The organism is Psychrobacillus syltrankelensis (assembly GCF_055454035.1).
Window position 1 is genome coordinate 2,807,616 of sequence record NZ_CM144227.1, and the last position, 57,671, is coordinate 2,865,286.

54 protein-coding genes and 4 pseudogenes (2 of these 58 cut by a window edge) are annotated in these 57,671 nt (G+C 34.3%); 45 read left to right on the forward strand and 13 right to left on the reverse strand.

Features of this window, described 5'->3' with window-relative positions:
• From ACTSKG_RS13665 to ACTSKG_RS13690, 6 genes are all read left to right on the forward strand, one after another.
• Positions 1-844, forward strand: partial view of an ABC transporter ATP-binding protein gene (locus ACTSKG_RS13665; protein ID WP_464755109.1) — the 3' portion only. 170 nt of this gene lie to the left of the window's left edge; the window shows 844 of its 1,014 coding nt (coding positions 171-1,014); its start codon lies beyond the left edge, outside the window; the stop codon is at positions 842-844.
• Between the two features lie 22 nt (positions 845-866).
• Positions 867-2,471: a gamma-glutamyltransferase family protein gene (locus ACTSKG_RS13670; protein WP_464755110.1), complete on the forward strand. Its 1,605-nt coding sequence runs from the start codon at positions 867-869 to the stop codon at positions 2,469-2,471.
• Positions 2,465-3,061 carry a chromate transporter gene (locus tag ACTSKG_RS13675; protein ID WP_464755111.1) on the forward strand — a complete coding sequence of 199 codons (597 nt, stop codon included), beginning with the start codon at positions 2,465-2,467 and terminating at the stop codon, positions 3,059-3,061. Before ACTSKG_RS13670 ends, ACTSKG_RS13675 begins: the two co-directional genes overlap by 7 nt.
• Positions 3,058-3,585, forward strand: coding sequence for a chromate transporter (locus ACTSKG_RS13680; protein WP_464755112.1), 528 nt, complete (start codon positions 3,058-3,060; stop codon positions 3,583-3,585). The genes ACTSKG_RS13675 and ACTSKG_RS13680 overlap by 4 nt, the downstream gene beginning before the upstream one ends.
• A gap of 955 nt (positions 3,586-4,540) precedes the next feature.
• A complete protein-coding gene (gene glmS / locus ACTSKG_RS13685) occupies positions 4,541-6,343 on the forward strand; it encodes a glutamine--fructose-6-phosphate transaminase (isomerizing) (RefSeq protein ID WP_464755113.1) in 1,803 nt (600 codons plus the stop codon).
• A gap of 537 nt (positions 6,344-6,880) precedes the next feature.
• Positions 6,881-7,669 (forward strand): hypothetical protein, encoded by a 789-nt coding sequence (locus ACTSKG_RS13690; protein WP_464755114.1) that lies wholly within the window; start codon positions 6,881-6,883, stop codon positions 7,667-7,669.
• Between the two features lie 382 nt (positions 7,670-8,051).
• Here the strand turns inward: ACTSKG_RS13690 and ACTSKG_RS13695 are convergent, their stop codons facing one another.
• Entirely contained in the window at positions 8,052-8,252 is a 201-nt protein-coding gene (locus ACTSKG_RS13695) for a hypothetical protein (RefSeq protein ID WP_464755115.1), read from the reverse strand.
• Positions 8,253-8,582: 330 nt separating this feature from the next.
• Here ACTSKG_RS13695 and ACTSKG_RS13700 point away from each other — a divergent pair, with 330 nt between their 5' ends.
• From ACTSKG_RS13700 to ACTSKG_RS13745, 10 genes are all read left to right on the forward strand, one after another.
• The gene (locus ACTSKG_RS13700) at positions 8,583-9,944 is read left to right on the forward strand and encodes an ATP-binding protein (RefSeq protein WP_464755116.1); all 1,362 of its coding nucleotides are present in this window, start codon (positions 8,583-8,585) and stop codon (positions 9,942-9,944) included.
• Positions 9,945-9,963: 19 nt separating this feature from the next.
• Positions 9,964-10,641: a response regulator transcription factor gene (locus ACTSKG_RS13705; RefSeq protein WP_464755117.1), complete on the forward strand. Its 678-nt coding sequence runs from the start codon at positions 9,964-9,966 to the stop codon at positions 10,639-10,641.
• 15 nt (positions 10,642-10,656) lie between these two features.
• Positions 10,657-11,580, forward strand: coding sequence for a F510_1955 family glycosylhydrolase (locus ACTSKG_RS13710; RefSeq protein ID WP_464755118.1), 924 nt, complete (start codon positions 10,657-10,659; stop codon positions 11,578-11,580).
• 21 nt (positions 11,581-11,601) lie between these two features.
• On the forward strand, positions 11,602-12,333 hold the full coding sequence (locus ACTSKG_RS13715; protein WP_464755119.1) for an urease accessory protein UreH domain-containing protein: 732 nt from the start codon (positions 11,602-11,604) through the stop codon (positions 12,331-12,333).
• Positions 12,334-12,601: 268 nt separating this feature from the next.
• On the forward strand, positions 12,602-13,060 hold the full coding sequence (locus tag ACTSKG_RS13720; RefSeq protein ID WP_464755120.1) for a hypothetical protein: 459 nt from the start codon (positions 12,602-12,604) through the stop codon (positions 13,058-13,060).
• A gap of 641 nt (positions 13,061-13,701) precedes the next feature.
• Positions 13,702-14,625: a plastocyanin/azurin family copper-binding protein gene (locus ACTSKG_RS13725; protein ID WP_464755121.1), complete on the forward strand. Its 924-nt coding sequence runs from the start codon at positions 13,702-13,704 to the stop codon at positions 14,623-14,625.
• A gap of 121 nt (positions 14,626-14,746) precedes the next feature.
• Positions 14,747-15,061 (forward strand): metal-sensing transcriptional repressor, encoded by a 315-nt coding sequence (locus tag ACTSKG_RS13730; protein WP_464758034.1) that lies wholly within the window; start codon positions 14,747-14,749, stop codon positions 15,059-15,061.
• Positions 15,062-15,076: 15 nt separating this feature from the next.
• Positions 15,077-15,286, forward strand: a complete 210-nt coding sequence (copZ, locus tag ACTSKG_RS13735; protein WP_464755122.1) for a copper chaperone CopZ — start codon at positions 15,077-15,079, stop codon at positions 15,284-15,286.
• A 96-nt stretch (positions 15,287-15,382) separates the two neighbouring features.
• Complete coding sequence (locus tag ACTSKG_RS13740; protein ID WP_464755123.1) at positions 15,383-17,800, forward strand: heavy metal translocating P-type ATPase; 2,418 nt, start codon at positions 15,383-15,385, stop codon at positions 17,798-17,800.
• A gap of 281 nt (positions 17,801-18,081) precedes the next feature.
• Positions 18,082-19,143 (forward strand): stage II sporulation protein P, encoded by a 1,062-nt coding sequence (locus tag ACTSKG_RS13745; RefSeq protein WP_464755124.1) that lies wholly within the window; start codon positions 18,082-18,084, stop codon positions 19,141-19,143.
• Positions 19,144-19,373: 230 nt separating this feature from the next.
• Here the strand turns inward: ACTSKG_RS13745 and spoIIP are convergent, their stop codons facing one another.
• Complete coding sequence (spoIIP, locus tag ACTSKG_RS13750; RefSeq protein ID WP_464755125.1) at positions 19,374-20,216, reverse strand: stage II sporulation protein P; 843 nt, start codon at positions 20,214-20,216, stop codon at positions 19,374-19,376.
• Between the two features lie 125 nt (positions 20,217-20,341).
• Here spoIIP and ACTSKG_RS13755 point away from each other — a divergent pair, with 125 nt between their 5' ends.
• Positions 20,342-21,847 carry a multicopper oxidase family protein gene (locus ACTSKG_RS13755; RefSeq protein WP_464755126.1) on the forward strand — a complete coding sequence of 502 codons (1,506 nt, stop codon included), beginning with the start codon at positions 20,342-20,344 and terminating at the stop codon, positions 21,845-21,847.
• A gap of 135 nt (positions 21,848-21,982) precedes the next feature.
• The gene (locus ACTSKG_RS13760) at positions 21,983-22,210 is read left to right on the forward strand and encodes a four-helix bundle copper-binding protein (RefSeq protein ID WP_464755127.1); all 228 of its coding nucleotides are present in this window, start codon (positions 21,983-21,985) and stop codon (positions 22,208-22,210) included.
• Positions 22,211-22,330: 120 nt separating this feature from the next.
• On the opposite strand, the gene ACTSKG_RS13765 is transcribed toward ACTSKG_RS13760, so the two are convergent.
• On the reverse strand, positions 22,331-22,891 hold the full coding sequence (locus ACTSKG_RS13765; protein WP_464755128.1) for a TVP38/TMEM64 family protein: 561 nt from the start codon (positions 22,889-22,891) through the stop codon (positions 22,331-22,333).
• 177 nt (positions 22,892-23,068) lie between these two features.
• On the reverse strand, positions 23,069-23,302 hold the full coding sequence (locus tag ACTSKG_RS13770) for a hypothetical protein (RefSeq protein ID WP_464755129.1): 234 nt from the start codon (positions 23,300-23,302) through the stop codon (positions 23,069-23,071).
• A gap of 741 nt (positions 23,303-24,043) precedes the next feature.
• Here ACTSKG_RS13770 and ACTSKG_RS13775 point away from each other — a divergent pair.
• From ACTSKG_RS13775 to ACTSKG_RS13795, 5 genes are read left to right on the forward strand one after another with little or no spacing between them, the layout of a single operon-like run.
• Positions 24,044-25,891 carry a TnsD family Tn7-like transposition protein gene (locus ACTSKG_RS13775; RefSeq protein ID WP_464755130.1) on the forward strand — a complete coding sequence of 616 codons (1,848 nt, stop codon included), beginning with the start codon at positions 24,044-24,046 and terminating at the stop codon, positions 25,889-25,891.
• Between the two features lie 55 nt (positions 25,892-25,946).
• A complete protein-coding gene (locus tag ACTSKG_RS13780) occupies positions 25,947-26,762 on the forward strand; it encodes a TnsA endonuclease N-terminal domain-containing protein (RefSeq protein WP_464755131.1) in 816 nt (271 codons plus the stop codon).
• Entirely contained in the window at positions 26,759-28,876 is a 2,118-nt protein-coding gene (locus tag ACTSKG_RS13785; protein ID WP_464755132.1) for a transposase, read from the forward strand. The genes ACTSKG_RS13780 and ACTSKG_RS13785 overlap by 4 nt, the downstream gene beginning before the upstream one ends.
• A gap of 11 nt (positions 28,877-28,887) precedes the next feature.
• On the forward strand, positions 28,888-30,480 hold the full coding sequence (locus tag ACTSKG_RS13790) for an ATP-binding protein (protein ID WP_464755133.1): 1,593 nt from the start codon (positions 28,888-28,890) through the stop codon (positions 30,478-30,480).
• 9 nt (positions 30,481-30,489) lie between these two features.
• A complete protein-coding gene (locus ACTSKG_RS13795; RefSeq protein ID WP_464758035.1) occupies positions 30,490-32,346 on the forward strand; it encodes a TnsD family transposase in 1,857 nt (618 codons plus the stop codon).
• 115 nt (positions 32,347-32,461) lie between these two features.
• Here ACTSKG_RS13795 and ACTSKG_RS13800 read toward each other — a convergent pair whose 3' ends face one another.
• Positions 32,462-33,244, reverse strand: a complete 783-nt coding sequence (locus ACTSKG_RS13800) for a hypothetical protein (protein ID WP_464755134.1) — start codon at positions 33,242-33,244, stop codon at positions 32,462-32,464.
• Positions 33,245-33,986: 742 nt separating this feature from the next.
• On the opposite strand from ACTSKG_RS13800, the gene ACTSKG_RS13805 reads away from it, so the two are divergent.
• The 15 genes and pseudogenes from ACTSKG_RS13805 (at position 33,987) to csaA (ending at position 44,851) form a co-directional block, all read left to right on the forward strand.
• Positions 33,987-34,304, forward strand: coding sequence for a hypothetical protein (locus ACTSKG_RS13805; protein ID WP_464755135.1), 318 nt, complete (start codon positions 33,987-33,989; stop codon positions 34,302-34,304).
• Positions 34,305-34,308: 4 nt separating this feature from the next.
• Complete coding sequence (locus ACTSKG_RS13810) at positions 34,309-34,827, forward strand: TnsA endonuclease C-terminal domain-containing protein (RefSeq protein WP_464758036.1); 519 nt, start codon at positions 34,309-34,311, stop codon at positions 34,825-34,827.
• Between the two features lie 194 nt (positions 34,828-35,021).
• The gene (locus ACTSKG_RS13815; RefSeq protein ID WP_464755136.1) at positions 35,022-35,300 is read left to right on the forward strand and encodes an N-6 DNA methylase; all 279 of its coding nucleotides are present in this window, start codon (positions 35,022-35,024) and stop codon (positions 35,298-35,300) included.
• Entirely contained in the window at positions 35,251-35,802 is a 552-nt protein-coding gene (locus tag ACTSKG_RS13820) for a TnsA endonuclease C-terminal domain-containing protein (protein ID WP_464755137.1), read from the forward strand. The genes ACTSKG_RS13815 and ACTSKG_RS13820 overlap by 50 nt, the downstream gene beginning before the upstream one ends.
• Positions 35,803-35,840: 38 nt before the next feature.
• Entirely contained in the window at positions 35,841-36,245 is a 405-nt protein-coding gene (locus ACTSKG_RS13825) for a hypothetical protein (RefSeq protein WP_464755138.1), read from the forward strand.
• A 26-nt stretch (positions 36,246-36,271) separates the two neighbouring features.
• The gene (locus ACTSKG_RS13830; protein WP_464755139.1) at positions 36,272-36,457 is read left to right on the forward strand and encodes a hypothetical protein; all 186 of its coding nucleotides are present in this window, start codon (positions 36,272-36,274) and stop codon (positions 36,455-36,457) included.
• Positions 36,458-36,730: 273 nt separating this feature from the next.
• Positions 36,731-37,438, forward strand: a complete 708-nt coding sequence (locus ACTSKG_RS13835) for a Crp/Fnr family transcriptional regulator (RefSeq protein ID WP_464755141.1) — start codon at positions 36,731-36,733, stop codon at positions 37,436-37,438.
• Positions 37,439-37,576: 138 nt separating this feature from the next.
• A complete protein-coding gene (locus tag ACTSKG_RS13840; protein WP_464755142.1) occupies positions 37,577-37,906 on the forward strand; it encodes a putative quinol monooxygenase in 330 nt (109 codons plus the stop codon).
• A 67-nt stretch (positions 37,907-37,973) separates the two neighbouring features.
• Positions 37,974-38,681, forward strand: a pseudogene (locus ACTSKG_RS13845) (alpha/beta fold hydrolase); the annotation flags it as partial.
• Between the two features lie 114 nt (positions 38,682-38,795).
• A pseudogene (locus ACTSKG_RS13850) lies at positions 38,796-39,018 on the forward strand (DDE-type integrase/transposase/recombinase); the annotation flags it as partial.
• A gap of 367 nt (positions 39,019-39,385) precedes the next feature.
• On the forward strand, positions 39,386-39,766 hold the full coding sequence (locus tag ACTSKG_RS13855) for a BlaI/MecI/CopY family transcriptional regulator (RefSeq protein ID WP_464755144.1): 381 nt from the start codon (positions 39,386-39,388) through the stop codon (positions 39,764-39,766).
• A gap of 17 nt (positions 39,767-39,783) precedes the next feature.
• Positions 39,784-41,571: a M56 family metallopeptidase gene (locus ACTSKG_RS13860; protein WP_464755145.1), complete on the forward strand. Its 1,788-nt coding sequence runs from the start codon at positions 39,784-39,786 to the stop codon at positions 41,569-41,571.
• A gap of 227 nt (positions 41,572-41,798) precedes the next feature.
• A complete protein-coding gene (gene nagZ / locus ACTSKG_RS13865; protein ID WP_464755146.1) occupies positions 41,799-43,607 on the forward strand; it encodes a beta-N-acetylhexosaminidase in 1,809 nt (602 codons plus the stop codon).
• Between the two features lie 443 nt (positions 43,608-44,050).
• Complete coding sequence (locus ACTSKG_RS13870) at positions 44,051-44,254, forward strand: hypothetical protein (RefSeq protein WP_464758037.1); 204 nt, start codon at positions 44,051-44,053, stop codon at positions 44,252-44,254.
• A 267-nt stretch (positions 44,255-44,521) separates the two neighbouring features.
• A complete protein-coding gene (gene csaA, locus ACTSKG_RS13875) occupies positions 44,522-44,851 on the forward strand; it encodes a chaperone CsaA (protein ID WP_464755147.1) in 330 nt (109 codons plus the stop codon).
• A 675-nt stretch (positions 44,852-45,526) separates the two neighbouring features.
• Here the strand turns inward: csaA and ACTSKG_RS13880 are convergent.
• The 3 genes from ACTSKG_RS13880 to ACTSKG_RS13890 are packed head-to-tail and all read right to left on the reverse strand — an operon-like array spanning position 45,527 to position 48,494.
• Positions 45,527-46,456: a TIGR03943 family putative permease subunit gene (locus ACTSKG_RS13880; protein ID WP_464755148.1), complete on the reverse strand. Its 930-nt coding sequence runs from the start codon at positions 46,454-46,456 to the stop codon at positions 45,527-45,529.
• 9 nt (positions 46,457-46,465) lie between these two features.
• Positions 46,466-47,470 carry a permease gene (locus ACTSKG_RS13885; protein ID WP_464755149.1) on the reverse strand — a complete coding sequence of 335 codons (1,005 nt, stop codon included), beginning with the start codon at positions 47,468-47,470 and terminating at the stop codon, positions 46,466-46,468.
• A gap of 55 nt (positions 47,471-47,525) precedes the next feature.
• On the reverse strand, positions 47,526-48,494 hold the full coding sequence (locus tag ACTSKG_RS13890) for a CobW family GTP-binding protein (RefSeq protein ID WP_464755150.1): 969 nt from the start codon (positions 48,492-48,494) through the stop codon (positions 47,526-47,528).
• Between the two features lie 353 nt (positions 48,495-48,847).
• Here ACTSKG_RS13890 and rpmG point away from each other — a divergent pair, with 353 nt between their 5' ends.
• Positions 48,848-49,012 carry a 50S ribosomal protein L33 gene (gene rpmG / locus ACTSKG_RS13895; RefSeq protein ID WP_464755151.1) on the forward strand — a complete coding sequence of 55 codons (165 nt, stop codon included), beginning with the start codon at positions 48,848-48,850 and terminating at the stop codon, positions 49,010-49,012.
• Between the two features lie 22 nt (positions 49,013-49,034).
• On the forward strand, positions 49,035-50,216 hold the full coding sequence (locus ACTSKG_RS13900) for a GTP-binding protein (protein WP_464755152.1): 1,182 nt from the start codon (positions 49,035-49,037) through the stop codon (positions 50,214-50,216).
• A 157-nt stretch (positions 50,217-50,373) separates the two neighbouring features.
• Here ACTSKG_RS13900 and ACTSKG_RS13905 read toward each other — a convergent pair whose 3' ends face one another.
• A complete protein-coding gene (locus ACTSKG_RS13905) occupies positions 50,374-50,712 on the reverse strand; it encodes a winged helix-turn-helix transcriptional regulator (RefSeq protein WP_464755153.1) in 339 nt (112 codons plus the stop codon).
• 278 nt (positions 50,713-50,990) lie between these two features.
• On the opposite strand from ACTSKG_RS13905, the gene ACTSKG_RS13910 reads away from it, so the two are divergent.
• From ACTSKG_RS13910 to ACTSKG_RS13920, 3 genes and pseudogenes are all read left to right on the forward strand, one after another.
• On the forward strand, positions 50,991-52,190 hold the full coding sequence (locus ACTSKG_RS13910) for an MFS transporter (protein WP_464755154.1): 1,200 nt from the start codon (positions 50,991-50,993) through the stop codon (positions 52,188-52,190).
• Between the two features lie 52 nt (positions 52,191-52,242).
• Positions 52,243-52,382: pseudogene (locus ACTSKG_RS13915) on the forward strand (LLM class flavin-dependent oxidoreductase); the annotation flags it as partial.
• A gap of 256 nt (positions 52,383-52,638) precedes the next feature.
• Complete coding sequence (locus ACTSKG_RS13920) at positions 52,639-53,184, forward strand: NADPH-dependent FMN reductase (protein WP_464755155.1); 546 nt, start codon at positions 52,639-52,641, stop codon at positions 53,182-53,184.
• Between the two features lie 148 nt (positions 53,185-53,332).
• Here ACTSKG_RS13920 and ACTSKG_RS13925 read toward each other — a convergent pair whose 3' ends face one another.
• The gene (locus tag ACTSKG_RS13925) at positions 53,333-54,175 is read right to left on the reverse strand and encodes a pirin family protein (protein WP_464755156.1); all 843 of its coding nucleotides are present in this window, start codon (positions 54,173-54,175) and stop codon (positions 53,333-53,335) included.
• Between the two features lie 112 nt (positions 54,176-54,287).
• Here ACTSKG_RS13925 and ACTSKG_RS13930 point away from each other — a divergent pair, with 112 nt between their 5' ends.
• Positions 54,288-54,608 carry a winged helix-turn-helix transcriptional regulator gene (locus ACTSKG_RS13930; RefSeq protein ID WP_464755157.1) on the forward strand — a complete coding sequence of 107 codons (321 nt, stop codon included), beginning with the start codon at positions 54,288-54,290 and terminating at the stop codon, positions 54,606-54,608.
• A gap of 256 nt (positions 54,609-54,864) precedes the next feature.
• Here the strand turns inward: ACTSKG_RS13930 and ACTSKG_RS13935 are convergent.
• Both ACTSKG_RS13935 and ACTSKG_RS13940 read right to left on the reverse strand, forming a co-directional pair.
• Positions 54,865-55,284 (reverse strand): annotated as a pseudogene (locus ACTSKG_RS13935) (universal stress protein).
• 15 nt (positions 55,285-55,299) lie between these two features.
• Entirely contained in the window at positions 55,300-56,736 is a 1,437-nt protein-coding gene (locus tag ACTSKG_RS13940) for a SulP family inorganic anion transporter (protein WP_464758038.1), read from the reverse strand.
• A 90-nt stretch (positions 56,737-56,826) separates the two neighbouring features.
• On the opposite strand from ACTSKG_RS13940, the gene ACTSKG_RS13945 reads away from it, so the two are divergent.
• Complete coding sequence (locus tag ACTSKG_RS13945) at positions 56,827-57,378, forward strand: recombinase family protein (RefSeq protein WP_464755158.1); 552 nt, start codon at positions 56,827-56,829, stop codon at positions 57,376-57,378.
• Between the two features lie 277 nt (positions 57,379-57,655).
• Here the strand turns inward: ACTSKG_RS13945 and arsC are convergent, their stop codons facing one another.
• On the reverse strand, positions 57,656-57,671 hold the final stretch of the coding sequence (arsC, locus tag ACTSKG_RS13950; RefSeq protein WP_464755160.1) for an arsenate reductase (thioredoxin). The gene runs 404 nt beyond the window's last position; 16 of the gene's 420 nt are visible here — the last part of the coding sequence; the start codon falls outside the window, past its right edge; the stop codon is at positions 57,656-57,658.

The window sequence follows — 57,671 nt, forward strand, 5'->3', positions numbered from 1 at the left end:
GGAATCAGGTTGTGGAAAATCAACTTTAGGTCGTGCAATTTTAGGTCTGGAAGAGTTAACAGAAGGTAAAGTTATTTTTCGAGATGAAGAAATACAAGGATTAAAAAGAAAAGAAAAGCTAAAATTCGTAAAAGAAATGCAAATGATTTTTCAAGATCCATTTGCATCACTGAATCCTAGACAACGAATTGGTCATGCATTAGAAGAAGTGTTTACAATGCATACTAATATGACGCAAAAAGAGAAACGATCTGCTGTAATTGATTTGTTAAACGAAGTTGGTTTGAAGGAAGAACATTATGAACGATATCCACATGAATTTAGTGGTGGACAAAGACAACGTATCGGTATTGCAAGAGCTATTGCTTTAAATCCTTCATTTGTCATTTGTGATGAGGCAGTATCTGCATTAGACGTCTCAGTCCAAGCGCAAGTTTTGAAGTTGTTAAAATCTTTACAAGAGAAGTATCAATTATCATATTTATTTATATCACATGATTTAGGTGTTGTACGATATTTTTGTGATCGTGTTTTGGTTATGTATTTGGGTAATACGGTCGAGCTTGCTACTGTGGAGAATTTATTTACCAATCCAATTCATCCATATACTCAAGCCTTATTATCCGCAATTCCTCGTCCATCTGTAAATGCGAATAAAAATCGAATTAGATTACAGGGAGATCTACCAAATCCAGCAAATCCACCTTCTGGGTGTCCATTTCATACAAGATGTCCTATTGCTCAAGAGATATGTAATAGTAAAAAACCTACCTGGGAACAAGTGGAAGAAGGCCATTTTGCCGCGTGTCATTTTGCTGGAACAAAAATATTAAACGGTATATGAAAAGATTTAGAGGAGGAACAACATGGATTACTTACATCACCCATTTGCAGCAAAACGACATACCGTTTTCGCTAAAAAAGGAATGGTTGCAACATCGCAGCCATTAGCAGCTCAAGCAGGAATTGAAATCCTCCAAAAAGGCGGAAATGCCATTGATGCAGCAATCGCGACTGCAGCAGCTCTTACAGTAGTAGAACCAACTTCAAACGGAATTGGTGGAGATGCATTTGCGTTAGTTTGGACTAAAGATAAGCTTCATGGGTTAAATGCATCAGGTCCATCACCTTTGTCGATTACTGCTCAAAAAATCAGAGAAAAAGGCCATGAAAAAATGCCGGTATATGGAGTTATTCCAGTAACGGTACCTGGTGTTCCATCTGCGTGGGCAGAGTTATCAGAAAAATTTGGGAAACTTCCACTTAAAGAAGTCTTAATCCCTGCGATTAGATATGCAGAAGAGGGATATCCTTTAACTCCGATTCTAGGGAAGTACTGGAAAAACGCATATGAAAAATTTAAAGACACCTTCTCTTCAGAAGAATTTTCATCGTGGTTTAAGACGTTTGCACCAAACGGAAGGGCTCCGGAAATAGGAGAAATTTGGTCTTCACCAGATCATGCGAAAACGTTACGTGCGATCGGTGAAACGAATGGTCGTGATTTTTACGAAGGTGAAATTGCAACTAAAATTGATGCTTTCATGAAGAAGCATGATGGTTACTTGTCAAAGGAGGATTTGGCTTCGTATAAACCTGAATGGGTTGAACCAATCTCTGCTAATTATCGTGGATATGATGTTTGGGAGATACCGCCAAATGGACAAGGAATGGTTGCGCTTATGGCTTTAAATGTATTTAAGCAATTGGCGAAACCAGAATGGCAAAGTGCGAATGTAGTTCATCAACAAATTGAAGCGATGAAATTAGCGTTTACGGATGGAAAAGCATTTATTACCGAATTAGAAGCAATGCCGATAAGTGTGGATCATTTACTATCAGAAGAATACGCAAAAGAACGAGCAAACACTATTCATGAAGAGGCGATTGATCCAGCACCATATGAATTGCCTAAAGCTGGAACCGTTTATTTAGCTACAGCTGATGAAGAAGGGAATATGGTTTCTTACATTCAAAGTAATTATATGGGGTTTGGCTCAGGAATCGTAGTACCTGGCACAGGGGTAGCTTTACAAAATCGAGGACATGATTTTTCTTTAGATGAGTCTCATCCAAACCTACTGAAGCCAGGGAAACGGTCGTACAACACAATTATTCCAGGATTTCTAACAAAGGATGGAAAAGCAGTTGGACCCTTTGGAGTAATGGGGGGTTATATGCAGCCACAAGGTCATTTTCAAATTGTCACAAATACAGTCGATTATTTATTGAACCCACAAGCAACTCTTGATATGCCAAGATGGCAATGGATAAAAGGGAAAACAGTACATGTGGAACCTGAGTTTCCGAACTATCTTGTCCAAAGCTTAGCGAGAAAAGGTCATGATATTCATGTTGCAGCGGATACTGGAAGTTTTGGGCGTGGACAAATTATTTGGAGAAATGCAGAGACAGGTGTTCTTCAAGGTGGAACTGAGTCCCGAACGGATGGAGCTATAGCGGTTTGGTAAAACGTAATGCAACGAAGAACAAATCCGAGCGTCCAGATCGCGTTCTTCAGAGGGATATTAGTATTGCCTTTTTCCGTTCAGGAATTCTTGGATTCGGAGGGGGTCCATCTTCTATACCACTCGTTCATCAAGAGGTTGTGAAGAAATATGGCTGGATGGATGAAGATGAATTTGGAGACACCCTTGCGCTTGCGAATACGTTGCCTGGTCCAATTAACACAAAAATGGCAGGGTATATCGGCTATCGAATAGCGGGTATATGGGGTTGTTTAAATGCAATTATTGTAACCGTAATTCCGACTGTTTTGATGATGATTTTATTATTGGGATTAATACAAAAATATAAGGATATTCCGAAGGTGCAAAATATGTCTACAGCGGTAATACCGATAGTAGCTGTATTGCTTGGTCAATTAACATGGGACTTTATAAAGAAATCAGGAGAATCTCTTGGTTGGTTAAAGGCGCTTTTGTTAATAGCTTTTTCATCTGTATTAATAGAAGTGTTACATATTCATCCTGCCATTGTCATTTTAGCGTGCATAGTCCTTGTGTTCGCTCCCTTGCTTAAAAGGAGGAAGAAAATATGATTTATTGGCGTATATTTTTAGCGTTTTTTATTCCAGGTATATTAGGCTATGGAGGAGGCCCAGCCTCTATACCATTAGTGGAACATGAAGTAGTAGGGAAATATGGCTGGATGACAACACAGGAATTCAGTGAAGTAGTCGCTATTGGAAACTCTTTGCCTGGTCCAATTGCCACGAAAATGGCAGGTTATATTGGTTATACAGAAGGTGGAATATTAGGTTCCTTCATCGCGATGTTTGCCACTATAGCACCAACTTTAATATTAATGATTGGTATGATGGCCATTTTATTAAAGTATAAAGATGCTCCGGAAGTAAAAAACTTAACGAAATTTATTCGACCAATTATCGCCGTTTTACTTGGATTTATGACTATACAATTTGCTCAAGAGTCTGTAGTAGGACTGGGGATGTGGAGTTCAATCATACTATTAGCTGCAAGCGGGTTATTATTAGTAAAATTCAAAGTTCATCCCGCATTTGTTATTCTATTAGCTTTAATATATGGTGCGATTACCGGTTAACCAAAAAACTACATAAATGTGGCTCTTTCAGACAGACTAAATAAAACTCAGTCCGGAAAAAGATACTCGCTTTCCGCGGACGAACCATCGTTCCTCCTGGGCCAACACGATGTTGGTCATGAAGGAGCAGGATGGCCATTAGCCTTACTTCCTTATTTCACGCTTCGTGCGTGGTCTAGTTGGTCCGTTCTTCCGCAGAAGTCCCGCATCTTTTTCCTTTATCGGTTTATCAAGGTCTGTTCTGTGATGAAGTCAATAAATCTATAGAATAGCAAGACAAATAAATGTTATTTTAAAAGGTTTCGGATTTTAGCATTCACGAATCTATTGGTCTTCAACCTGAAAGAGCCGCGAATACGTGGCTCTTTTTGTGTAGCAAAAAGTATATTGTTATAGCATTTATAGAAAGAGTACTTAATTGACTATCGTATTTAATTTAAGTATGATAGAGATGCTGATTTTAAGTTGTCATACCTCTTGTATGAACATACATTACAGTAACCGCGTAGAAATGGAGGGACAAGAAACGCGTAAAAAATAGGAAAACAATTATAGCGCCAGAGCTGAAGAAATTGGACGGAAATGTATCTTCAGCAGACGAGGTGGAGGTTATCGAACTTTCGGCGGATGCCTCCCGACCGTATTTGCCCGGTTGTTATTCTTTTTCATAAACCATACGAGTGATTGTATGACAGAGGGGAAAAGAAGGCATTCTTAGCTTAATGAGCATTGTGTAGGTACTTAGGAAAAACAAACTCTTTATTCGGAGATAGAGCTTCAGACTGATTGAAAACGCTTGTCAGTCGAGGTAACCTAAATTCGCGACATCCATGTCGCAACGGTTGCATGTCCCACATCGTGTGGGCCTGCGCTATTTTAACGTAGAATGTGAGCGTTTTTCAACAGTCTGAAGCATGCTTATTTAGACATGAATGTATATGGAGGAAATATGATTATGTGTGGAATTGTAGGATATATTGGAGAAGCAGATGTAAAGGAAATTTTGTTAAATGGTTTAGAAAAATTAGAGTACCGTGGATATGATTCTGCGGGGATTGCTGTGTTAAATAAAGACGGCGTAGTCGTTTTCAAAGAAAAAGGACGTATTGCTGATTTACGTGATGTAGTAGATGAAGATGTAGATGCGAAGCTTGGAATTGGTCATACACGTTGGGCAACTCACGGTGTCCCAAACCAACTAAATGCACATCCACATCAAAGTACAACAGAACGTTTCACGCTTGTGCATAATGGTGTTATTGAAAACTATCATTTAATGAAAAAAGCGTATTTATCTAATGTAGAAATGGCATCTGACACGGATACAGAAGTAATTGTTCAGCTTATTGAGAAATTCTCACAAGACGGACTTTCTACAGTAGATGCACTTAGAAAAACATTGCATCTTATTCACGGATCGTATGCACTTGCCCTATTGGATAAAGAAGACAAAAATACGATCTATGTAGCAAAAAATAAATCACCACTATTAGTAGGAATTGGTGATGGATTTAATGTTGTAGCATCTGACGCTATGGCAATGCTACAAGTTACGGAGCATTATGTAGAGCTTCACGACCAAGAAATTGTAATCGTACAAAAAGATTCTGTTGAAATTCAAAAACTAGACGGAACAAAAGTAAAACGTGCACCGTACAAAGCAGAACTTGATATGAGTGATATTGAAAAAGGAACATATCCTCACTATATGCTTAAAGAAATGGATGAACAGCCTGCTGTAATCCGTAAAATAATTCAAGCTTACCAAAATGAACAAGGCGAGCTAACAATAGATCAAGCTATTTTAAATGCATTTCATGATGCAGACCGCTTATACATTATCGCAGCGGGAACAAGCTATCATGGTGGATTGATCGGTAAAGAATATTTTGAAAAAATTGCTGGTATTCCAGTAGAAGTGCATATTTCTAGCGAATTCGGGTACAACATGCCACTTCTATCAGAGAAACCATTGTTTATGTTCCTTACACAATCTGGTGAAACTGCAGATAGCAGACAAGTACTTGTGAAAATAAAAGAAAAAGGTTACCCAACGATTACAATGACAAACGTACCAGGGTCAACACTTTCTCGCGAAGCAGACCATACATTACTACTTCATGCTGGTCCTGAAATTGCAGTTGCATCTACAAAGGCTTACGTTGCTCAAGTCGCAGTATTAATGGTGACAGCTTCTGTATACGCTCAATCTCAAGGGAAAACACTAGACTTTGATGTTGTAAAAGAGCTAGGAATTGCTGCAAATGCAGTGCAAGCAATAGTAGATTCTAAAGAAGAAATGGAACAAATCGCTACAGAATTTTTAGCAACAACTAGAAATGCATTCTTCATCGGACGAAACATCGACTTCTATGTAAGTTTAGAGGGTGCACTAAAACTAAAAGAAATTTCATATATTCAAGCAGAAGGCTTTGCAGGCGGAGAACTAAAACACGGTACAATCGCTCTAATCGAAGACGGAACACCGATTTTCGCCCTAGCAACTCAACAAGCAGTGAGCCTAAACATACGTGGAAACGTAAAAGAAGTAGTTGCACGTGGCGCAAACCCATGCATTATTGCTATGGAGGGTCATGAAGAAGAAGGAGACCGCTTCGTACTTCCAAAAGTACAGGAGCTATTCGCTCCACTGGTAGCAGTAATTCCTCTTCAACTGATCAGTTATTACGCAGCATTGCATAGAGGTTGTGACGTGGATAAACCAAGAAACTTGGCTAAGTCGGTAACGGTGGAATAAATTAGAATTTGGGATTTATGAACATTGTTGTATCGAAAAAAAGATTGTTACTTGAAAAAAAAGATTGTTACTTGAAAAAAAAGTTCGTTACTTAAGTGAATTAATAATAAGACTGTCCGTTGACATTAAAGTAAGTAACTTTACATTATAGTTGGTTACTGTTGTAGAATTATATATAAGTTTGATAAAAACAGCTTGATGATTAATAAATCACAAGCTGTTTTTTATTTCTAATGTAATTTCCAAAAAAGATCGTTAGGTAGCTTTGAAATAAAGTCGAACTGTTTAAAATAAGGTTGAATAAAAACAGTTACTAATAAACTGAATCGTAGTCTGTTTTTATTTACCACTTCATGTAGAATTTAAAGTGAGAAACTAATCAAGGAAAGGGCAGATGAAAGGAGGATCAATGACAAAACCCATGGAAATTTATAAGAATGCAGCTATTTCGTTTTCCGAGTTCTTTTTACAAATTAATTTTAGAGGAGTTAGAAGAACAATAAATATTTCTATATAACAATTAGGAAGGTGAGTTATGTGACAGAATACTATGCAGTTAGAAATGGTCATATTAATATTGAAGAAATTAAAATATCCTTCAAGAAGTTTAGCGAGTTTTTTATTGATACTTATTTGTATTTTGAAGAGAAAGGTTATTTTAAGTTAGCTTTTTTTGGCAACCACAGTACTCCTAGATTAATGGCTCCTAGTCCTGAAGCGTACATGTTTAATCATGTAGGTTTAAAGAATATATTTCCTATTGATCATGATTATAGACAAAATAAAGAGACTACCTTTACATTGATAGAAGTTTTACATAAGTACATTCGAAAGATAGATGGATTCGATATTTATTATTATGACGAGCCACAACGAGAGTTTAGAGAACTTATCAATAAGTATCTTATTTGTTTAGAAGACGGCTATTTGTTGACAGAGAATGGCTACATAATTGACTTGCCAGAGGATGGAGTGGGACATCTCATAACGCAAGATTTACCAGAGACTACCGATGACTCAACAACGGAAAAGGTTGAAACGGCTATTAAAATGTTCTTCAAATACGATTCAAATGAGGCTGAAAAGATGAAAGCTATTAATATTCTAGCTGATATTCTGGAGCCGTATAGAAAAGAATTAGAAAAAGTAACTACGCAAAAGCATGATGCAATGATTTTCGCAATTGTAAACAATTACGGTATACGACATAACAAGATTACCGAAAAGACAGATTATGACAAACCAATATGGTACGAGTGGATGTTCCATTATTATTTAGCGACGGTACATGCTACATTGAAACTAGAATTAAAAAAGAGTAAGTAAGGGGGCCATTTGAAAGATTTGATTTATGAAATAATAAGGACAATGATCAATCTTTTTTATAAAACCTGTTCTTAATACAATAAATTGAAGAAGTCATTCTGATTAGTTTTTGTTCAAAATGGCTTCTTTTTTCTTGCAACAAAATATGCGCTTTAAGACGATTTTAATCATGTAGCATTGAAATAAAGTTTGATTAAAAGTTCCTCTTCAAAATCCTCATATTAGCGTAAATAAAAGAATCCATTTTTTAAAAATACATTGATCAAAATGGCTTCTTTCGTTATGTTTTGGTTAAGATTTTTATAAAAAAGTTTGATTATTTCTAGTGTTCCTTGTGCGCTCAGATAAATATTCTCTAAGCGTTTTTTCATGTTATTTACAATTAGAATGTTAATTCGTTATATTCAACCCACTTTTCTCTTTCTCGCTCTACTGCTCGATTTTGCCACTCAAACCAAACAATTGAACATTCGCTACAATGACTGTCTACACCACTATTATTGTACATATCTCTACGTGTAAATAAGGACCTTTTACGGCAGTTGTAGCAATAAATTATTTTGTCTTCACTTTTTATTGTCATAATTTCTCTTAACCTCCAATATGCAATAATTATTGTCTATTACTTAGCTACTTATTCTTAGTTCAAATAATTTTGCTAAATAGAGTAGACAGTTCATAATTATTTTGGAGAATAAATAAAACTGATTAGCATACCTAACCAGTTCACATCATGAGTAAGTTATCTTAGAACAATATTAAAAGGGATAGATGTCAAAAAAAATGTATAGAAACAAAGGTGTTTATAAAAATAATTAAAAACTGTTTTATAACCACTTGTATTAAGTATCTGCATATTTTCTTCATATTTATTCTCTATAATATTTTCAGAGGAGAAGGGGCGAATGATCGTATGAACAGAATCTCAACAAAGTTAACAGCTTCCTTTTTCATTGTTGTACTAATAATGGAGACATTTCTTATTTTTTATCTCCATAAAAGTATTATTCATACAAGAATTCAGGAAGAATTTAACCGATTGCTGGAAAGTGGATCGAATCACAGGGATGTACTTGTAGAATACTATTCCGATACAACGATGAAACATATCGTATTGATGGAAAAAGGCGGAGGTAGAGAAGTTGTTATTACGGATAACAAAGGTAATATCCTACATAGCTCGGTTGAAAACATTACGTCACAAAAAGCATTTCTTCCTCTTATAAAAAATCTTGATCTGAAAGCTGATAAGATATTGATTTCAGATTGGAAAGAGTCTCCTTATATTATTAGTGCACACCCTTATAAAGTAAAAACTGGCCAATCTGGTTATGTTGTTATGTTTCAAAGCACAGGGTCTATTGAACAATTGGTGGGTAAGTTGAACTTGCATTTTGGGATGGCGGGTGGGACGAGTGTTATTGTATTATTTATCGTTTATGCGGCCTTATCTAGATTTCTCACAAGGCCATTAATTCACATGAAAGAAGCAACTGAGAAGTTAAGTAAAGGCGATTTTGATGTGAGTCTACCATTTATCGGTAAAGATGAACTTGGAGAGTTATCAGGTTCCATTCAAAAGCTAGCCAATGATTTAGAAAGGTTAAAAGCAGAGAGGAATGAGTTTCTAGCGTCAATTTCTCATGAATTGAGCACGCCTCTGACATATTTAATCGGGTATTCGAAAGTAGCCATGAGAGAAGGAGTGAGTGAGAAGGAACGAGAACATTATCTTACAATAATCGCAGAAGAGTCAGATCGAATGAAAGAACTTGTTAAAAATCTATTAGATTTAGCAAAAGTGGATGAGAATACTTTTACCGTTTCAAAGGAATACTTTGAGGTACGGCCGTTTTTTGAGAATGTTGTCAAACTCGTTGGACCTTCTTTTGCACTGAAGAATCTTAAACTTAATCTTGTAAGTGAAGAAAACTTTCAAGTCCATGCTGATCCTTTGCGATTAGAGCAAATTGTATTGAATTTACTCGACAATGCTTTGAAGTATTCTAAAGAAAATACAACTGTTACATTGAAGGTTTTAAAAAAAGATAATAAAACTATCATTTCAGTAATAGATTTGGGAATTGGGATTCCTTCTGAAGAAATTGAATTCATTTTTGAAAAGTTATACCGTGTAGAAAAATCACGGTCACGTTCATTCGGCGGTTCGGGTATAGGACTTGCCGTCGTTAAGGAATTGGTTGAAGCACATGGAGGTAACATTGAAGTCGAAAGTATCTTGGGTAAAGGGAGTACATTTAAATTAGAAATATAAGAGGAGGCTTTTAGAATATATGCGGACAATTTTAATTGTTGACGATGAAAAGAGGATGCTAAATCTAATTGAATTATTTCTCACACCGCTTGGATTCAGATGTATCAAGGAAACAAATGGAAAGAATGCGATAGAGATACTTAAGAATGAGAAAATTAATCTTGTCCTATTAGACATCATGATGCCGGAGATCAACGGATGGGAAGTATGTGAGAAAATACGTGAATTTTCTAATGTACCGGTTATTATGCTTACGGCAAGATCCGATAAGTTGGATTTAGTTAAAGGGTTAAATACAGGTGCTGACGACTATATTACGAAACCTTTTGATGAAAGAGAATTGGTAGCAAGAGTAAATGCCATTTTACGTCGTTTAGCTGAAAATGAATCAGAAGAAGCTACGATTATTTACGAGGGTTTTAAGCTAGATAGAGAGACGTACTCGTTACGATATAGTGATATAATAGTACAACTCACATTAAAAGAGTTCTATATTATTCAAACATTAATTACCCGCCCTAAAAAGACGTATACACGTGAAGAGCTATTGGATGCTGCATGGGAATATAACACGTATACGGATATAAGAACAGTAGACTCACATATTCGGAATTTAAGAGAAAAATTAAAAAACAAGGGGTTTCCTATCGATGAATTTCTTAAAACTGTATGGGGAATCGGATATAAATGGAGCTAAAGGAGAAGTTATTTGATGAGAAAATTCAAAGTTTTTATCGGTTTGTTAGTAGTTATTTTAATCCTGTCTGCTTGTAACTCAAAAGAAAACGAAGCATTTTCGTATGGAAAAGTTAAAAATAATAAAATTGATCATATACACGGTTTGGGATATATAAATGGAGGAAGCGATTTCGTCATTTCAACACATTCGGGACTATATGGATATGGGGAAGATGGCTGGAAAGAAGCAAATAGCCAAAAACATGACTACATGGGCTTTCAGGCTGTAAGAGAAGGATTTTTTTCAAGTGGTCATCCAGAACCAGGCTCAGAATATAAAAATCCTCTCGGTCTTATTAAAAGTATAGATAAAGGCGCAAGTTTTGAGCAATTAGCGTTTTATGGAGAGATTGATTTTCATTACCTTGCGGCAGGCTATGATTCAAATACAATTTACGTATTAAATGAAAAGCCAATTGAAAAGATGAATAGGGGGCTACATTATTCTACTGATGAAGGAGCTTCTTGGACAGAGGCTACTATGAATGGATTTAATTCAAATAATATTTCTAACTTGTCTGCACATCCAACGCGTAAAGAATTAATTGCAATCGGTAGTAAGGATGGAATATTTGTTTCGGATGATTATGGACAAAATTTTAAATCAATAAATGATGCAAAAATGATCACTTATGTAACATTGAATGAAACAGCAGGTTATTATACAAATTTTGATGAAAATACGGTATACCTTAAGTCATTCTTGTATGACAGTAATGAAGAAATAGACATCCAACTTCCAATAGATCTGAAGATGGATCCAATCACCTTTATCGCAGTAAATCCTGATAATCAAAAAGAGATTGTCTTTGTTACAAATAATAATAATATTTATTTAACTAAAGACGAAGGACTTTCTTGGGATAAACTTGCTTCAAATGGGGAGCTAACAAAATAAGCAAATGAAGGTGTTTCTTAGATGTATAGTTTAATGTCGAAGATCAGCCAAACAATAAGTGAACCAGTTACTGTATTCTTAAACTCCTTTGAACATTCCCCAATTGTAATTGCACTTTTACTTGGTTTGATTGGGGCTGTTGCACCCTGTCAGCTTACAGGAAATATGAGTGCAATTACTTTTTACGGAAATCGTACTGTTCAAATGAAGAGTAATTGGGGAGAGATAGTTGCATTTATTGCAGGGAAGGTTGTTGTGTTTAGTTTAATTGGATTTTTGGCTTGGATATTTGGCCAATCATTCGAAACAAAGATGACAGAGTATTTTCCCATATTTCGTCAATTAATTGGCCCTCTAATGATTATTACGGGACTTGTACTTATAGGAGTTATAAAACTTGGATTTCTAAACCGTTTAACAATGCATATCCCAATGGTATTAAAAGAAGGAAAGTTCGGATCTTTTATGCTGGGGGCAAGTTTTTCCCTCGCCTTCTGCCCAACCATGTTTGTTCTCTTTTTTGTATGGCTTATGCCAACTGTGTTAACAACTTCATATGGCTTTATATTACCTGTAGTTTTTGGGATTGCAACATCAATTCCACTTATACTTCTCTTTGTATTAATATGGCTTTTTGATGCAAAGCGATTAATAATGAAAAAAAGCAGTAAGATAGGGAGCGTTGTCCAAAAAATTGCAGGAGTTATTCTTGTAATTATAGGGGTTTTTGACACAATTACTTATTGGGGTTAAAAGTTTTAAACGAATAATCCTATATTGGTTAGAAACAAGTATTTAGATGCCAATTTTATTGTGTGTTAATGGCTAAAAAAGAGTTAAAATATATATGCTTTCGGATTTGAATCTTTTATTATCATTTGGATCAGTTTTTTAAATTAGATTAATCTACTTGATATTGATGAACAATATTTAAATAGCAAGAATAAAATACCTAATTTTAGTTTCCCCCTTTTTGAATAAATGAACATAAATACTTTTTATTAATTATCTAAATAGGGTTGTGAGAAAAGTTAAAAACTTATACATTTTAGTATTTATAGTACTTATTATAATATCAATCAGTATGGTTTATGTTGTAAAATTAAGTACTGATTCTAAGGAGCTTATAAATATAAATGAGATTGGTGCTAAAATTAAAGTAAATAACCAACACATACTAATTCCGTCTAATTATGATGTGAAAAATGTCTACTTAAATGATGACGGTTTTACTTCTCCATGGGTTGAAGTACTTTTATCAAATGATATAAATGTATATATATATCAAGCTATTGAGTTGAAAAATACAAATAATGAATTTGTAGGTACTAAAAAACTCGGGGATATAAACATACAAGAATATAAAGCAAAAAATGATAACATAGAATATATTTTTAAAGTAGATAAACTTATTTATTTATATAGATTTAGTAAATATCAGAAAAATGATATTGATGAATATTTAATTAATAATCTCTAATGAAATTCCTATTGATGTGGAGATACAAATGAAAAAAGGAAATTGTATATGAAAAATGTGGAAATAAAATGAAAGTACCAGGTTTTTGCGATTCAAAAAAATAATCGCACCATTAAAAAAGTCGGTGACTACATAATGGTCTCGATTGGAGTGCTGCTCTCTTTCGATGGTTTTACAGCATTATAATAAAAATAAACCTCCTGAAAGAAGCAATTCTTCCAGGAGGTTTATTACTTATTAATTAAGACTCTGTTAATTTACAAAGGTACTTGTTAAACAATCCTACAACTTTATTTTAACAAGGGAAGTGCTGATATTAGAACGTTCTTAGTGATAGTAAGTTTCATTTGGCCAAGTAACATAATATCAACAAGAGTTTGTTTCGCATCCTGGATATGATTAGTGTCATGCTTTTGATGATCTGATTTGTTTGCATGATGTGAGTGGTTGTCAATTTAGTTAAGGTTCTGTAATTAGTGTAAACAATGAATATGTATGAATTATGGGGAAATTACGATATTTCGTTTTAAAGTAAAGTTTTTTAAATTAATCTTGGATGGCATGCATACCGTAAAGGGGTATGAAATATAATTTAGAGTATTGGAAAATAGGATTTTCAAATTTGCAAAAAGGATGGATAGATGGGGTACTATCAATTGTTTATATTAGCGTCGCTTGTGGTATTAACTATTATAATCGTTATATTAGCAAGAATATCGAAAAAAATATTTAATCCCATGCAAGGGATGATCACTTCTATGTTCTTTGGTATGGATATTGGGTTGACTGCAGGTGTTCTTTTAGGTGTAACATTTCAAGGAAACTTATTTCTCTCAACAATTCTGTCAATGGCTATTGGAATGTTGGCTGGTTCATTATGTGGGGGCTATTTTGGAATATTAGCTGTTTTAGAAGGTCTAATGGCTGGTTTGATGGGCGGCATGATGGGTGCGATGTTAGGAGAAATGATAAACGAGGAACAATCAATTAGTTTAATAAGAATATTTTTATTGATGTCTATCTCTACAATCTTTTTATTTACCTTATTACCACACAATAAAAATCAAAAGATAAAAAATAAAATATGGCTATTAAAGCCAGTCATCCTAGCAACTTGTATTATTTTTTATTTTGTAGGAGGTATTACATCAGCCGAAAAACAAATGAGTTTAATATCTAAGGCATCTTCACAATATCATAATAACCATTCTAATAACGTGGAGAATAGGATAGAAAATGAGTCACAAGTTATTACAATTCAAGCTGAAAATATGAAGTACTCATTAAGAGAAATTGTTTTAGAAAAATATCAACCAATCACCCTGGTTCTTGAAAATCAGGATAAAATCGAGCATGATATTGAAATGAAAATACCAACTCTTAATAGTAATAACGAATCCAAACATAATCATGGGACAGAAGATAATTTGATACATCTTCATGCCAAAGGAAAAAGTAAGGAGCTATTAACGTTTACCCCTATCGATTCAGGAGTTTATGAATTTATTTGTACAGTACCTGGACATAAAGAATCTGGGATGGTTGGTCAGGTTATTGTGAATTAGAGGTTTTAGGAATATAAATAAGGATGTTGTATATCTACATTAAAACATAATTCTTTACATACCCCTGGCGGGTACTGTATTATAGAAATAAGGACAGGAGGTTGCTTAGTTGGACAATGTAATGGAAGAGGGTACAATCACATCTGACGTGTCTTGTAGAAAGAGTCATCATACCGAAAGTGTAAAAAAGGATTTAACGAATCGATTAAACCGCATTGAAGGGCAGATTCGGGGAATAAAAGGAATGGTAGATAAAGATGTCTATTGTGACGATATTATCACACAACTTTCTGCAACTCAGTCAGCTTTAAATAGTGTAGCGAAAGTCCTTTTACAAGGACATTTAAAAGGCTGTGTAGTGGACAGATTAGCTGAAGGTGACGATGAGGTTCTTGATGAATTATTAGTTACGATTCAAAAACTAATGAGAAAATAATAGGAGGAATGTAAAATGGTAGATCAAGTTACTTTACAAGTGCAAGGAATGTCATGTGGCCATTGTGTGAGTTCAGTTGAAGGTAGTGTGGGTAAGTTAGACGGCGTTGAACAAGTGAAAGTTCATTTAGAATCTGGTAAAGTCGACGTAGCCTTTGATCAAGAAAAAATAACGTTAAGTAAAATTAAAGAAACAATTGACGACCAGGGATATGAAGTAGAATAAGTAAGTGAGTAGGTAAGTAAGAGTGCTATATAAGCACTCTATTTCTTTCGTTAATTTATACCCCCTAGTAGTATTAGAAGAAGAGGTGAAAATGAAATGAGTAGCAAAATAAAAGAAACAAGTCTACAAATTACTGGAATGACGTGTGCAGCCTGTGCAACAAGAATTGAAAAAGGGTTAAATAAAATGGATGGTGTGGAAGAAGCCAACGTCAACTTGGCTCTTGAAAAATCTTTAATAAAATATAATCCTGAAAAGCTGAGTGATAAAGACTTTGAAAAGAAAATTCAAGATCTTGGATACGGCGTTGCAAAGGAGAAAAAAGAGTTTAACATTACTGGAATGACATGCGCTGCCTGTGCAACGAGAATAGAAAAAGGCCTCAACAAGTTAGAAGGAGTTTCCTTGGCGAATGTCAACTTGGCACTCGAAAATGCAACAGTAGAATATAACCCTTCTCAAGTTTCCGTTGCAGATATTATAGGACGGGTAGAGAAGTTAGGCTACGGGGCACATAACAAGGAGAACGAGAAGGACGCGGTAGATTACCGTGAGCAGGCAATACAGAAACAAAAAAGAAAATTTTTCATCTCGACTATTTTGTCGCTCCCTTTGTTGTGGTCCATGGTCGGACATTTTTCGTTTACTTCGTTTATTTATATGCCGGAATTTCTAATGAATCCATGGGTGCAAATGGCGCTCGCAACACCTGTCCAATTTATCATTGGGAAACAGTTTTATGTAAGTGCGTATAAAGCGTTGCGAAATAAAAGTGCCAATATGGATGTGCTCGTCGTAATGGGAACATCCGCTGCCTATTTTTATAGTGTGTATCAAGCCATTATAACTATTGGTGAGCATCATACAGCCCAACTGTACTTTGAAACGAGCTCAGTTCTGATTACGCTCATTATATTAGGAAAACTTTTTGAAGCGAAAGCGAAAGGGCGCTCATCTGAAGCCATCAAGAAGCTTATGGGACTACAGGCAAAAACAGCATTAGTTATCCGAAATGAAACGGAAATAGAAATACCTCTCGAAGAAGTCGTGACGGGAGATATTATCTTAGTGAAGCCTGGTGAAAAGATTCCAGTTGATGGTGATGTGATGGAAGGAAATACTGCTGTTGACGAGTCAATGCTTACAGGGGAAAGTATTCCAGTAGATAAAACCATTGGAGATTTATTATTTGGTTCAACAATTAATAAAAATGGATTTCTTAAAATGAAAGCAACAAAAATCGGAAGAGACACTGCTCTTGCCCAAATTATTAAAGTGGTGGAAGACGCACAAGGCTCTAAAGCACCTATTCAAAGACTTGCCGACAAAATCTCTGGCGTGTTTGTACCGATTGTGATTGGCATTGCTGTTATCACCTTTTTAGTGTGGATTATTTGGGTCAATCCAGGGGAGATTACCCCAGCACTAGAAGCCTTGATTGCTGTTCTTGTTATTGCTTGTCCTTGTGCACTTGGACTTGCGACTCCTACATCGATTATGGCTGGGTCTGGACGCGCAGCAGAGTTTGGGATTTTGTTTAAAGGTGGCGAACATCTTGAAACTACCCACCATATTGATACAGTCATTGTAGATAAAACAGGAACTGTGACAAACGGTAAGCCAGAATTGACAGATGTTATTGTAGAAGATGGAGTAGATGAAGCGGAATTTTTATCTTTAATAGGTGCCGCTGAAAAACAATCGGAGCATCCACTTGCTGAAGCAATTGTTCAAGGTATTCAAGAACGAGGTATACAACTCAATTCCATTCAAGAATTCGAAGCAATCCCAGGTTATGGGGTTAAAACAATCGTTGATCAAAAAGAAATATTGGTAGGAACTCGAAAGCTTATGAGCCAGTATAATATTGATATTTCCAATGTATTAACTGAGATGGAAGAATTAGAGGCTAATGGGAAAACGGCCATGTTGGCTAGTATTGATGGCCATTATGCTGGGTTAATAGCAGTAGCAGACACAATTAAAGAAACTTCTAAAAAAGCTATTAAACGTTTACAAGAGATGAATATTGAAGTCATTATGATAACAGGTGATAACCGACGTACGGCTACAGCAATCGGCAAAGAGGTTGGAATTGACAGTGTTATTGCAGAAGTACTTCCGGAAGGAAAAGCGGAGGAAGTGAAAAAGCTTCAGAAAACTGGTAAGAGGGTCGCAATGGTTGGTGACGGAATTAATGATGCCCCTGCGCTGGCAGTTGCAGATATCGGCATGGCAATCGGAACAGGAACAGACGTTGCGATGGAAGCGGCAGATATTACCTTGATTCGAGGAGATTTAAATAGTATTGCGGATGCAATTATTATGAGTCATAAAACAATGAGAAATATTAAGCAAAATTTATTCTGGGCCTTCGCTTATAACACGTTAGGTATTCCAATAGCTGCAATAGGTTTACTTGCACCATGGGTAGCAGGTGCAGCTATGGCATTTAGCTCCGTGTCGGTTGTATTAAATGCATTACGTCTACAAAGAGTAAAACTTGAGAAGTAAATTCTGAGAGAAGACCCACCTAGGTGGGTCAATTTTTATTTATTTGAAGTATGTTCATCAATAGAAAATTTCATTTCTTTTAGAGCGAAACGGTCTAACATATAGATAATTGTGCTATTTATTTCTTTCTTTCTTTAATTTGTAAACTCTATTTTCTTGTCCATATTTTTTTCATATATATTTGTTACGCTACTATAGCGTTAATCGAAAAGGATACTCTAATTACTTGTATATTTTCAAAAAAATATAAAATATATTAGTAAAAATATAGGAGGGGCGGAATGTCTCCACGGTTCAAGAAAAATGAAAAGAATAGAACAAAGAAAAGGATTTTATTTCTGTACTTGTCGATTTTACTATTTTTAGTCTGGCTAATTACTGTCTTATGGATGACATTATTTTATGAGCCTGAAAAGGATAAAGAATATACCCTTTTGGATAGAATTTATTCTTTATTGAATTTTGATTTGGAGTCAATGAAAAGTGATGATCCTAAAATATTTGATGAATTAAATGATCCTACTTTTGATACGTCCAGTGTAGATACCGATTTGAAAATTAGTTTGGAACCACAAGAAAGAGATGAATTCCAGCCTACAATGGATAATCTCTTTAAGGAGAGGGAACTTACTATAAAGAATATAGATGCTATTTTTGAAAACATGAAATCGCCAAAAGAAATTTCAGCTTTTCATTCAACTTTTGGAAAAAAAGTCATCTATATTTATCATACTCATAACAGAGAATCTTTTTTTCCATATTTAAAAAATACAGATAATCCAGAAGAAGCATACCACTCGAAAGCAAATATTACCTTAGTAGGCAAGATGCTTGGAAGAGCATTGGAGAGAAGAGGAGTAGGAACGAAAGTGGATTCAACAGACATCGTTCAAGTACTAGAATCTAAAGATTTAAACTTCAACAGTTCTTATATTATCTCGGGAGAGCAGGTACGCTCTGCAAGTAAAGAAAATAATGAATTAGAATTTTTTATAGATGTTCATCGAGATTCATTGCGAAAGGATTCTACTACTATTGAAATGAATGGATCAAATTATGCCCGTTTAATATTTGTTGTTGGTACCGGGCATGAAGATTTTGAAAAGAATCTTATGTTTGCAGAAGGGCTACAAACAATTCTTGATACTCAATATCCGGGACTATCAAAAGGAATCATTCAAAAGGGTAGTAGCCAAGGAAATGGAGTCTATAATCAAGATATTTCTCCTAACTCAATTATTGTGGAAATTGGGGGAGTAGATAATACGGTAGAAGAACTTCATCGTTCTACCGAAGCTTTTGCAGATGTTTTAAGTGATTATTACTGGCATGGGAAAAAGTAATTTAATCCATTCGATTTTAAAATATTATTCCATATGATTTACGTTAATATGACCTTTCACGTAGGAATAAAAAGCAACAAATAGCAATGATCTGTCATCCCTATGTCCTTTTAATATTCTTTTAAGTTAAAATTTAATGTTTAACAGTAAATGCACCTTGAAGCAGAAACTTCAAGGTGCATTTTTATAATTTTGTATCTAAAACCCTATTTGATAAAAATCAAGCTTATTTAAGCCCCACTATCTGTTAAAGCAATGTTTTGGGAAGATTGATCTTGTAAAACGATTGAAATTGCTTTTGCAAGAACAGAAATCGTACGATTAATTTCTTCTTGAGTATTCTCGATTCCGCCAAGCTCAATTAAAACCATATTTTTAGCAAGGTCTTGATTGTAGATACCGTCCACATTGTCTCCTTTTTTCCCAATAACCCCACGTGATATTCCAGGAATCAATTCATTCAAATGGGAGGAGATGTGCTGGGCATAGGATTTATTCAAAACATAGTTCGGATGATCTTCCCCTACTACAAAATAGATTTTACCAAAAGTCTCATTATTGTAAGTAAGCGTTGTTTTCTCCCTAGTTGCAGAGTCCCTGTGTAAATCAACGATCAAATCATACTTATTTTCTTTAATTTGAGCTGCAAGAAAAGGGCGTACGACATTATAGGCTTCCGAAAATTTACGTTTTGTTCTCTTCATTTCCTCCATTGTGTCGACAGCTAAAAAGTCTGTATCTATGGAATTAAAGCTAAAGTAACTTTTAATAATATCTTCAAATGCCATAATGTTGGAGGTTGGATGATATACCGCCGTTTGACCATTTTCACTTTTTACGATTGGTACAAATGCTTCCTGTGAATGTGTAAATAGCAACAAAGCTTTCTTCGGTTCAATTTGTTCTAGATTATCAATGTTTTGATTTTCAGCCGCTGCATATACGACGGCTTGTTTCTCTTCAGCTTTCTCGGCAATCCCTACTTGTTGAGGTTTACTAAAAATCTCTACGATCATTGGTGATATAAATAATAGTAAAATTAATCCGAAAATAATTCGTCCTTGATTTTGCATATTAAAACACCTCAACTAACAATACGTTGGGGGGGTAAAAAATAGAACTGAATTAAATCCATAAATTTTTCATATTTAATTGTTACACTACATTTGTATTAAATAAATTTCAAGGAGAAAATACAATGAAATTAAAAATATGGATAATTTATCTTTCGTTGAGTATTGTACTCATCGGAGGCTGTAGTGCGAAAAATACTAATACAGGTGGAAATATGGATCACTCAAATATGACGTATGATGGAATGGAAGATGGAACGGGAAGTGATATGGAAAACGTTCATATGAGTCATAATAATCCTTTAACATTAAATGATTCCACTGGAGAAAACGATCTTAGGATTCCTCCGGTACTAGAACATGAAAATGACAATGACGAAGGACTTGTTTACTATTTAACAGCACAGAAAGGAAATACTGAAGTTTTTGATGGGTACCAAACAGAGACGTTTGGATACAACGGTTCATTCTTAGGCCCGGTAATTCGAGTGAACCAAGGAGAAACAATAAAGATTAGGACTACTAATGAGTTATCAGAAGAAACAACATTTCATTGGCATGGATTAGAATTACCTGGAGAAGGAGATGGAGGACCTCATCAAACTTTAAAGCCTGGCGACTCAAAAATTGTAGAGTTTAAAGTTAACCAAGAAGCATCAACATTATGGTTTCATCCTCATCCTGAAGGAAAAACATCTGAACAAGTTTATAAAGGGCTAGCAGGATTAATCTATATTGAGGATGAAAACTCTAAAAACCTAGGCTTACCAAATGATTATGGTATAAATGATATACCATTGATTATACAAGATAAAAAATTTGATGAGATGAAACAATTAAACTACCAAGAAGCAAAAAACGAAGATGGAACAATTGGAGATACAATATTAATAAATGGAACACTAAATCCGAAGCTTACCGTGAATAAGGAAAAGGTACGTCTACGTATTTTAAACGGATCCAATGCACGTAATTTCACTTTCAAATTGAATACAGGAGATTCCTTCGTACAAGTAGCCACGGATGGTGGTTTTTTAAATAAACCTATAGCATTAAATGAAATTACTTTAACACCTTCTGAACGTGCAGAAATCATTGTGGATTTTTCAAACTATGATTCATCTAGCGACGTTGCTTTAATTAATGAGGATGATACGATTCTATTGCCATTTAAAATTAATGATCAGCTTGGTGATTCAAGCAATTTACCAGAAAACTTGAATGATTTTGCTGTAAGTGAAGAAGAAAGAAAATTGCCTGTATCTAAAAAGCTAGAATTTGCAGGAATGGGAACTGATGTGACGATCAATGGTAAAAAATTCGATATGGAGAGAATTGATTTCACGCAAAAACAAGGTGTCACAGAAATATGGGAAATTTACAATAAACCAGATATGATGGGGGGAATGTCTCATCCAGTTCATATTCATGGAACACAGTTTAAAATTGTTTCAATCGATGGGGTTGAACCTCCAGAAAATGAACGAGGATGGAAAGATACTGTAGCTGTACAACCTGGAGGAAAAATAAAATTAGCTGTTAAATTTGATAACAAAGGCGTCTATATGTTTCATTGTCATATCCTTGAACACGAAGATAATGGAATGATGGGGCAAGTGAAGGTAGAGTAAGGTATGTGTGATATGTATTAAATAACAAACTATTAAAAGAAAGAAATTAGCACAATTAAGGTTTTTTAGGAGTTTTTATTTTTCGGTTTGCACCACTTAGTTCTTCAGGGTAACTATACGGAGAAGGTGTTTCTTATGAATACGAAATATGAAGATTGTGTGAAATCCTGTATGGAATGTCTAGAGGCTTGTAACACGTGCTTTGATGAAGAACATCTAAAGATACTGGTCGACTGCATCCGATTGGATTGTGCAGGTGTTGATGTTTGTGCCTTTGCGGTAAAAGCAATGACTTCAAACAGCACGTTCGTAAAAGAAATATGCAAACTGTGTGCGGAAGCATGTCGTAAAATGAGCATGTAAGAAATTTGATGAAATGAATTTTGAATTTCAAAAAGGCTACTGCCAAAGTCAAGCTAACATGACTTTGGCGGCGGCCTTTAATTATTTTTGAAGACAAGTGAATTATTTCTATAAACTCTATCAACGACCAGTGGCTTTCATTTTCTCTTTAAGCCAAAAAGGAGTGATCGTAACAAATAACAAGATCATAAATCCATAAAGGTAGTTCATTGATACTTTTTGGAGAAGACCAAATACAACGGCGACTTCAAGGATAACTGCGGGAATCTTACCAATTGAACTTGCAATCATAAAACGCCTTCCACTAATTGAAGTCATAGAAGCACCTGAGGTAACTAAACCGGATGGCACAAATGGAAGGATTCGAAATAATATAATCAGTGTAAACACATGAATATGAGAGCTATTTTTTATAACCTTGAAAATAGAACGATTTATCCATGCAGAATTAACTTTAGAGAAGCCCCAACGATACAAGTGAAAACCGATGAGTGCACCAAAAACTTCTCCGATAAATGTGAGAATGGAACCAAGTATCAAACCAAGGGAATTGAGATTGATAGCGGTAACAAAGAAACTTGGAATAAAGCCAATTGCTCCGATGCCCAAGTTTAAGATGAGTAATAAGATGAATTTGATTGCTATGCTAAGTAATGGAATGAGTTGTATAGATCCATTCACAGGTTATAAACCACCTATCGTTAGAAAGAAAGACGTTCCGTTTTTTTACTTGTATTACTATTTGTTTAGAAATTACTATTTGTTTAGACTTTCCTATTTCATCAAGAGGAGAAACGTTTGTTTATGTCTCTAGGCTAAAAATACTGCACGAATAAAAAGTACAAATTTAATATCTGGTCATTTTCCCAAACAACCAAACTTTAAGTAAAAAAATTCTAACGCTTTCTTGAGGTCTTCGAGTACTTCTTCATTTTCTCCATCCAACACTGCGCCCACCAAGCTTGCAGTTCTTTCATGCAATATCACTCTGTAATACTCCCCGTCATCTACTTTAGTTAATAATTCTTGAAAGCCTTCATTATTTAAATATCCGATTACCATAGCATATTCTAAAATCTCTTCAATGCTCAATGTTTCATAACTTTTACCGGGTATTAATCGATAATCATGTGAAGCTAGAGTATATAAATGGATCTCATATTTTCTAGATTTAGCGTCTACCTGTTTACTCCCTATAACTTCTTTGTATATATCTATAATGTCTTTACTTAACCATCGAATAATTCGCGCTTCATCTATACACTGTATATGGTGTTAAAGAATTTTGTGTGATACTATATATAGTAAATATATTAACTTGAAATTACCAAAAAGGAATATCAGATTACAACCTACCTTTTGGCAAATATGTACGTTGATGCTGTAATAATTGATATACAAGGTTTCTTTTACTTGTTAAACAATTCTGCGTCGTTAGTTTGAGTACAATCTTCAAAATCTCTTCTAAATTTTAACATAGATATCCAATCTTCTTAAAGAAGTTGTTCTACACGATTGCTGAAAGAGAAGGGCTTGCATATCAACACAGGTTTTTCGATTAAGCTTTTTTACAAATTATCAAGCTTTATTTTAAACAATCGAACTTTATTTCCTCTTAGTGTGTTTAAGGTTAATCAAGCCCTTTTATTGCTGATGGAGGGAGTCTTACTTAATCCATTCTCCTATTTAATACAAACAAACCATCAATGTGGATTGTTATTCAAAAACGCAAAGTTGTTTAGAGAAAAATAGAAGTATGCACAAAAATATCTGAATACTATAAAATTTTAGACTTTATTGATTAATTACTAATAATTATAAGGAGTTTTGTATATGATAGGCTATTTTCCTCGCCCATATAAAAATGAAACTATGTATAGCATCATTGCAAGATATGCCAACCATGTCGGGATATTGTCCAAAAACTCTGTATTAATGGACTTGTTTGGTATCGAAAAGCCTATGTTAAATGAAGAATATATTACTAAAATAGAACTTCTTGTATCAAAAATCAATCATTTTTCAGATGAGTATACTTTGCAATACTTTTTAAATAAACACACGCCCTCGCCATTTTATGCACCTTTCATCAACAATACATTTCACAGTAGTTCTGATGCTTTAGAAAATTATATGAAAAGTAAAAAAAAGTATAAATGGGATGTTCCTTTAAAAGAAAATTTACATTACTGTAGCGAGTGTTTGAGGGAAAGTATAGATAGATATGGAGAATGCTACTGGAATAGAATTTTTCAATTACCAGGGATATTGGTTTGTAGTAAACACGGTATTATGTTGAATGAATCACCGGTGAATATTGTAAAAAATCCTTTAAATAAATTTATTATGCCTACTCTGGGCGAAAAATCAGATAAAAGTTATTTTGGAGATAAAACTTCTGAGCAACTAATAGATATAGCATCGAATGTTGAATATTTCTTTTATAACGAAGTGAAACAATTTAATTACAAACAACTATATGAGAAATATTTTGAGTTTATCAAGATAGCGGGAATTGCAACTCCAATATCAGGTTTTAAAAAGAAACTAGGGGAGTTAATAAATTCAAAGTTTAGTGAAGAAACTTTGGATATTCTTAACTCTAATCCACGAAAAAACAAATGGTTATCATATTTAAGTATAGAAAGGATAAGGCATATTCATCCTATTAGACACGTATTACTTATGATGTCTTTAGGTCAATCTGTTGAGAAATTTATTAATACTGAACCGCAATACCGACCGTTTGGAAGTGGCCCATGGATTTGCATGAATCCGTTGTCCAAACACTATTTAAAGGAAGTTATTTCAGAAATTGACGTTACTTTTAATAATTTTACTGGAAAGTTTAAAGCCGACTTTATTTGTAGTTGTGGATTCACTTATACATTAAATACTGGCGAAAATGATCCTCTCAGTATAAATATGTTCTCTAGTAGGGTTAAAAAGAAAGGGGAGGTTTGGGAAAGAGAATTTGATACGTTAGTAAGTAAAGGAATAACCACTAAAGAATTAGCTCAAAAAACAAAACAAAGTAAAAATACAGTACGCAATATTATTAAAAAAGGACATGGATTTCTTGAGATTGAAAAGAGAGAAAGACAGAAACAAATAAATGAGGAAAGAAAGAAACAAGGAAAAGTGGATAGAGAGAATTGGATTGAAATTTTAAAAAAATATCCTAATTATTCACGGACAGAATTGAGGCATAAGCATAGTAAACTTTATCAAAGGTTGAGAGCGAGAGATAGAGAGTGGTTCGAAAAAAACTGCACAGATTCAAAAAGAGGGACAATAAGATGTAGCGATGAAATTAATCAAAAAAAAGATTTAATGTACCTTGAAGAAGCTAGAAATATATTTAACAATTGGTCTACATATGAGAAACAAGCGGGAAAAATAATAAAAATGACAAGAAATACATTCTATATGAGATTAAGAACTGATATGCGATATAAAGACAAATATCCACTAACAGATAGTTATATTAGATCGGTACAAGAGTCAGTTTCGGACTATCAGATTAGATTAATAAATCAATGTATTGAGAGGTATTATGAGAATGCAGAGGTGAAAAGATATGAATTGATCGCTCTTACAGGTATCAGAGCAAAAATACAACCTAATGTAGAAAATTATATTGAAGAAATAATAAAGGAACATAACAATAAGTTTTACTAAAACTATGTTTATAGATTGAGGATTATGAAAATAATAGAAAAGGGAGGAATGATTTATGGCAAAGCGAAAAACAATATGGACCGAACAAAAAATAAGTAATTATTTGAAAGAGGGCAGAGGAAGTGGTGAGTTAGAACATTATAAACCTTGGTTAACAAACCAAGACTTTGCTTCTCAAGGACGAACACACAGACTTAAGAGTTGGAAGACAAATCGTATGATGCAGCTATTTTCGGATTTGGAAAGAAACTATTGTTATCTGTTAGATTGGGCAGAAAATGTTGTAGATATTAGAGAACAGTTTCCGCTTGAAAGAGAGATAACTTTAAAAATCGCAGATAAAAAACGAATTTCTCATTCATCTGATAAAGAAACGAATACTCCTATTTTTATGACTACAGATTTTTTACTTACTATTCGAGAAGAAAATACAATTACTTATGCAGCAAGAACTATCAAGCCTTTTGAGGAATTAAATGATAATCGAGTAATTCAAAAGTTAGAAATTGAAAGACAATATTGGAAAGATAAAGGAGTAGATTGGGGAATTGTAACAGAGAGAGATATTCCCCTTGATTTGTGGAAGAATGTAGAATTGATACATGATTCATATCACATAGCAAATGAGGATTCTACTTTATTAAGCAGATTGTGTGACGACCTAAAATCAAAAGATGGAACGATTATCGGGATCGTAGAAACGTTTGATAAGAAATACAATTTAGCAAACGGTTCAGGTTTGAAGCTTTTTAAACACTTAATAGCTCGAAAAAACATAAAAATTAATATGCTATCAGAAATTAATCTTAGACTCCAAATGAACAATTTAAGTTTTACAGGTGTATTAAATAAAGAGGATATCTTTTCATGAAAGTATATTTAAATGAAGTAATAGTTAATTCTCAGACTAAGGAGAGGTATCGAATTTTATGGATTAATCAAAATAACCAATGGGCATATATCATTGATTTGGATGATAATAAAGCACTTCCATATTTGAAAAGTATAAATGAAATTGTAGAAGCAATTATTGAAGAGAGTGTTTATAAGGTAAAAGATAGTTTGGCAGTGGTAACTAGTGGAGAGGATAGTCAAGGGTCATTAAAGATTAGAGATGAAGCTTGGAACATCATTAAAGAGGTTGTGAATTTAGAACCAGATATCTTCATATCAAGAAAAAGAGGTAAATTAGTTCAAGAGATTATTGTTAAGCATAATACAAATAAGCCTAAAATTTATCGGCATTTAAGACGTTATTGGCAACGAGGGAAATCTCCTAATTCGCTTCTTCCAGACTATAAGAATTCTGGAGGTAAAGGAAAGCCGAAACAAGGTTTAATAAAGAATGGAAGGCCACCTAAATTTAAAGAATTAGAATCGAATGTAGTTGTTAATGAAGAAATAAAGAAAATATTTCGTGTTTCTTTACAGAAATACTATTTTAATCAAAAGAAAAATAGCCTACCACATGCGTATAAGATGATGATTCGTAACTTCTTCATGCAAGATTCTTATTACGAAAATGGTATTGAAAAATACATTTTAAAAGATAAAAGTGAAATACCCACTTTAAACCAGCTTAGATATTTCTTAAACACAGAATATACAGAGAAACAAAAAGTTATCCCAAGGATAAGTAAAATTAAATATGAACAAAATTTTCGTGAACTTTTAGGTTCATCCACGTTCGAATCCTTTGGACCTGGATCGAGATACCAAATAGATGCTACAGTTGCAGATGTATACGTAATATCAGAGTATAATTCAGATTGGATTGTAGGAAGGCCAATTATCTATTTCGTTGTGGATGTTTTTAGTCGAATGATTGTAGGACTTTATGTAGGTTTAGAGGGTCCTTCATGGATGGGGGCAATGATGGCCCTTGCAAATACAGTTGCTGATAAAGAATCCTTTTGCAAAGAGTATGAAATTGAAATCTCTAAAGAGGATTGGCCAAGTGAATATCTCCCTCAAGTTTTATTAGCTGATAGGGGTGAATTCGAGGGCTATAATGTTGAAAGGTTGACTAATGCATTTAATATGCAAGTGGAAAATGCAGCTCCCTACAGACCTGACTCGAAAGGAATAGTTGAAAAATACTTTAATGTTTTTCAAGCAAGAGTAAAGCCTTTTCTACCTGGGTATGTCGAAAAAGATTTTCAAGAACGAGGAGTAAGAGATTATCGATTGGATGCTAAATTAACTATTAAAGATTTTACCAAAATAATGATAGCTGAAGTCATCTATCACAACAATTATCATTATTTACAAAATTATCCTCGAGACAAAGAGATGATTGAAGATAAAATAAGTCCCATTCCTATTGAATTGTGGAATTGGGGAATAAAAAACCGGTCAGGCAAATTAACCTACCATACCTCTGATGAGGTCATATTACATCTATTACCTCAAGAAGTTGCAACGGTCACTGAAAGAGGCATAAGGTTTAAAAAGATGCATTATAATTCGAAAAGGGCAATGAAAGAGTCCTGGTTCTCAACTGCAAGAATAAAGGGAACTTGGAAAGTGAAAATTGCTTATGATCCGAGAGATATGTCTAAAATATACTTATTAAATAAAAATGATCCGTTTGAAGTGTGTAATTTATTGGAGCATGAGAAAAGGTATATGAACATGTCTTATGATAATATTACCTATCTTCTAGAGTCTGAAAAATTTGAAAGTAAAAGTTATGAGCATAAACAAATAAAAGAAGAGATAAATTTGATAAGCCAGATAGAGTCTATAGTTGCTTCTTCAGTTAAAAAAGCAGATGAATTGCAAAATCATAATTTGAGTAACAAGGCAAGGGTTAGTTCTATTTCTACTCACCGGGATAATGAAAAAATGCAGTTAAGAGAAAAGGAAAAATTCGAGATAAATTCTACTCAAGAGAATGAGAAGAAAGAAAAGAAGAATGAGTTTGCCGAGTCTAATTTTAATAAGAAATCCATCAAAGAAATCCTAAATAAAAATAAATTATAAGGAAGATTATTATGGATCATACGATCGGAGCAAATGAAAATATTTTATTTAAGAAAGCAGCCTACTCGACACAAGAGATTGAAGAATACAGAAATAATCCTTTAATTGAAGCATTACCTCGGATATTATCGATTGAGGAAGCTTATGAGAAGATGCAATTGAAGCCACTTTACAGTGTAAAAGAAAGAGAGTTGTCTGAAGAACTTAGATTCCAGATGCTATTTCGTCTACAGAATTTTTTCCAGCCTGTATCGCAACATCTTGATTTAGAAAGACGTTTTTCCAGATTAATACGATCTGGGTACATCTCAAGAAATCCACTTGACATTAATGAGGTACGCTTTCTCAATGGTACAGGGCATAAAAATTCAACATCTGCTTCAAGCTTTACTCTCATGGGGTTTTCAGGAATTGGAAAGACAACTGCGATTGAAACTGTTCTTTCTCTTTATCCGCAAGTGATATTACACGAAAGTCCCATAAACAGATTGCAAGTAGTTTGGTTAAAACTAAATTGTCCACATGATGGTTCATTAAAAACCTTGTGTATGGACTTTTTCTTAAAATTGGATGAACTTTTAGGAACAAATTACTTTAAAAAGTTTGGGAGTTCACGAAACTCAATAAGTTCGCTGGTCTTACAAATGCAAAGAGTCGCAAGAATTCATTGCATAGGTGCACTTATTATTGATGAAGTACAACATTTACTAACAACACGAGATAGTGGTTCAGAGAAGATGATGAATTTTTTTGTGAATCTAATAAACGATATTGGTATTCCGGTAGTATTAATTGGAACAATGAGGGCAAAAGCAGTGTTGCAACAAGACTTTAGGCAAGCTCGGAGGGGGAGTGGTCAAGGAGATATGGTTTGGGAGCAAATGAAGCCCGAGGATGATTGGGACATGTTAATTGAAGAAATGTGGAATTATCAGTGGACTAAATCATTTACCCCTCTATCTGACGAATTAAAGAGAACTTTATACAATGAAAGCCAAGGAATTGTTGATATTGCGGTTAAACTTTTTTCGATAGTTCAAAGCAGAGCAATAGAAACGGGTAATGAGTATATTACATCCGAAGCTATTATAAAGGTAGGAAATGAAGATTTAAGACTAGTTCAACCAATGTTAAAAGCTTTAAGAAATGGACTTGAATCGGAAATTGCCAAGTATGAAGACATAACTCCAATTGATCTAAGTGAGTTCCTTCAACAAAGGCAAAGTAAAATAGATTTGCGAGGATCTATTCAAAGGAAAAAAGAAGAGCAGGAAAATCGCAAAAGAGAGTTTGAGACTTCACATTTGGAAAAAGCAATTCACTCTTTAATTACATTAGGGATCGATGCAAAGCAAGCCGAGAATGTAGTGAAAAGAGTTATTAACGATGCAAAATATGACAGTACCGCAGATATTACGATTCAGGCATTGACATATCTAAAAAGTAAGCAGGAAAATAAAGTAGTTCAAAAAAGGAGTACAAAGGTTGAAACCAACCTATTGGCAAAAACGATTACTAGAGGAAAGAAAGAAAAAAAATCTGCATATGACGTTTTATTAGAGTATGGCTTCATCAAATCACCACTTAATGAGTTAATTGTTTAAGTGAATAAAATGATTGGTTTTATTCCTAAACTATATCCTAACGAATTATTATACAGCTTTATTGCAAGGTACGATTCACATTCTTTCAATAAGAGCCCAAGATATACACTTGAAGAACTGTTTGGGAGAAAGGAATACTTTGTAGTTCCTGATTTGCCGTTAGATTTATTGGAACTATCCAATAATATTAATATATTTTTAAAAATAGGCGCTCTTCAATTGATGCATAAACACACTATGTATAATTATTTTACAAACTTTGTTTCAGAGGACAAAAAGAATTTAGTTAAAGAAGCTATGATAACAGGTGGGAAAAAAGGCGCTGTTCATATGATAACGGGAATCATGGCAAGTAACATAAAGGAAAAAAAGTTTCTATTATTTTGTTCCAAATGTGCTGAAGAAGATACAAGACAGCTTGGAGAGACGTACTGGCGATTAACTCATCAGCTTCCCGGAGTTTATGTTTGTACTATACATCAAATAGTTTTAAGTGAAAGTTCATGTTTATATCGACTAAAAAGAAAAGATTTGCAACTACCATTAGTTGATTCAGAAATAACACTTCAAAAATCAATAGACAGGCACGACGATAATATTTTGCAGTTTTTGCTTAATATTGCTAAGGAAAGTACGAGTCTGGCTTTAAAGGATTATCATTTTGATTTATTTGAACTACAGAAAATCTATAGGGTGTTGCTTAAGAGAAAAGGTTTGCTTAGTATAAAAGGAATGGTTTTTCAAGAATCATTAGCCACTGAATTTGAGAAATTTTATGGGAAAGACCTATTAAGTATTCTGCAATCGAATGTTGATTACGACAACGATTCTTGTTGGCTAAAAGCAATCACTAGGAGACATAGAAAAGTGTTCCATCCAATTCGGCATATACTACTCATACACTTTCTTGGTGAAAATGTGGGAACGATCAAAAGAGTAAATGTCGAAAATAATAATCCTTTTGGCAAAGGACCATACTTATGTTTAAATAAAGCAGCTCACCATTATGGAGAAAGAGTAATTCCTCAAATGAGTATTACTTTTTGTTCTAAAACTAAATTGATGATTGGTTCTTTTAAATGCAAGTGTGGATTTCATTATTCAAGAAGGGCATCAGAAATAGAGCTAAGAGATGAATATAACATTAGTAGGGTAAAGGAATATGGTGAAGTTTGGAGAAATAAGGTATTGGATTTAATCCACAATAAAAAATATAGTTTCAGAGCAGCAGCAAGAGAATTAGGTGCAGATACTTCTACAATTATTAAATATTCAAAGAAACTGCCTTCAAAAGTTAGTATGAATCGAAATATCGACAATACTTGTTTGGATAAAAAGAACGAATGGTTAATTTTGATAGAAGAGAATCCTGGTCTAAGTATTACTAATTTAAGAAGTATTAATGGTGCACTTTACTCAATTCTATATCGAAAAGAAAGAGAATGGCTGAAGGGTCACTCTCCAAAAGGAAAAAGAAAGCGTACAAATAATAGGGTTAACTGGGTCGAGAGGGATCAATCTATAAAAGCTGAAATAGAAAAAGCAACAGTGAAAATTATGAATAAAGAACCTCCTATACGCTTGACTATTTCACGAATTGGATTAGAGATAGGTAAACGAGACCTTCTTGAAAAACATCTGAACAAACTTCCAAAGACTAAGGTGTTTTTGAGCAGTTGTGTTGAAGATAAGAAAACTTTTCAGGTTAGAAGGATAAAGTATGTACTTGGTGAACTAAACAAACACAACGAGGAAATCAATGACTGGAAAGTATTACGACTGGCTGGTTTAAAAGCCCCTATTGAAAAAGATGTCATTATTGCAATGAATGAACTTATATCATTTGAGCAATTAGGATATCAGTAACAGTGTTGCTCCACAAAGCAACACTTTTTTAATGTAAAGAATACGGTTTTTGAGGCAGACTTAACTTTTTTGTCCGGTATTTTGTCATAGACCGTGAACCTACAATTGTCACTAGTCAAATTCTTTTTTTAAACCCAACGTACAATAAAATAATAAAAGCTAAAATAAAGGCAATCAAGAAGTAAATAGAATATATTTCAGGAGTTGCTACTATAGCAATAAGTAAGATTATAATAGTAATAATCACCAGGTAGCCAATTTTAGTTAACTTCTTTTCTCTGATTAAATCTATAGTGAGAATTAAAAGTAAAACTGCAAGGATAAAAGATGCAGGTTTAACAACTTTCCAAAAATCATTTTGCCATGGTGTACCTATTAATAAAAGAATTAAAGCAACATACACAATACTAGCCGCAAGAACTATTGGTTCGAAAACTCTCCATATCTTAAAACAAAATTTCTCTAAACCGTCGAACAACAAAGAAGTTTTGAAAAGATTTTTATTATTGTATGAAAGTTCCAGAATTTCTTTCTTTACTTTTTCTACTGCTTTTTTAGTTTTCTCTTCATCAGAAATATTTTTTTTATCAATTAATAATATTAAATCTTTTGAAAGATTATAGTCTATAAATGGAATAGCTGCATAAATGGCATTATAAAATGGTTCAACATTGGAGCTTTTTTTAAAATTTTTCCATTCAATTAGAATATTACTTAATACGGATAAAGATTTTTCCAGGCTTTTATTACGTTGTTCTCTATCACTTGCTAAATGAATACGTAGTTCTTTGCTAAGCCAAAGTAATATTCCAACAAATATTAAAATAACCATCACCTCAGTTGGACTAGCTTCAAAGGCTTCGAAAAACGCATCTATTATCTTGTTTAATATATCCATCTCCACATTCCTTTCTTTTTAAGATTATTATACACTACCATCAAAATCCACATATTTTCCCGGACCTTTCCAATATGCCTATCTATATTGCTTATATAGAAGGAAACGCTTTGTCATGGTATGCTAATTTATATGTTTTACACATGGCAGAAAATCCGTAAGATTAGATTTTTCCTAGTTCTCAATTTAACCCCAAGTAATATACCTTTTAGAAAACCTCTAATTCTAAAAAGTGATTTTTAGTAACAATCTTTTTTTTGATGAGTTATTGGACTAATGCTAAGAGATTTACAAGTAGTAACAATCTTTTGCTTAATTAATTGTATATAATTATACTTATATCAGTAGATTTTCAAAGATGCCTAGTAACAATCTTTTTTTTGAAGTAACAAACATGTCCACCAACATTAATGTTAGTAACTTAACATTAATGTTGGTAACTAAACAAAAATGTTGGTAACCATACAATATAGTTGGTAACTATTAAAGTATAAAGAATTGTTTTTTTGGAAAATAATTAAATGAATGTTGTTTTACTTTTCCGGGTAAACCAACATTGTTACGACAGATAGTTTATATTTGAAATACCAATTAACAAAAAGCTTTGGGAAAGGGTGTTATAAATTAAATAAACATTAGTGAGATACTAATGTTTATTTAATTCACCTTTTTTAAGCTTTAAGTTGATTGGTATTTTTTTGTTTATTTTTATATTTAGAATAATCAGAAAGGTAGATGTGAAATGTCAAGAGGTAAGAGGATAAAAAAATTACAAGAAAATCAAATAAAGAATGGAAGGGGGCAAGGAACAGGTAAAGATTATAAACCATTTATTCAGGCGCATGATAATAAAGTTGCTTCAAATGGGTGGCTGACCCGTCATTTAGGTTGGAAAACTAATAGAATTCATCACACGCTTTCTAATTATGAAAGAATGTACCTTTATTTCCTCGAATGGGTGGATGGAGTTGTAGATATAAGAGAACAGTTCCCCTTACTCCCTATAGAAATGGACCCAAGAGATTTCAAAACAACTAGGAATCAAGCATGCCAACGTTGATGGGATACCTGTCGTTATGACCACAGATTTTGTTATTACAGTGACAACTCCAAAAGGCATGATTGATATAGTAAGAACTGTAAAGCCCTCCTCAAAGCTTACCAAAAGAACCTTAGAGTTATTTGAAATAGAACGAAGATTTTTTATGGAACAAGGTGTTAGTTGGGGAATTATTCTAGGTAACAATTTGCCAAAGGTTTTAATTTCAAACATAGAGTGGTTGCACGAGGGAAGATATTTAGATACGAGATTAGGAGTAGATGAAGAGCTTGTAGACCTGGTTGGAAACTCCTTATTTCTACAAATTACTGCGGATAACTGTTCAACATCTATTAGCAAAATTTGTCTACGCTGTGATGATAACTTTGGAATTGACTCGGGAACGAGTATGTTTATTTTGAAGCATATGCTTGCAATAAAAAAATGGGAAACTGATATGAAAGTTAAAATAAAAGAATCGAAACCATTACACATTACTAATTTAGAAGATCCGCAACGATTTATAATTAAGGACATTGGATAGGATGGGGAAGTTGAATATATTACTTTTTGAAAATAATGTTATAGAGCTTTTGGATATTGAATTAAAACCAGACTCTTTATTAAGAATTCTTTGGATATCACCCGATAAAATGGAGATTATTGAAATTTTGTTAGATATATATACTTTATGGACCTAATTGGCGCAAAAAAAATTATCGTCAGCTAATTAGTCTTGTGAATGATGTACCAACAGATAACAAAGAGTACGATACACTTGGTTATATTTATGAATATTTAATTGTTCAATTCGCAGCGGGGGCTGGAAAGAAGAGTGGCGAGTTCTTTACACCGCATGAAGTCTCCATTTTGAAATCGGAGATTGTTGCGAATCTTCTGAAAGACCGCAAAACCATGCAGATTTATGATCCGACCACATGCACTTTTAGAAGGGGTTCCAGTTGTAATGACTACCGATTTTGTGATTACCTTAAAAACTCCAAATGGACTAATTGATATTGTAAGAACAATAAAACCAGCAAATAAATTAACTAAAAGAACTTTAGAGTTGTTTGAAATAGAAATAAGATTTTTTGCTGAACAAGGAATTAATTGGGGAATCATTTTGGGAAATAATCTGCCAGATTGTTTAATTTCAAACATCGAGTGGGTGCATGACGGAAGATATTTAGATACTAGACCTGGAGTAGATGAAGAACTCGTAAATCTGATCAATCCTACTCTTTTGCAACGAATCATTCAAAGTGAAGGAGAAAAAACATCGATTAGTAAGTTTTGTCTCCGTTGCGATCAGGAATTAGGAATTCAAAATGGCACTAGCATGTTTGTTTTAAAACACATGCTATCAACGTTAAGAAGGAAAAACAGGAAGTTGATATATTACATACTGGCTCTAATAGCCGGCATGTGTCTAAGAATTAGAGGAGCTATTGGTGGTACTCTGGGCGTGAACCCACTAGCTATGGGAACAGTCGTGATGTTTGAATACGAAGACTAAAAATTGGAAATGATTATTATTAAAAGGTGGAGGTGAGAATGTTTAATAAACTAGTTTTTACAACCTTGTCAATAGCGTTAATTTCAGGAGCAGCTCTAACTGCAAATTTATTAGCGGAGCCTAGTAGTAGTGATATTCCATCGAGTCCAAAATTAAGTGCTCCAGGAGACTCATTAGCGAACAATACTGATACTGATAGCTTAGTTCCAGAATTAAGTGCCCCAGAAGAATCAAAAATGACTCCGGACATAAGTCCGGAAATTCTAAGACTCCGCAGCGTTGGTAAAATTTATACAAACCACGGTGATTATGTCCGGGTAGAAAAGCAAACCATTTTCAATGAATCTGAGATAGCACGAAATAAAAGTCAAATTGGAGATGATACGAAGCAACTTTTTCTTGATTACGGTATTTTCTTAAGGGATGATACCTCCTCAAATTAAAATTAAATCAAAAAAAAGGAGCAGTTGTGCCTGGAGCTGCAGACATACTATACAGTTTGAGAACTAGTGAAAATGATGATATTGAGGTATTTGGTACCTACGACACTACGAGTAAAACAATAACATGGAATTTAGTACATCCTGGCACTTATTATATTGGAGTCGAGAATGTCGGTACCGTAGCTGTAAGTGGAAATGGATACGACCATTAAGTAAGTCAAAAAGGAACAGTTGTCACTCGGATCTAACATCGTTTCGGTGTGCGCAAGCAAACTAACATCAAGTTTTCGTAAGTATTTGTAGGGATATAGGTTCTTATTCGTCTTTGGATTCTAAGCAAAAAGCTTTGTAATCTGGATTACTGAAGAGGAAATTATAGTGGTTTATAATGAATGTAACACTCCGCTAAAGGTTATGTTACACGAGGAACGATTATCGCGGAGAGTGGAGCGGTTGTCGTTCGCAACATTGAAAGGAGGGGTAAAATGTTACATTATGAGGCGATGGAAAACATAATATCATTTTTGCCACAAATAAAGATATTTGAATCGCTTCCGGCAGAAATTATCCGTGAAATTGAACAATTGGTAACAAGATCAAATACGTATAAGCTTTCAAAAAACTCTATTCTTCAGACGCCCGGTAATGAAAGGAATGGCTTGTTTTTCGTAATCGCCGGTAAACTTCGCTTATACAAAACCAATTCGGCCGGCAAACAACATACGGTCTGCATCCTAAGCGAAGGCGGCATGTTTGGCGAAGTTGAAACGTTTTCATTGGGCACAAGAGGGACTTATGTGGAGACGATGGAAGACTCGATTGTTTTTTCGATTCCGACTGAACAATTCGAACCGCTTTTAGGCAAGTATTCTGAATTGTCTTTACGTTTTTTATCGGAAATAAGCAAACGCCTGCGAGATCAGGATGAATTGGTGGAAAAATTGGTTTTTAGGGATCTACGTGGTAAAGTGCTTTACTTTCTCAACCGACTATCTAAAAAGTTCGGCATTGAAGAAAATGGATACCGAAAAATCGATATTCCCCTGACTCATCAAGAATTGGCCAATATGATCGGTGCCACAAGAGAAGCGGTATCGCTTACCTTACAGGAACTATCCAATGAAGGTATTCTCGTGACCAGCCGTAGAATGGTCATGATTCATATCGAAAAAGCGATGAAAGAACTGGGTTGATTTCATGGCCCGTATGAATTTCCTTTCGACTGTATGCTTTCGACGTAATCTAAATTACTGTCGAATTATTCATCTAGCGTTATGATAAATGCCGTAACGGAATCACTGTAAAATATGAAACTTATAGGAGGAGTCAACATGTCCAATCAACAAGTTCAACTGAATATTCGATTCAAAGCTAAACCAGGGAAAAAAGAAGAATTCCGCAAGGAGCTATCTTCCCTTATTGAGGAGATGTCATCCGAGAAGGCATTCATTAGCGCCATTGTATCGGACGATCTGGATCAGCCGGATGACTTGATCATTTATGAAACATGGCAAGGCACGAGAGATAGCTGGCTTGCGGAAGAATTTATTAAACCATACCGCAAGAATTACGAAGGAACACTGAGCGATTTAATTGTGGATAGAAGCGTCAGCTGGTTGCAACCGAAGGGCGAATGGGGAAGTCATATAACGAATGCGTGATGACGTTGAATCTTTAACGCTTTAAGATCCAGGAGGATGCATTAATTTCATGGGAGGCATATATAGACATGGTTACCGAGTAATTACGTATGATCGTCGTGGATTCGGGCGGTCTTCACAGCCATGGAATGGGTATGAATATGATACGTTTGCGGTAGACCTACACAAAATACTGGAACATCTTGATCTTCGTGACGTAACATTGGTTGGCTTCTCGATGGGTGGAGGCGAAGTTTCTCGTTACATCGGTACTTACGGAACAGAGCGTGTATCAAGAGTTGTACTAGCAGGGACAGTACCTCCGTATCTTTACAAAACTGAGGATAATCCGGACGGCGGATTTGACGATGCAATAATCAAGGGATTACAAGATGGAGTAAAGGCAGATCGAATTGCATTCCTCGATAATTTTACAACAAATTTCTTTGCATCTGGGGACAGAACGGATTTAGTGAGCGAAGAATTCCGATTATATAATCGTGACATTGCAGCATTTGCTTCACCAAAGGGCACACTTGACTGTATCGCAGCGTTTAGTAAAACAGACTTCCGCGGTGATTTAGATAAGTTCAACGTACCAACACTAGTTATTCACGGTGATTCAGATGCCGTCGTTCCATTGGAAGTCAGCGGGCAAAAGGCGCATGAACGCATTCCGAACAGTCAGCTTGTGGTAATTAAAGGTGGTCCTCATGGTTTCAATGTCACACATGCAGAAGAGTTCAACGCAGAACTCGTTCAATTCTTGAAAACTACTGAATCTGTTTCTCTATAACTACTATTCTTAAAGTAATCAATGAAGGTACTAAATTACGTACCTTCATTGTTCTATTTTGAGATTATATTTGAACCGTATAAGTACTAATGTGACCAATTATATTTGTTGATTTATAATCGTGAAATTGTTAAGTATAGCGTCGGAGAACAAAAAAAACGCAGCCTTAGTTCAGCGTGCTTTTAAGTATGTTAAATATCCTTTAGGAAATGTGAAAATATTTCACACAGATCGTGGCTCTGAATTTAAAAACATTGGAATCGATGAGATATTAAGTGAATATACAATCGAACGTTCTTTAAGTCATAAAGGTGTACCTTATAATAGCGCGGTGGCATAATGCATTTGAGACGGATTTAAAATATTCCATTTTAAGTAACTGGGGTTTCTTTGAATTACTTACAGTGCACTGCCTTAATAAAAAAAGACATTTCATGAACGGTTACTGCAAATGTTAAATGAGAAGGAAGGCATAGGTAAAGTAATTGGAGCCCATGCCTTCTTTTTGTTTTGAAAATGTACTATATTAATCATTTTTCCTTCCATCATTAAATGAATAAATTGCATTAGATTTTCATTTTTAATTTTGTAGCTCAAACATTGTTGGCTATTTAATTTGGGAAAAAAAGGACGTTGACACCTCCATCCTACGAGTGTAATCTGGAATCTGTAATCGTATTACACTTGTAGGATGGAGGAACAAGATGAAGAATGTAGATTGTAAAATATCGGATGCAGAGTGGATAGTAATGAAGGTGTTATGGGAAGAAGCTCCATTAACTTCTGCGATGATAGTAGAGGCAGTAAGTTCTAATAAGAATTGGAGTCCGAAAACAATTCATTCATTAATAAGTAGACTGGTTAAAAAAGGTGCTTTAGGTGTGAATAAGGAGAAGCCTCTTTATGAGTATTATCCTTTAGTAGATAAAAGAGACTGTATGTTGGATGAAACAAGATCGTTTATTCAAAAGGTATACGATGGTTCGATCCACCTTATGCTCGCCAATTTTATAAAGGAAGAGAAGATTTCTGAGAAGGAAATAGAAGAACTGGAACGATTGCTTAATAAAAAAAATAACAAGTAAAAGGCAGGTAATGATGTATGGTTTTATCTGCAATATTTAAAGAAGTCTTATTACTTTCGCTTATGGGTAGTATTTTAGCATTAGGGATACTTATTATTAAGGCTATTTTTAGACAAAGACTTAGTGCAAAGCTTCATTATTATATTTGGATTTTGCTTGTACTTAGGCTAATAGTGCCAATAGACATTCAAAATCATATAAGCTTTATGAATTTTATTCCCATTGAACAAAAGGAACTTGATCCTCATTTTATAGCAGAACAATATGTTCCTAACATAAAATCAAACAATACTATCACAACCGAAAATCCACCTTCTATAGAAGATAGTAACGCATTAGCTGATCCGGGTATTATAGGCGCTATTTTTAGTTTTGATACTGCAGCGGTGCTGTGGATAATAGGGGTTTCATCACTTTTACTCTATATTTTAAGCGTAAATATCTTGATGATGGCTAAATTAAAAAAATGTTCATTCTGTGAAAGAAAAGACTTAATTGAAATTTTAGAAGCAGAAAAATCAAAGCTTAAAATTAATTCAAAGATAAAAATTATTTATAGTAATTATTCGAAATCGCCAGCAGTTTATGGGATGATCCGTCCTAAAATTATTATTCCAGACGAGCTTATAAACAAATTAACTTCGGAAGAGTTTAGGTTTGTATTAAGCCATGAATTAACTCATATTAAAAACAAGGATTTAGTGGTAAACACCTTACTTATGATTGTTAAAGCAATCTATTGGTTCAACCCCTTAATCTGGTATTCACTTAATCAGGTAAAACAAGACTGTGAAGTGGCTTGTGATGCGTCTGTCATCAGTACTTTAAAGACAGAAGAAGTCAAAAAATACGGTGAGACAATAATCAATATGCTTAGATTATTCTCAGAAAAAAGGAATACTACTGGTACATTAGGATATGCAAATAAATACAGTAAAAGGAGAATCGTCATGATTACACAATTTAAAAAAAGTTCGGCAATATGTGCAGTTTTAGCTGTATCTCTTACAATTATGGTAGGCTGCTCAAGCACCATTAAACCAGGCAGCTCAGAGGATATCCCAAATGAAGATAGTGGCACAAATAGTTCTACTCCATCAGAAGAAATAACCTTACAAGATGAAGCACCACAAAGCAATGCAACTCAAGATAATGCAAATCAAGCAACTCAAAACGATACATCCCAAGACAATACAAGCCAAGCTATACGAAGCAATACATCTCAAAATAATACAAGCCAAGCGTCACAAAACAGTGCAAAACAAAATAACAATACAAACCAAGGGGAAGCATCGAAAAACAATACCTCTGCTTTATCATCTAATGGGGATACTCAGCGGAAACTTCTTTCAAGTATCATGCAATTGGCAAAGCAGGGTAAAATCATCAACTCAGAGTTTCCTGTTAAAACAACCGTTATAGAAGACGTAGAGAAAAAACTAGGAAAAGCGGAAAAGGTTGATTGGGTACCTAATGCGAAAGGAAATTATGCTGTATTTTCAAAATACAATGTGGTATTTGGTTTCAACAAAGGATCACGGATTTTTGAGGCGAGATCGTTTGATAAGAAATTAAATGAATTATCACTTTCTATGGTGAAGAAAGAATTTGGAACTCCAGATTATGATGTAAAAAGTAATGGTGATGAAATTATAGGGTATGTTGCAAGCTCTGATTTCAAGATTTTGTTAGTATTTCCTAAGCCTTCAAACAGTAATCCAGACCCGGTAATGGACCACTACTCCGTGTTTTACCCTAAGGGGACAGTTAATAATATGTCGAATGATCCGGGAAGACAATGGTAATAAAATGTGAAGCGAAAAAGTAACCACACGTAACGAGCTTCTTTTACAGCGTAAACATTATAATTAACAACTTAAATAGAGGATGAATGGATGATTTCATCCTCTGTAAATTACAGGCTTTATTGAGCCGATTTAACGCAATAGAAATAAACATCAGAAACTGAATTCGAAAAATGTAAAAAAGGTCATAATAGTTAAAGGCGAAAAGTTAGAAAGGAAAATTGGATATGAAAAGACAACAAAGAAAATCACGAAATAAACTACGTATTTTTACGATTCCACTTTTAATTTTAGCCTTAATTATTGGCGTTTATTATTATGCAATCAAAGAAAATAGTAGCGAACAGACGACGCAAGATAAAGAAAGTCCAATTATTACTCAACCTACCGAAACTCACCCTACCGGTAAAAATACAGTGGATTCAAAGAATGATCTGAATTCAAATCTTGAGAAATTGGTAGAAGAAACTTTTTCCTTATCGAAGGAAGGCAAGGTTCCGAATATTCCCTTTGCTTCCGGTAAAACAGAATGGAAGGAAGTAAACAAAGAGTGGGGAAAATCAGACCATATTTCGGAAACTGCTAAAGGCAGGTATGAGGAATACAAAAGTCATCATTCTACAATCGGCTATACCGATCAGACCGTAAATGATATACGTTCTTATGATTCTGAACTACAAAATATTTCTTTGAACGAAATTAAGAAAACTGGTGGAGAGCCCGATGCCATTCGTTACTATAAAGATTCAACTGTTGACCAAATGATACTTGTGTATCATGCAACAACTTCTACTGATTTATTGTGGGTTTTACCAGTACAAACAGAGCAGGAGCCAAATCCTAAAGTTGACCATATCTCACTCTATACAGAAATTAAAAAAACACAAAATCAACCACAAAATCAACCGGCCCAAGTTGGCAAATCAAACCAACAAGGAAATCAACCCATTTCAGAAGTAATATCTAAAATGAGCTTAGAAGATAAAATTGGTCAGATGATTCTTGCTGGGGTTTCCGGGACTACAATGGACGCAAATGCAAAAAAATTAATAGGCCAACTCCATGTCGGGGGAATTATTCTCTACAAATATAATTTTGACACCCCTGCACAAACCGTTCAACTTGTGAATCAGCTGAAAGCTAAAAATAGTTCGAGTCTTCCGCTTTTTTTAGGCGTTGACCAAGAGGGTGGACGTGTGACAAGATTGCCAGGTGGACTTGTAAACTTTCCACCAAATAAACAGATTGGACAAGTAAACAATCCTAATTTTTCTTATAAAGTCGGAACACTCGTAGGCCGCGAATTAAAAGAATTTGGTCTAAATCTCGATTTTGCACCTGTTCTTGATATTAACAGCAATCCAAATAACCCAGTAATCGGGGATCGATCATTTGGGAACAATCCAGAAATCGTAAGTAAACTTGGGATTCAAACGATGAAAGGGATACAGTCTCAAAACGTCATCACGACAATTAAGCATTTTCCTGGTCACGGAGATACATCAGTTGATTCTCATCTGGACCTTCCAATTGTAAATAAAAGCCTAAATCAACTTAAAGAACTAGAGTTAATCCCGTTTGAACGTGCGATTAATCAAGGAGCAGATGTTGTGATGGTGGCTCATATCTTATTGCCTCAATTAGATAAAACGAATCCAGGGACCATGTCAAAAGCTGTCATGACGGATCTTCTTAGAAAACAACTAGGTTTTACAGGAGTAATCATAACGGACGATATGACAATGGGAGCCATAACAGAACATTTTGATATTGGTAAAGCAGCGGTAGAATCAGTTAAAGCAGGAAGCGATATTATTTTAGTAGGACATGACTATAATAATGTTGTAAAGATTATCTCCTCTTTAAAAGCTGCTGTTCAAAATGGGGAAATTTCCGAACAAAAATTAAATGAAAGTATAGAAAGAATAATTCAACTAAAAAGGAAATATAGCATTAACGATACGAAAGTAGAAAATCCCAACATAAATGAAATAAATAAATCAATCAATAGTCTTCTGAATAATTATTTACATTAATTATTCATATTGGTTTGTGGTAAACCTTATAATACGAACGGGTGCGCTAGTTGAATAATAAAATAAATAAAGGACCATACATATTAGACATATCTAAAATGTGTGGGTCCTTTTATTATCAACCCTTTTGACTCCTAACCTAAATATAACATTGGTTATACCCCTATATGCGCGATAATGATAATGACGGTATGGTAGGTGAGTAAGCCCCTAGACCTTTGAGGCAAAATAAATGAACGAAAGAACATTTTCTTCGTTGGACGATTTATAACAATTTGCGAATGGGTGTCTGTACAGGAACAACTGAAGTTAATGGTCATATCATCTAAATTTGTATGGTGAAAATATAATTATTTTTCACTACCGGGTGCTTAGTTTAAGAAGGAGTAAAGGAATCGAAGGAATGGATAAAGAAGAACCGAAATAATGATATTCATATGATTATGGATAGATTTAAACGCTCGCTTGTAGGTTATTACAACTACTATTGCATCACGGATAACACTCCAAGTGTTCACCGCTTTAAATACAAAATCCAATATTTACTGTTTAAATTGCTCAACAGAAGAAGTCAAAGAAAATCCTTTACTTGGGACAAATTCAATCTCTTTCTTCATAAATATCCGTTACCTTCACACACGAATTAAGGTGAATATATACGACCTAAGAAAAGAGATTAGCTATATTTTGTGAACGATGACTAGGAGGAGCCGTGTGCGTAAATAGCGCAAGCACGGTTCTGTGAGGGGGGAGGAACACAATCTACCGCAAGGTAGAGAGGTTCCCTTCTACTCGACTAGTAGAACAGCGATGATTAACTGTGTTCAAAAATCGAGCTGAATTATTTGATTATTCAAATTATTGATTCGATATGTTAAGATGGTACTAATTGTAAATGACTGGAGGCTAAATTTGTGGTAACAATTGAGGACTTTTTAAAATTGGACATCCGTATTGGTACTGTTATTAACGCAGAACCCTTTCCAGAAGCACGAAAACCTGCAATAAAATTAGAAATTGATTTTGGAGAAATTGGTATTAAACATTCTTCGGCACAAATTACACAAAGATATACACCAGAACAACTTATTGGAAATCAGGTGGTTGCAGTAGTAAATTTCCCTCCAAGACCTATTGCAGGTTTTAAATCGGAGGTATTGGTAATTGGAGGTGTACCAGAGGAAGGTGACGTGGTACTTTTAAAGCCAGATGAATCTGTTAAAAATGGAACACCAATAGCATAGGAATGTTAAAAGAAACATCCTACTTGTTTTCAATAAAATAGTAACGGTGCTATCTTGCAAAAATGTCGGCAACGAACTTCAGCTAACGGGTACTTTAGTCAAATATTCGCTATCCGAAATAATTAATATTATTACGGCGTATTTAAAAGTTAAAACCATAATTGGGTTACCAACTATAATGTAAATTAAAATATTACGAAAAAACCGTATTTCGTTACTGTTATTGAATTTTAGAGTTACCAACTATAATGTAACTGGTCAAACATTTGTTTTCAAATAACTCAGTCGTGACGTAAGAAAACTGGTTAGATATTCTAACCAGTTTTTTTTATTTGGATATTGATATTAAAGAATATAAATAGTATAAGAAAAAATGCTTTACCTTTCTTGAAGTAAAGCACACGATAGTTGAATAACGGAAACTTATACTTATATCGAAATTTCGGAAGTAATCCAACCTTTTATAAAATCTGCTAATGATGAAGCAATCCATTTTCGACTATCATCCTCATGATTCCATACATATATGTCTGTCACCGTAAAAATAAAATTCCTTGCTTAATAAATGCGTTCTTCCACAAAAACTAGTTTTCCATAAATAGACCAAGTAGATGCCTTTGGGCCCTACTTGGATTTTATTAGGTATTTCTTGATCTTGTGTCTGTATAAATCACATTAAGGCATATAATTTTCATATACATAAGGATCCTCAGGTTGCTCAATTCTTTTTATATCGGTTATTTGCAAGTTTGGTAAATCCCAATCGTTTACATTGGTTTTTGATATTATTCCAGTTACTCTAATCCATTCATCCATTACTACAGGGTGAGAGATATCAGTTGTCGCTACAATACCATAGACAGAAGAATCAGCAACACAACAAGAGATTGCGAATCTGGCAATTACAAATTGATCCGCTTTAAAATCAGGCTCTTTATAAACAAAACCAACAATATCCATCTCTTTGCCTATAAAGGAGTTTAAATCATTGGAAATTATATCTAATACATCTAAAAAATATTCATCTTTAACAACGATTTTATAACTGCTTAAAAGGTCATTTTTCAATTCTTCTCTATTTTTATAAACTACTGGGGCTTCATTGCTATCATATAAGTATGTTATAGAAGCATCATTATTTTCACCTAAGGCATTCACATTATTTATTACAACATCGTCAGAAGGGAAAGAAGCTTCTCCATTCAATTCTGATACTTGCGTAGACAAATTCGACCCGTAATTGACTCCTCTTTTCGCTACAATTGAACTATCCAAAACTATATCTGGAAACCATAATCCAATAAGTATAGGTAATATGAATAATGAATAAATAAAACAACTTTGAAAGAATGATCCGTTGTTGTTATGATCAAAACCACAATTACAATATAACTCCACCTTATTTTTGGAGCTACTTCTCCAAACTTGAATAACTCCTAATACCAATAATACAATGATAGAAAAATAGGAAAACGGTATCATTTTAGGTGCAATAAAGTTTTGAATATTACCAGTCAACATTAACTTAAAGACTAATAGAAAGAAGCCAATCAATATAATTCCTCGTAGTAATATATGAAAACTATAATCCCGTTCTTTTTGCATTATCCCACCTCATAAGATTAAATGTTGAAATATTAAAATTATCCCGTACACAGATATTGTAATAATAATCATATAGCCAATGACAAACTTAGCACGGAAATATGCAAACAGCATTAATGAACTTTTTAAATCTAACATAGGTCCATATAATAAAAATGCTAGGAGTGATCCGGTAGAAAATGTGTGCGCAAACGAAGATGCAACAAAAGCATCTGCTTCCGAGCAAAGAGATAAGATAAAGCCAAGACCCATCATCACGATAGGGGAGACTATATCGCTAGTACCAAGACTAACTAATATTTCTCTGTTGAAAAAAGTCTGAAACAAACTTGCTAAAATTGTGCCGATGATAAGGTATTTTCCCATGTCGAAGAATTCGTCACTTGCATTAAACATTAACAATTTTAGTTTAGAAGTATTCCTTTCGCTCACCAGTACAGAACTATCCAAAAACTCATTTGTTGTCCATTTTAACTGATTACTATTTCGATAGCAGACGTAAACCAGGATACCTATTAAAATGGCTAATATAAAGGCAAGACCCATTCGAGCATAAGCAATACCTGGTGTAGATTGGAATGCATAATAGGTAGAGGCAAAAACAATTGGGTTTAATATAGGAGATCCTACTATAAAAATAACTCCTAAGTGCAATGGCATCCCTTTTTTGATTAACCTTCTCACCACTGGGATAATAGCACATTCACATACTGGGAAAACTGCACTCAATAAAGCGACTGGGATAATAGCAATAAGAGGATTTTTAGGGATAAGTTTCTGAATAGCTTTTTCTGAAACAAAAGTTTGAATTAAGGCTGAGGCAAATACACCAAGAAATACAAAAGGTAACGCCTCTAATATTATGCTTAAAAATATAGTACATACATTTAGCCATGATTTAGGAATTTCAAATGGAATTTGTATGTATTCTGCAGCAAGAAAGGAAAAAGCAATAGCACCAAAGACTAGTAGACCAATTGTTTGTTTCCATAATGAAATTCCTTGATCTCTCATAGAGTCCTCCAATATCCTGAAAAATTATATTCATTCTTTACAAAAAAAGATTTACCTATTTTAGTGTTCCCTCTAATAATTGCTTACAATGATTATTCATTTGCTCATTGTCTAAACCTACACCTATCAAAATTACGATAGGCTTTTTATTTAAAGAGGATGAAACCGGTGTGAATGTTGTCTTCTTGGAAGCATATTGAAAACTATAAAGTTGATCAGAGCCTTTAATTTCAACAAACCCTTTTCCTCGCAAAACGTTGTTTGGAAGCTGATTAAGCCATTTTTCAAATGCTTTTTGTGGTAAGTAAGAAAAATCCTCTAACTTTATTGCTTGTACAGTGGAATGATGATGGTGATCAGTATCCGAATGTTGTTTACTAATAAGAATTGATTGATAACGCTTTTCGAAAAGCATGTCGGTATCTACTTGACCATGTGTACACTTCACTATTTCCTTTTCATTTCCAGATATTTTCATGATTTTATGTATCACTTTGTCAAGCTGTTCTGATGTGATAAGATCTGTCTTATTTAGCAGTAATATGCTTCCGCAAATCATTTGTTCCTTCATTAGCTTCCGAACTTCAGCTGAACTAGAGAAGACACTTTGATATTCTAAATAATGACTAGCATCAAGAACCGTAATTATAGACATTATTTCAAACTGATCAATATAAGGTTTACTCAATAATGCTTCTTGTATTTCTAATGGGTTTGCCACCCCTGTTCCTTCTATAAATAAAACATCCAAAGGATTGCTATCCATTTCTGCAATCAATTTATCCATGGTATCCTTTAAGTCATCTTGAATCGTGCAACAAATACAACCATCTAGTAACTCAACTACTTTTTTATCTTCAAATAAATGACCTTCAACGTTTACTTGACCTAATTCATTTAAAATAATTCCTGGATGTTGATCTTTTTCCTTACAAGATTGAAGCATGTTCAAGAGGACAGTAGTCTTCCCGCTTCCAAGAAAACCACTTAAGATAAAAACAGGGATTTTGGTAGCTATATTCATTAAATCTCTCCTAACTCTTTGTTTTTATAATAAAACCTGGAAAAAGTGTTGTTTATCATGTATAAGAGAATATGTTTTATCACTAGAGGATTATCCGTTTAAATCCATTATTATAATTATATGAATGGGTACCACATAGTAGGACTATAAACTACTTAATTAACCTCTTCAATAGTAATCGTTACTATTTAGGATTTTACTTCTTATATACTTTTTCGTCAAACACAAAATGAATTTATATCTATAGATTAATAGATTAGTTCAGAGAACTTTATGACCAAATAAGTAAATAAGTATTGACAGTATTAAGAAAAAATAATATCCTTTAAATCGTAATCATTACTATTTAAAAGATGGAGGGCACAACAATGAGAGTCCAAATAACTTTAGCTTGCACTGAAACAGGAGATAAAAATTATATTACGACGAAAAATAAACGGAATAATCCTGAACGTTTAGAATTAAAAAAATATTCATCACGATTAAAGCGTGTAACTTTACATCGGGAAACAAAATAAATAACAGAAAGGAAGAGATTATGTGAATAAAATACCAGTTACAGTTTTGAGTGGTTATTTAGGTGCAGGGAAAACTACTATATTGAATCATTTATTAACAAATCGAAATGGTAGAAAAATAGCTGTAATTGTTAATGATATGAGTGAAATTAACATTGATGCTAAATTAATTCAAGAACAGGGTTTTTCACGAACAACAGAAAAATTAGTGGAACTATCGAATGGATGTATTTGCTGCACGTTACGCGAAGACTTAATGATTGAGGTTGAAAAACTAGTCGCTGCTGGTGATATTGACTCGATTGTCATTGAATCAACAGGGATTAGTGAACCTATTCCAGTTGCCCAAACATTTTCCTATATTGATGAAGAAACAGGTATTGATTTAACTCCACATTGTTATTTGGATGCTATGGTAACAGTGATTGATGCAAATCGTTTTTGGCATGATTATGAAAGTGGAGAAACACTATTTGAGCGTAAACAAACGGAAGATATCTATGATCAGCGAGATGTATCTGATTTATTAATTGATCAAATAGAGTTTGCAAATATTCTTTGTATCACAAAAGCAGACTTAGTTACACCAGAGTATTTAGAAACATTTAAGGCATTTTTATTAAAATTAAATCCAAGTGCGGAACAACATATTGTGAAAAATGGAATTATTAAACCTAATATTTTACTAGGTCGCAACTTATTTGACTTTGACGAAGCTAGTCAAGGTGCAGGGTGGATAAAAGAATTAAATGAAGAACATGTACCAGAAACCGAAGAATACGGTATTTCCTCTTTTGTTTATAGACGAAGAACTCCGTTTCACCCGGAACGTTGGTACGAATGGTTAGAGAAGTTTCCTGACGAAATTGTTCGTACGAAAGGTTTCTTCTGGCTAGCGACGCGCAATATGCCAGGTATATTATCACAAGCTGGATCCTCGATTCAATTCCAAGGCGCAGGCGAATGGATTGCAGACTTACCAATAGAAATACAAGAAGACGCATTTCGTGAAGATCCTACTTTAAAAGATAGATGGGATAAAAAATTTGGAGATAAGCAGACGGAGATTGTGATAATTGGTATAGAACTAAATCGAACAGAAATCGAGCAACAACTAGATCAATGTTTGCTAACAGATCAAGAAATGCAACAAGACTGGAGCGCATTTAAAGATCCATTGCCAAAATTTATCGTGAATAACTAGCTTCATAAATAAACCATATCTGCATCAATTCAAGTATAAAAGATTGGGTGATTACGTGCATTTTTTTGAAATTGTGTGGATACCCCAACAAATATTATAGAACCAATAAAAAAGGACTCGCTGCTTTTTAGCAATTCGAATCCTTTTTTATTGATATTTAATTCTCAACTTCCTGATATGTCAGCTGATCTGTTAATTCAATGTGCCCTTCTCCCCAACTGCACATTGCATCCAATATGGGACGAAGAGACCATCCATACTCTGTTAAAGAGTAAATGACCTTCGGTGGAACCTGGTCAAATACCATGCGGTTAACAACGCCGTCCGCTTCTAGTTCGCGTAGCTGCTGGGTAAGCATTTTTTGCGTGATGCCGGGCATCAGCTTTTTCAATTCACTCGTTCGTTTTTCTCCTTTAATCAAGTGACACATAATGACGACTTTCCACTTTCCACCGATGACGTCAAGTGTTGCTTCTACAGGAATATTATAAGCCATTCTAGTTCCTCCTTTTTAATTTATGATAGGTACTTTAAAGTTCCTACATTACTTTAAAGTGCGTACTTTTCATTTTAATCTATTAAGTTGATAATAACATGCACAAGCAAGAAATAACAGCTCGAAACTAACCATAGGAACTTTAAAGTTCCTACGTTACTTTAAAGTGCATACTATTATTTCTGCTTTGTATGTTCCATAATAGCGTTCATAGGCAGTGAATTAAAATGGCGCCAAGTTACACTGTCCATTAAAAAATTAAAAGGAGGATTCTTTTTATGAATTCAACAGCTATAAATACTCAAGAAAAAAAAGGCGGCACCGCCGCGTTAATGGCTTTGGCCATCAGTGCCTTTGGAATTGGTACAACTGAATTTGTACCGGTAGGATTACTTTCATCATTAGCAGATGATTTAAATATTTCCATTACTTTAGCTGGTTTATTAATATCTGGTTATGCAATGGGCGTTGCTATTGGTGCACCAATCCTTACTGCTTTATCCAACAAAATGAGTAGAAAAACTTTATTAATGCTATTGATGGTTGTCTTTATTGCTGGTAACTCAGTTGCTGCTTTGTCGACAAGTTTTGAATTATTATTAGTGGCACGATTTATTACCGCATTTTCTCACGGCGTATTCTTCTCAATTGGTTCAACGATTGCGGCAGATCTAGTTCCTGAACACAAACGGGCCAGTGCCATCGCTTTTATGTTCACAGGTTTAACAGTTGCAACAGTAACAGGTGTACCACTGGGTACATTTATTGGTCAAGCCTTTGGATGGAGATCAACGTTCTGGGCTGTAGCGATCCTAGGTGTAATTGCTATTATTGCAAGTGCCATTCTGGTTCCTAAAAATCTTAAACAAGCACCACCATCAAAATTTAGTGATAACTTCAAAATATTAACTAACGGTCGATTACTTCTGGCATTTTCGATTACAGCTTTAGGATATGGTGGTACTTTTGTAGCGTTTACCTACCTTGCACCATTGTTAGAAGATATCACAGGATTTGCACCAAGTGCTGTCAGTGTCATCTTGCTTGTATATGGTGTTGCTGTAGCAATTGGAAATACAATTGGTGGAAAAGCTGCCAATAAAAATCCCTTAAAATCCTTATTATGGATGTTCTTATTTCAAGCCATCATCTTAGTTATATTAACTTTCACAGCGCCATTCAAAGTGGTAGCTATTATCAGCATCTTCTTTTTGGGATTATTAGCCTTTATGAACGTACCAGGATTACAAATTTATGTTGTTCAATTAGCTGAAAGATATGTACCTTCCGCAGTGGACGTTGCGTCAGCTTTAAATATCGCTGCATTTAACGTCGGAATAGCAATAGGTGCATTTATTGGGGGACTTATCGTAGATTCCATCGGATTAATTCATACACCTTGGATTGGTGGTGTAATGGTTCTTGGAGCTGTTCTTCTTACTTTGTGGAGTTCTTCTTTTGAGAGAAAAATCAGATAAAGGAGGAATTTAAGGGTCAAATCGGATATTCTAAGTTGCAATGATGAAACTAATTCGTTCTTCAAATGGAACCATTATGGGAGCGAATCTAGTTCCTAACCAACTAAGCAAATCCCAACCTTTATTACCGGATATGCTCAACAGGATACGAAATGGTTTGCCGAGCACGGTGACGGATGGATGTATTATCCACTCAAGAAGTCACGATAAAAAGATGGAGGGATAAAAAAATTAAAGAGATAACCAATAAGTTAAGAACACTTTCCATTTCTAGTACCATATATACTATCTTTTTATATACTATATCACTTTAAAGTGCGTACTATTTATTATTACATATATATGTAATAATAATATTGTTGGTTAAAAATAAAACGATCGTATAAACGTATATGACTTTTTGCAAGGTAAAAGGAGAATACGTTTTGAAAAGAGAGGCTGGTATAAAATGACAAAGATAGGTGTTTTAGTTGGGAGTCTGCGGAAAGAATCTTTTTCTAAAAAAATTGCAGAAAATGTTGCGACTTTATTCCCTGAAGGATATGAAAGTGAATTTATCGAAATCGGTAATTTACCTTTCTATAATCAAGATTATGATAATGAAAACAATGTTCGGGCAGAATACACTGCTTTCCGTAACATAATAAAGGATATTGACGCTGTTTTATTTGTAACGCCTGAATATAACCGAACTGTACCTGCTGTAATAAGTAATGCATTGGATGTTGGTTCCCGTCCCAAAATGGATAATGTATGGAACGGCAAACCAGCAGCCATTATCAGTCAATCTCCAGGGAATTTGGGCGGATTTGGTGCCAATCATCATTTACGCCAAACACTAACGGCAGTAAATATGCCGGTAGTACAACAGCCCGAAGTCTATATTTCCAATTCAGCAGAATTATTGGATGAAGACGGCAAAATTAAGAATGAAGGAACTATTCAATTCTTACAATCTTTTGTAGACACGTTTGTTAATTTGATTAAGAAATAAAGAACGTGAGATAACTTCAGTTCTTTAGAAAAAAGATTAATGTTCACTGGCTGAGGGTAAAGAAATAGGTTGGGGCATATAGCAGAAGAAATTCTGTTTATGCTCCAACCTATTTTATTAGATAATAGAATAAAAAAAGACAAAATCCTTAATCTTCTAAAGCTTCGAATTTACCCTCACGATAATCCTGATAAGCCTGTCGTATTTCTTCATCTGTATTCATTACAAAAGGTCCATATGCTACTACAGGTTCTTTGATGGGCTCACCTGCAAACAGAATAAGTCGTAAGTTTTCGTTTGCAGAAACATGGATACCACTCCTAAACTCATCATCCGCAGAACCTAACCACATCGCTTGCCCTTTTTTCGCTTCGATTTTATTATCTCCGAATGTGCCATTACCTTCTAATACATAAATATAGCCATTATAAGTACCTGGAAGATCTTGAATAGTGGATGATCCTTTTTCTAAAACTATTTCTACAAATGTAACGGGTGCGTAATTCAGTGTATTCGATACAATGTCTCCTGACGAACCTGAATATACCCTAATTAAAGCACCATTCTCCTCACGAACAGGCATGTCTTTTGCATGCATATTTTGATAACGGGGCTTTACCATTTTGTATTTACGAGGTAAGTTAACCCAAAGTTGAAGGAGATGAACTTTTTCACCATCAAGTGGTGATTCGTTATGAAGAACCCCACTACCAGCAGTCATAAATTGCAAGTCTCCCTTTTCTAGAATTCCTCCCGCACCAGTAGCGTTGTCATAATGTTGAATTCTTCCATCGATGATATATGTTAGGGTCTCTATACCACGATGTGGATGCACATCAAATGCACCTTTTTCAAATTTATCTTCCATTAATAATAAAAACGGGTCATAATCCACCCAATTTCCAGGAGCAAGAACTGGTCCAGCGGTATGGATAGGACTAATTTCTTGTTCATTTACCGTCCATATTTTTTTTATTTCACGAAGTTTCATATTCTCATCCCCTTTTTTAACTATTAGAATTATAATATACCATTAAAATTAATTATGTAAGTATGCACTTTAAAGTGATATAGTATACCAAAGGATACTAAAGGAGGTTAATATGAAAATGCAACCTAAACACTGTAAAACACAAGGTGCTCTTTCCATCCTAGCTGGAAAATGGAAGCCGACTATCTTATTGTTTCTAATGTCGGAGGGTACAATGAGATACGGGGAATTAAAAAAAGAACTAGTAAGTATTACACCCAAAATGCTAACAAATCAATTACGAGAATTAGAAGAAGAAGGGCTCATAAGTCGAAAAGTATATCCTCAGATTCCACCAAAAGTTGAGTATTCAATAACTGAGTATGGAATGACATTGAAGCCTATTTTGGATGCAATGCATGAGTGGGGGACGAAACATACCACAGGAAAATAGAGAATGCAAAGCAATAATTTATTTATTATAATTGTCGTTAGACCTAAATAAAAGTTTTTTGCAAATGTACTTTTTTAAAATCTATCTTATCTTCTATAAAATATAGGGGTTAGTTCAGTTTAAAATACAAATTATATAAACACATATTAAGTGTTATTTACATTGCTCGTATAAAGAAAAGACCGAAAAACTGAATTTCGGTCTTTTTCTTGTTAAAATCTACATTTGATCAGATACAATACTTGAAACAATAAATCTATTTCACAATCAATGCTGGACAATTTACAAGTTTCATCACTTTATGACTGACGCTACCTAATACCATTTCTTGAAGACCGTTTAGTCCTCGACTACCTATAATAACAAGATCGACAACTTGTTCGTTCGCATACTTTACGATTTCTGGTCCTGGTACTCCATGTAAAATCCTCACGTTGTAAGAAATGCTGGCATCTCAAAGTAGTTGCTCGACATTTTGAATTTTTTTTCGCCGTTCAAGATTTAATGCCTCATTCGATTTTGTATGCAACACTTCCGACTTTGCTTTATCAATATTAGCTATATACACGATTTCGACCAGTGAACCTGTATTACACGAAGCGATTTTGATTGCTTCTTTCGCCACACGAATAGCATTTTCTGATTCATCAGCAGCCAATAAAATATGTTTATACATGCTTTATATACCCTTTTAATGAGATGATGTCATTCCAGCTAATTGTGTGATTACCTTTTGACTTGAAGAATCTAATCCCACTACTTCCACCTTAATCCCATTTGCACTCAACATCTCTTTTACTTTCAATAATGCTCCTACGCCTGAATCATCCCAAATGCGACTATTTGAGAAATCAATTTGAATATTATTCTCCTGCATATCTGCTTTTTTAAAGTAGTCAATAAAAGCATCCGTTGAGGCAAAGAAAAGCTGGCCATTTACAATATAACGATAATCTTGTTTTGTAATTTTCAATGTCGATATTTTTACGACGAAGAAGATCGCACTTAAAATTACCCCCGCAATGACCCCTTTTGATAAATCGTGTGTATAAACAACGATTACGACGGTCGTAAGCATCACAAGTGCATCTGTACGTGGCGCTTTTATTAAATACTTAAATGAATTCCAATCAAACGTACCTATACTTACCATAATCATAATTCCCACAAGTACTGGCATTGGAACTTTCACAACTAAGTCACCTAATACGATAATTAAAAAAATCAAAAATAAGCCAGCTACAAGTGTCGATAAACGCCCACGTCCTCCAGACTTAACATTAATCATAGATTGGCCGATCATTGCACATCCAGCCATTCCACCAAAGAATCCATTAATGAAATTAGCTATTCCTTGTCCTCTTGCCTCCTTGTTTTTATCACTTTCTGTTACTGTCATATCATCAACAATTTGCGCCGTTAATAATGATTCAAGTAAACCAACGATTGCTAAAGCAATCGAATAAGGAAAAATGATTAGAAGTGTTTCAAAAGTAAAAGGCACATTAGGAATCAAAAAAGAAGGGAGGGTTTGCGAAATGTTTCCTAAATCCCCAATTGTTTTTAAATTCACTCCACTAAAGAGTGCAACAGCCGTTAAACCGACAATCGCAATAAGTGGCGCTGGAAACACCTTTATAAAACGTGGTAATGTATAGACAAGCAAAAGCGTCACAGCCACAAATACATATGTCATCGTAGAAATACCGATGAAATGTGGTACTTGTGCTAGGAATATTAGAATGGCTAATGAGTTAACGAAGCCGATCATAACGGCATTTGGAATAAACTTCATTAACTTCGCTACTTTAAAAACTCCAAATAGTAGTTGAATAATACCAGTCAGAATCGTAGCGGCTAATAAATAATCTAGACCATAATCTTTTACTAATGGAGCCATAAGCAGTGCCATAGCACCCGTTGCTGCTGAAATCATACCTGGTCTGCCACCGACAAATGCGATAATGACAGCTATACAAAATGACGCATATAGACCAACCATTGGGTCAACCCCTGCGATAATGGAAAAGGCTATGGCTTCAGGAATAAGTGCAAGTGCAACGACAATACCCGATAATATATCGCCACGCACATTTCCAAACCATTGTTGTTTTATACTTTGCATGATAATCTCCTTTATTATTAAAATTCTTTGATTATCATAACATCTTTATTCCCAAAAATGAACGTTTTCGGGAATAGGTTAGGAGTGAATAGAATGATTTATGGCTATGTAAGGCCTTTATATGATGATGAACATTGCGAAAATCAACTCAGCAGTTTGCAAACTCCATGTAGAAAAATCTATTGTGAATCACATGGTTCACCGAAGAAAAGGGAACAACTAGAAGCCATGCTCATGGCTTTACAAGATGGCGATACAATCGTGGTGGAGAGAATGTTTGTGCTAGCTGATACGACAAGACATTTCGTTGAACTTTTAAAACTAGCTGAAAAAGACGGAGTTACTATTCATTTCTTAAAGGAAGAGATTCAAAGCAATGAAGTTTTAACATTCTCTCTGCAGGATATGATGCTACATATCCTTCAATTTCAATCCGATATCGTAAAACAATCTACAACACTTGGAATTGCACAAGCAAAGGAACAAGGCAAATCCATTGGGCGCCCTAAGAAATCTGATGAGAACATTAAAAAGGCAATTACCATGTATCACTCTGGTAAATTCACATTGCTTGATATTAAAAATGAAACGGGCATCAGTAAATCAACGCTTTATCGCTACTTAGAGGGAGCGGAAAATAGGTAACAAAGTTAAAATTTAAACCAAGCTAATATCAAACGATTTCTAAAGTATAATTAGCTTGGTTTTTTTATATGCTAATATACCCCTTCCATTACAACCAATAACAAAGTATATTGTTCAACTCACGAATATTTACAGTCGTATTCCATCACAATATAGTTATACTTTATTTAATTGTAATTTACAGGTTTTATTTAACCAAAAGAAAGACCACTCATTTAAAGTGGTCTCAAATGTCTAAAAATCGAACCAAGAGAATTTATTCTTGAAGATTTATATATTATTCGCCAGTTTCA

Bases quoted from the DNA above. Each gene is read 5' to 3' on its own strand.
- ACTSKG_RS13670 (WP_464755110.1), top strand. From the start codon at position 867: ATGGATTACTTACATCACCCATTTGCAGCAAAACGACATACCGTTTTC.
- ACTSKG_RS13680 (WP_464755112.1), top strand. From the start codon at position 3,058: ATGATTTATTGGCGTATATTTTTAGCGTTTTTTATTCCAGGTATATTA.
- glmS (WP_464755113.1), top strand. From the start codon at position 4,541: ATGTGTGGAATTGTAGGATATATTGGAGAAGCAGATGTAAAGGAAATT.
- ACTSKG_RS13695 (WP_464755115.1), bottom strand. From the start codon at position 8,252: ATGACAATAAAAAGTGAAGACAAAATAATTTATTGCTACAACTGCCGT.
- ACTSKG_RS13700 (WP_464755116.1), top strand. From the start codon at position 8,583: ATGAACAGAATCTCAACAAAGTTAACAGCTTCCTTTTTCATTGTTGTA.
- ACTSKG_RS13705 (WP_464755117.1), top strand. From the start codon at position 9,964: ATGCGGACAATTTTAATTGTTGACGATGAAAAGAGGATGCTAAATCTA.
- ACTSKG_RS13710 (WP_464755118.1), top strand. From the start codon at position 10,657: ATGAGAAAATTCAAAGTTTTTATCGGTTTGTTAGTAGTTATTTTAATC.
- ACTSKG_RS13715 (WP_464755119.1), top strand. From the start codon at position 11,602: ATGTATAGTTTAATGTCGAAGATCAGCCAAACAATAAGTGAACCAGTT.
- ACTSKG_RS13725 (WP_464755121.1), top strand. From the start codon at position 13,702: ATGGGGTACTATCAATTGTTTATATTAGCGTCGCTTGTGGTATTAACT.
- ACTSKG_RS13730 (WP_464758034.1), top strand. From the start codon at position 14,747: ATGGAAGAGGGTACAATCACATCTGACGTGTCTTGTAGAAAGAGTCAT.
- copZ (WP_464755122.1), top strand. From the start codon at position 15,077: ATGGTAGATCAAGTTACTTTACAAGTGCAAGGAATGTCATGTGGCCAT.
- ACTSKG_RS13740 (WP_464755123.1), top strand. From the start codon at position 15,383: ATGAGTAGCAAAATAAAAGAAACAAGTCTACAAATTACTGGAATGACG.
- ACTSKG_RS13745 (WP_464755124.1), top strand. From the start codon at position 18,082: ATGTCTCCACGGTTCAAGAAAAATGAAAAGAATAGAACAAAGAAAAGG.
- spoIIP (WP_464755125.1), bottom strand. From the start codon at position 20,216: ATGCAAAATCAAGGACGAATTATTTTCGGATTAATTTTACTATTATTT.
- ACTSKG_RS13755 (WP_464755126.1), top strand. From the start codon at position 20,342: ATGAAATTAAAAATATGGATAATTTATCTTTCGTTGAGTATTGTACTC.
- ACTSKG_RS13760 (WP_464755127.1), top strand. From the start codon at position 21,983: ATGAATACGAAATATGAAGATTGTGTGAAATCCTGTATGGAATGTCTA.
- ACTSKG_RS13775 (WP_464755130.1), top strand. From the start codon at position 24,044: ATGATAGGCTATTTTCCTCGCCCATATAAAAATGAAACTATGTATAGC.
- ACTSKG_RS13780 (WP_464755131.1), top strand. From the start codon at position 25,947: ATGGCAAAGCGAAAAACAATATGGACCGAACAAAAAATAAGTAATTAT.
- ACTSKG_RS13785 (WP_464755132.1), top strand. From the start codon at position 26,759: ATGAAAGTATATTTAAATGAAGTAATAGTTAATTCTCAGACTAAGGAG.
- ACTSKG_RS13790 (WP_464755133.1), top strand. From the start codon at position 28,888: ATGGATCATACGATCGGAGCAAATGAAAATATTTTATTTAAGAAAGCA.
- ACTSKG_RS13795 (WP_464758035.1), top strand. From the start codon at position 30,490: ATGATTGGTTTTATTCCTAAACTATATCCTAACGAATTATTATACAGC.
- ACTSKG_RS13800 (WP_464755134.1), bottom strand. From the start codon at position 33,244: ATGGATATATTAAACAAGATAATAGATGCGTTTTTCGAAGCCTTTGAA.
- ACTSKG_RS13805 (WP_464755135.1), top strand. From the start codon at position 33,987: ATGTCAAGAGGTAAGAGGATAAAAAAATTACAAGAAAATCAAATAAAG.
- ACTSKG_RS13820 (WP_464755137.1), top strand. From the start codon at position 35,251: ATGACTACCGATTTTGTGATTACCTTAAAAACTCCAAATGGACTAATT.
- ACTSKG_RS13825 (WP_464755138.1), top strand. From the start codon at position 35,841: ATGTTTAATAAACTAGTTTTTACAACCTTGTCAATAGCGTTAATTTCA.
- ACTSKG_RS13835 (WP_464755141.1), top strand. From the start codon at position 36,731: ATGTTACATTATGAGGCGATGGAAAACATAATATCATTTTTGCCACAA.
- ACTSKG_RS13840 (WP_464755142.1), top strand. From the start codon at position 37,577: ATGTCCAATCAACAAGTTCAACTGAATATTCGATTCAAAGCTAAACCA.
- ACTSKG_RS13855 (WP_464755144.1), top strand. From the start codon at position 39,386: ATGAAGAATGTAGATTGTAAAATATCGGATGCAGAGTGGATAGTAATG.
- ACTSKG_RS13860 (WP_464755145.1), top strand. From the start codon at position 39,784: ATGGTTTTATCTGCAATATTTAAAGAAGTCTTATTACTTTCGCTTATG.
- nagZ (WP_464755146.1), top strand. From the start codon at position 41,799: ATGAAAAGACAACAAAGAAAATCACGAAATAAACTACGTATTTTTACG.
- ACTSKG_RS13870 (WP_464758037.1), top strand. From the start codon at position 44,051: ATGGATAGATTTAAACGCTCGCTTGTAGGTTATTACAACTACTATTGC.
- ACTSKG_RS13880 (WP_464755148.1), bottom strand. From the start codon at position 46,456: ATGCAAAAAGAACGGGATTATAGTTTTCATATATTACTACGAGGAATT.
- ACTSKG_RS13885 (WP_464755149.1), bottom strand. From the start codon at position 47,470: ATGAGAGATCAAGGAATTTCATTATGGAAACAAACAATTGGTCTACTA.
- ACTSKG_RS13890 (WP_464755150.1), bottom strand. From the start codon at position 48,494: ATGAATATAGCTACCAAAATCCCTGTTTTTATCTTAAGTGGTTTTCTT.
- rpmG (WP_464755151.1), top strand. From the start codon at position 48,848: ATGGAGGGCACAACAATGAGAGTCCAAATAACTTTAGCTTGCACTGAA.
- ACTSKG_RS13905 (WP_464755153.1), bottom strand. From the start codon at position 50,712: ATGGCTTATAATATTCCTGTAGAAGCAACACTTGACGTCATCGGTGGA.
- ACTSKG_RS13910 (WP_464755154.1), top strand. From the start codon at position 50,991: ATGAATTCAACAGCTATAAATACTCAAGAAAAAAAAGGCGGCACCGCC.
- ACTSKG_RS13920 (WP_464755155.1), top strand. From the start codon at position 52,639: ATGACAAAGATAGGTGTTTTAGTTGGGAGTCTGCGGAAAGAATCTTTT.
- ACTSKG_RS13925 (WP_464755156.1), bottom strand. From the start codon at position 54,175: ATGAAACTTCGTGAAATAAAAAAAATATGGACGGTAAATGAACAAGAA.
- ACTSKG_RS13930 (WP_464755157.1), top strand. From the start codon at position 54,288: ATGAAAATGCAACCTAAACACTGTAAAACACAAGGTGCTCTTTCCATC.
- ACTSKG_RS13945 (WP_464755158.1), top strand. From the start codon at position 56,827: ATGATTTATGGCTATGTAAGGCCTTTATATGATGATGAACATTGCGAA.